We start from the raw sequence: 56,475 nt of genomic DNA on the forward strand, positions 1-56,475 counted from the left end.
GCTCGGCAACCCGCGCCGATCACGTCTGGGGCGGTATCGCGCGGGGCCATGGCCTCGACTGCTGCGGGCTGACCATGACCGGGCAGTCGCGGCTTGCCCACCGACCCGCCACCACGACCGTCGCCGCCACTCGCGTGGGAACCGTTGCTGTTGAACGATTCCGGCACGCGACTCGACGACGCGCTGCTCGCGCTGGTGGTCGCGTCCGTGTGCCCAGGCTCAGCTCGCCGTGCCGTTCAGCACGCCGGTCAGCCAGTCGCCCGAGGTCGAGATGGCCTTGCCGTTCACCGCGATGGTCGGCGTGCCGAAGCCGTGCGCGCCGTTCGGGAAGTCCTGGGCCAGGTTCGGGTCGTTCTCGGCCTGCTGGAACGCGGTCTGCAGCTGCGCGTCGTAGGTGCCGGCGTTGACCGCCTGCGCGAACTTCGGATCGGTGATGCCGAGGTCCTGGCCGAGCTTGATCAGCTGCCCCTTGTCGTAGCCGCGCTGGCCCTCCTCGGGCTGGTTCTTGAACAGCGCGTCGTGAAAGGCGGTGAACTTCTGCGAGCCGGCCGCGGCCAGCGCCGCGTTCGCCGATTCGAGCGAGTACCCCGGCGGGCTCGAGTTCTGGTTCAGCAGCGTCACCATGTGATAACGCACGGTGAGCTGGCCGTTGTTGATCGCCTGCTCCATCTTCGGCCCGTAGTCCTTCTGCAGCTGGCCGCAGTACGGGCAGAGGAAGTCGGCGTAGAGGTCGATGGTCTTCGGCGCGCCGGGCTTGCCGACCGAGACCACAACACCGTCGAGCTTCTCCACCACGCCGGCGGCCAGCGTCGGGCTCGCGCCGGGCTGGATCGCGGTGCCCTCCGTCGAGTTCTTGCTCGAGTTGATCCAGATCACGCCGCCGATCACCAGCGCGGCGAGGACCACGACCGCGACCACGACGATCGCGACCTTCTTCGGGTCCCCGCCGGCCGTGCCCCTGGCCTGCGCGACGGACCTGGCCGCCTGCGCCTGCTGCCGGCTCTTCCGAGCGCTCCGCGCTGCTCCACCCATCAGTTCCTATTTCCCTTCAGCGATGCTCGTGGAGTAGTCGTCCGCCGGGCCGGTGGAGTTCCCGCTCCCGGTGGTCTTCTCCCGGCCCCACCCGAGCCAACCGTCGAGTGAGGCCCAGGTGCGCGGGCGGACCAGCAGCCAGATCGCCAGCAGGGCGAACCCGGTGTCGCGCAGGATCTCCTGCGGGTACTCGGTCTGCCCGGCCGACACGCTCCCGCCGCCGCCGAAGCAGCCGCAGTCGATGCTCAGCCCGCGCGCCCACGACTGCGCGATGCCCGCGATCAGCACGGCCAGCAGCACCAGCGCGACCCCGGCCACGTAACGGGTGGCGAGGCCGGCGAGCAGCAGCAGGCCGAGGACCAGCTCGAGCAGCGGCAACGCCGTCGCGACGGGGCCGACCAGCGCGTGCGGCAGCACGTCGTACGCCTGCACGGCGATGTAGGTCTGCCCCGGGTCCACCAGCTTGATGCCGCCCGAAATGAGCCATACGGCCGCCAGTCCGAGCCGGGCCAGCGTGCCGACGGTGTCGAGCACGGGTTGGGGCAGTCTTCGCACAGGCTTAGGCTAACCGCCGGACCTGAGAACTTTGTGAGTTGGTCACCGATCGCGAACGGAGGCGGCATGCGCGCTCGTGCCCTGTTCGCCGCGGCATTGCTGCTGGTCACGTGCGTGGCGTGCGGCCCGGGCACGGTCACCGCGAGTGACCCGCTGATCAAACGGGCGAGTGACGGCAAGCACCTGACGATCGGCATCCGCTTCGACTCGCCCGGCCTCTCCCAGCGCACGATCGACGGCCGGTTCATCGGCTTCGACGTCGACGTCGCCGAGTACGTGGCCGGCAAGCTGGGCGTCGACCCCCAGCACATCACCTGGCACGAGACGACCCCGGCCACCCGCGAGTCGGACCTCACCTCGGGCGCGGCGGACCTGATCGTGGGCACGTACTCGATCACCGACAAGCGCAAGCAGCTGGTGTCGTTCGCCGGGCCGTACTTCAGCACCGGGCAGGACCTGCTGGTGCGGCTGAACTCGGCGGACATCACCGGCCCGGAGACCCTGAACGGCCGTCGCCTGTGCTCGGTCACCGGCTCGACCCCGGCGCAGATGGTGCGGGACAAGTTCGCGCAAGCCGTGCAGCTGGTCGAGTACCCGCGCTACCCGGACTGCGTCACGGCGCTGCTCGCGAACCAGGTCGACGCCGTGACCACGGACGCGGTCATCCTCGCCGGTTTCGCCGCGCAGGACCCGGAGCTGCTGCGCGTGGTCGGGAAGCCGTTCTCGACCGAGCGTTACGGCATCGGCCTGCGCAAGGGCGACACCGAGAGCCAGCACGCGATCGACGACGCCATCAGCGACATGATCTCCAGCGGCGCGTGGCTGAAGTCGCTGCAGGCCAACATCGGCCCGTCGAACTACCCGCTGCCGCCGCCCCCGCAGGTCACCGAGCGGTGACGATCCCGCCTCCCGAACGGCTCCCGGACCTGCCCGTCCGCGCGGTGCTGCCGTCGCTGCTGGCCGCGCTCGACGCCCACGGCACCGCGGTCCTCGTCGCGCCGCCGGGCACGGGCAAGACGACGCTGGTGCCGCTCGCGCTCGCCGGCTCCCCCGGCCGGGTCGTCGTGGCCGAGCCGCGCCGGCTCGCCGCCCGGGCCGCGGCCACGCGAATGGCGGGGCTGCTGGGCGAGCCGGTCGGCGAGACCGTGGGCTACGCGGTGCGCGGCGACCGGAAGGTGTCGTCGCGCACGCGGATCGAGGTGGTCACGTCGGGCCTGCTCGTCCGGCGGGTGCAGAACGACCCGGAGCTGCCCGGGGTGTCGACGGTGCTGCTCGACGAGTGCCACGAACGCCACCTCGACGCCGACCTGCTGCTCGCCCTGCTCCTCGACGTCCGCGCGGGCCTGCGCGACGACCTGCGGCTGCTGGCGACCTCCGCGACCGTCGCGGCCGGGCGGCTCGCGGAGCTGCTGGGCGACGCGCCGGTGGTGACGGCCGAGGCCCGCACGTATCCCGTCACGGTCTCCTACCGCGCGCCCGCCCGCGGCGAGCGGCCCGAAGCGGCGGTGGCCGGCGCGGTTCGGAGAGCACTGTCCGAAGGGGACGGTGACGTGCTCGCGTTCCTCCCCGGCGCCGGGGAGATCGCGCGAACCTCGAACCTTCTGTCCACACTGGACGCCGATGTCCTGCCCTTGCACGGGCGCCTCTCCCCGGCCCGCCAGGACGACGCGCTGCGACCGCGAGAACGGCGTCGCGTGGTGTTGTCGACGGCGGTCGCGGAGTCGAGCCTGACCGTGCCGGGGGTGCGGGCCGTGGTGGACTCCGGGCTCGCGCGCGTCCCCCGGGTCGACCACCGGCGCGGCCTGCCGGGCCTGGCGACGGTGCGGGTTTCGGCGGCCGTGGCCGAACAGCGCGCCGGCCGCGCGGGCCGTGAGGCGCCCGGCCGCGCGTACCGCTGCTGGGCGGAGCACGAACAGGCGACGCTGCCCGCGTACCCCGAGCCGGAGATCCGCACGGCGGAGCTGGCGCGGTTCGCGCTGGAGCTGGCCTGCTGGTCCACTCCGGACGGCAGCGCGCTGTCCTGGTGGGACCCGCCGGGTGAAGGCGCGCTCGCGGCGGCGCGCACGTTGCTCCGGACGCTGGGAGCCACCACTGCCGAAGGCGAGGTCACCGCCCGCGGCCGCCGGATGGCCGACCTCGGCCTGCACCCGCGGCTGGCCCGCGCCCTGCTCGACGGCGCCGCGGAAACGGGACCACGCTTCGCCGCCGAGGTGGTCGCCCTGCTGGACGCGGGCGCGACGCTCACCGACGTCGAAGCCGAGCTGCGACGGCTGCGGTCCTCGACCGACGAGGGCGCCCGGCGCTGGAAAACCGAGTCCCGCCGGCTGGCGAACCTGGTGCGCGGCCCGGAGCGCGGGAAACCCGACGCGGCGCTGGTCGTCGCGCTAGCACACCCGGAACGGCTGGCACGGCGGCGTTCCGGCACCGCGCCGGTGTACCTGATGGCCGGCGGCACCGCGGCCGAACTGCCCGCCGGGGGCGGGCTGGGCGACGTCGAATGGCTCGCCGTCGGCGAGGCCACGCGGGACCCCGGTCGGGTCCACGGCACGATCCGGCTCGCCGCGGCCGCCGACGAAGCACTGGCCGTGCGAGCGGCACCCAACGTGGTGTCCGAAGTGGACGAAGTCGCCTGGGACGGCGATGTGGTGGCCCGCCACGTCCGGAAGCTGGGCGCTATCACGCTTTCCGCGCGACCGTTGCGTTCCCCGGACCCGAAGCTCGTGCGCGAAGCGTTGCTGACCGGCCTGCGAGACGAGGGCCTCGGCCTCCTCCGCTGGAGCGTCGACGGCGCCCGGCTGCGCGAGCGGATGGCGTTCCTGCACCGGGTGCTGGGCGAACCCTGGCCCGACGTCGGCGATCCGGCACTTCTGTCCACTCTGGACACCTGGCTCGACGTCTCCCGCGCCCGCCGCCGCGCGGACCTCGCCACGATCGACGCGGGCGCGGCCCTGCGCGGCCTGCTCCCCTGGCCCGCCGCCGCCCGGCTGGACGAGCTGGCGCCGGACCGGCTGGAGGTCCCTTCGGGCTCCCACCTCCGCGTCGACTACAGCGGCGACCAGCCCGTGCTCGCGGTGAAACTGCAGGAGACCTTCGGCTGGCGCGCCACCCCCAAGATCGCCGACGGCCGGGTCCCGGTGCTGCTGCACCTGCTGTCGCCCGCCGGCCGGCCCGCCGCCGTCACCGCGGACCTGGAATCCTTCTGGCACAACGGCTATGCGGCCGTTCGAGCCGATCTGCGCGGCCGTTACCCGAAGCACCCGTGGCCGGAGGACCCCGCCACCGCCGCCCCGACCCGGCACACCACGCGCCGCGCCCGCTGAGCGGCCCCCTGCCGAAAGTCGGGGGTCGCCCGGGCCGCTCGGCCGATGTCCACGGGGCACCCCGAGCCGCAGACTCGATCGCAGACGGGGATCGAGGAGGAAAACATGATCACGCTTCGAGGTTTGACGAAGCGCTACGGGGACAAGACGGTGGTGGACGCGCTGACGTTTGTCGTCGCGCCCGGCGCCGTCACGGGGTTCCTCGGGCCGAACGGCTCGGGGAAGTCGACCACCATGCGGATGGTGATCGGGCTGGACTGGCCGAGTGCCGGCGAGGTGCTGGTGGGCGGCAAGCCCTACGCCGAGCTGCGGCATCCGTTGCGGGAGGTCGGCGCGCTGCTCGACGCCAAGTCGCTGCACCCGGGCCGCAGCGCGGGCAAGCACCTCACCGCGATGGCGCGCAGCAACGGAATCCCGGTGAAACGCGTCGAGGAGGTGCTCGCGACCGTCGGGCTCACCGACGTCGCGGGCAAGCGGGTGGGCCAGTTCTCGCTCGGCATGGGCCAGCGGCTGGGGGTCGCGGGCGCGCTGCTGGGCGACCCGGGGGTGCTGATGTTCGACGAGCCGGTGAACGGCCTCGACCCGGACGGCGTGCGCTGGGTGCGTCAGCTGATGCGCTCCCTCGCCGACGAGGGCCGGACGGTGTTCGTGTCCAGCCACCTGATGAGCGAGATGCAGCTGACCGCGAGCCGGCTCGTGGTGATCGGCAAGGGAAAGCTGCTCGCCGACGCGCCCGTCGACGAGTTCATCGCCGGCAACTCGACCAGTCTCGTCTCCGTGCGCGTGCCCGTGCCCGCGGAACTCGAAGCGCTGGCCGCCCGGCTGGGCCCGGCCGCGCGCCCGGGCGAGCCCGGCGAGCTGCTGGTGGACGGCGTCACCGTCGGCCAGGTCGGCGACCTCGCGCACGAACTCGGCGTGCGGCTGCACGGGCTGGCCGAGCGGACGGCATCGCTGGAACAGGCGTACATGGAACTGACCGCTTCGTCGGTCGAATACGGGGTGACGGCATGACCACGACGGAAACAGTCCGGGGCGGCGGCCTCAGCGGCGCGATCGCGTCGGAATGGACGAAGCTCTGGTCCGTGCGCGCCACCTGGTGGTGCCTCTCCGGCGGACTGCTGACGATGCTGCTCTACAGCGGCGTCTCCGGCCTGTCGCAGCACATCGGCGACAACCGTCCGGAAGGCGCGCACAGCATGGTGGCGGCCGGGGCCATCTACATGACCGAGTTCTTCGTGATCGCCGTGGCCACTTTGTTCGTCACGAGCGAGTACGCGAACGGCGGGATCCGGTCGACGCTGCAGTGGGTGCCGGTCCGCCGCCAGGTCCCGGTAGCGAAGGCCGCGGTGCTGGTGCCGGTGCTGTTCGGCTACGGCCTGGTGGTCGCGCTGGCCGGGATGGCGCTGGGCGGGTCCCTGATGGGGAGCGCCGGCCTGCCGACCTCCTTCGGCACGGGCCTGCTGACGGCCGTCGGGATGGGCGCGTTCTTCGCCCTGCTCGGGGTGCTCTGCCTCGGCGTCGGGTTCGCGCTGCGCAGCGCGGCGGGGACCATCGTGACGGTGATGGTGCTGCTCCTGCCGCTGCCGATGCTGCTTTCCTCGTACGTCTGGCAGGGGACGATGAACTACTTCCCCGCGTTCGCCGGCCTCAACGCGATGACGGCGCCCGGCTCGGCGAACCCGCTGTTCGGCGGTCCGCCCCCGTACGGCATGGGGGTGGGCGTCGTGATCTGCCTGGTCTGGGCCGCGGCCGGGCTGCTGGTCGGCACCGCGGTCCTGAAACGCCGCGACGCCTGAACCGCGGGTGAAGGACTTCTTACCCGCATCGGGGGTAAGGAGTCCTTCACCGCGTGTCCGGCAATCCCAGCCCCGCCAACAGTTCCCGCGCGCTTTCGGTCAGTTCGTTGAGGCCGGGCGGGGCGAGCGAGCCCGTGCCCGCCAGCGCGTCGAAGATCGACCCGTCCAGCCAGCCGATCAGGACCCGCGTGTGCCGCTCCGGCGCCGGAGAGCCCGCGGCCTCGAGGATCTCGGCGCAACGGCGGCGCAGCAGCAGGCCACCGCGGTCGTACGCAGCGCGCAGTTCCGGGCGGCGCACGGCCTCCAGCGCGAACTCGTACCGCGCGAGCATCCGCGTGCGCCCCTCGGTGATCGCCTGGTGGACCGTCGCGGCGAGGAATTCCGCCAGTCCCCCGACCGGCGGCTCCAATTCAGTGCTGTCCAGCTCGACCATCCGCGTGACGGCCAGCTCCAGCAGCGCGGCCCGCGTGCGCGCGTAATACGAGGTGGAGCCGACGGGCAGGCCCGCGGCCCGGTCGACGGCGCGGTGCGTCAGCCCGCGCATGCCCTCGGCCGCTATCACCTCGATGGCCGCGTCCCCGATCGTCCCGATTCGCTCCACCCGGCCACTCTACAGGTGTAGAGTCCACTACATCCGCAGAGGAGGACGTCATGGCACAACGGCACGCCGTGGTGGTCGGCGGCGGCATCGGCGGGCTGAGCGCGGCGGTCGGGCTGCACCGCGTCGGCTGGCGGGTGACGGTCTACGAGCGCGCCGCCGCGTTCGACGCGATCGGCGCCGGGATTTCGTTGTGGCCCAACGCCCAGCGCGCGCTGGCCGAGCTGGGCGTGCGCCCGCCGACGGCCCCGCAGCGCGGCGGCGGCCTGAGCACGGCAACCGGGCGGCGGCTGGCGCGCTGGGACGCGGCGACCTTCGAACGTCGTTACGGCCTCCCGCTCGGCGTGGTCCACCGCGCCGACCTGATCGAAGCGCTGTGCGCCGAGCTGCCCGCGTCGAGCCTGCGCGCCGGGGTCACCGTCATCTCCGTTTCGCCGGACGGCCTCGTCCGCCACGGCGACGGCGAGGTGCGCGCCGACCTCGTGGTCGCCGCCGACGGCATCAACAGCCCGGTGCGACAAGCGTTCTGGCCGTCTTCGCGGCTGGCTTACAGTGGCAGCACAGCGTTTCGCGGCGTCGTCGAACTGCCGGAAGCTCCGCGGCTGAGCACAACGTGGGCGCGCGGCACGGAGGCCGGCGTGCTGCCGCTGCACGACGGCCGCGTCTACTGGTGGGTCGCCGAGGCCGTCCCCGAAGGCATCCGGCACGCCGACGTGCGCGCTCACCTGGCGTCGGTCTGCGGCGGCTGGCACGCGCCGATCCCGGAGCTGATCGCGTCGACGCCGGAAATCCTGCACCACGACGTGTTCCAGCTGGCTACCCCGCTGCCCGCGTACACCCGCGGCCGGGTGGCGCTGCTCGGCGACGCCGCACACGCGATGCCGCCGTTCCTCGGCCAGGGCGGCTGCCAGGCGATCGAAGACGCCGTGGTCCTGGCCGCCACGATGTCCACTTCGGACACGGTTTCGACGGCTTTGGCCCGCTACGACGCGGAACGCCGGCCACGCAGCCAGCATGTCGCGCGCGCCTCCATCCGGGCCGGCGCCGCCGGTCCGCTGCTGCGCAACCGCGTGGCGCTGGCCGTTCGCAACAGCCTGCTGCGCCTCGCCCCGAGTTCGGTGACCGCGAGGGTCGGCGGCGACATCAACGCGTGGTCACCGCCCAGCCTCAGCCCTCACCGCCCACCAGCCCCGCTTCGTAGGCCGCGATCGCGGCCTGCACCCGGTTGCGCACACCCAGCCGGGTCAGGATCGTGCTCACGTGCGCCTTGACGGTGCCCTCCACCACGTACATCCGCGCGGCGATGTCCGCATTGGACAGTCCGCCGCCGAGCAGCGTCAGCACTTCGCGCTCGCGCACGGTCAGCGCCTCGATCCGTTCCCGCGCGGCGACACCGCGGCTGAGCTGCCCGCCGGAGAGCCGCGAGATGACCCGGTGGGCCACCTTCGGCGAGAGGAACGCCGCCCCGTCCGCGACGGCCCGGACCCCCGCCAGCAGCTCCCGGGGATCCCCCGACTTCAACAGGAAACCGCTCGCGCCGAGGCCGAGGGCGCGTTCGATGTAGGCGTCCTCGCCGAAGGTCGTCAACATGATCACGCCCGTTTCCGGCAGCAGGCGGCGGATCTCCCCGGCCGCGGCGAGGCCGTCGAGCACCGGCATGCGGATGTCGAGGAGCACGACGTCGGGCCGGGTCGCCAGTGCCTGTTCGACGGCCGCGCGCCCGTCACCCACCTCGGCCACCACCTCGATGCCCTCACCGGTGGCGAGGATCGCGGCGACGCCCGCCCGGATCATGGCCTCGTCGTCGGCCAGCAGCACCCTGGTCACCGTCGGTCCTCACTGTAGTAGTCCTTCTCCACCAGCCGTCCGTCCACAAAGCACAGCCGGTAGACGGCATAGTCGGAGTTCGTCCAGCTGCGCCCGGTCCCGTAGTACTCGCAGTTCGCGCCCGGCGGCACCGGCGGCTCGCCGTCCAGCGGCTTGGCGATCCGCTGGCGCGCGGGCAGCAGCCCGGCGAACGACGCGCGGGGCGCCCCGATCCGCAGCTGCTGGTAGGCCCCCATCGGCAGCTCGGAATCCGACCACTGCACCAGGAACACGAGCCCGCCCCCGGCGATCACCACGCCGAACATCAGCAGCGGGATCACGATCGCCTGCACCAGGCTGCGCCGCACGTCCCGGCGCGCCAGCTCCAGCTCCCGCGCGGCCGTCGACGGCCCGACCACGGCCTCGGCGGCGTCACGGCTCTCCGGCGTTTCCTCGACCGGCGCCGCATCGTGCGGCAGCCGCGCCACCAGCTCGAACCCGCCCAGCTCACCGGTCCGCGGGCCGGCGTGCAACGTGCCGCCGACCAGCCGCACGCGCTCGCGCAGGCCGATCAGGCCCCGTCGCCCCGAGGCGCCGGGCAGCGGGCCCGCGGGCGGCGCCGCGTTCAGCACCCGGACCTCCGTCGTCTCGGCCGAACTCAACACCCGCACCGTGACGGCGGCGCCCGGCGCGTGCTTCGCGACGTTCGTCAGCGCCTCCTGCAGCACGCGGTACGCCGCGCGCGCCACCATCGGCGGCGCGGCCACGAGATCGTCCACTTGCGACTGGATCAGCAGCCCGGACGCGCGCGCCCGGTCGACCAGCTCGCCCAGATCGCCCTGCACCGGCTCCACCGGCGCCGCGTCCTCGCGCAGCACGCCGATGATCTCGCGCAGCCGCTCGGTCGCCGTCGCCGCGCTTTCCCGCAGCTCCCCCGCGGCCGTGCGCTGCGGCTCGGCCAGCCCGCCCGCGACCTCCAGCGCGGCGGCCCGCACCGCGATCAGGCTCAGCTCGTGGCCGAGCGAGTCGTGCATGTCGCTGGCGATCCGCGCGCGCTCCCGCAGCCGGGCCTGATCGGCGACGAGCCGCTGCCGGCTCTCCATCTCCGCGGCCAGCCGCCAGCCCGTGCGCGAAAGGGCCCCCCGCGTCCGCACGAACCGGCCGAGCAGCCACGGCGTCACGGCCGCGAACGCCATCACCCCGAGCATGCCCGCCCAGGCCTCCAGCCCGGCGGCGGGCACGAGCAGCGCCACCGGCAGGCCGGCGAGCACGATGCCGCCGCACACCACGGCCACCAGCCACACCCGCGTCGTCCGCAACCCCGCGCGGTAGGCCATGGCGACCATGAAGAAGACCTCCCACACAGCCACCCGCCCGCCCCAGCCGACGGCCACCACCACGGCCGTCGACATCGTCACGGCGAGTGCGAACGTCGGGTACCGGCGCAGGGTCACGGCGGCCACCGCCACCGCGACCAGCCCGCCCGCCAGCTCCCAGCGGCTCGGGTTGTTCGAGGCGTCGATCACCACCAGCAGCGAGAGCAGGAACCAGGCCAGGACGTCGAACACCACCGATCGCCAGCGCCTGGCCGCCTCCTTCATGGCCCAGACGCTACAAGCGCGGCGGCCGGCGTCACCACTGCCGAAAGTCAACCCCGCTCGCTCTGCGCCACCGCGGCACTGGGGCATGATGGGTGACCATGGCCGAGCGCACCCTCGCCGAGCAACTCGGCGGCCCACTCCCCGCAGGCATCGAAGCCCTGCCCGAGGAGCAGAAGCGCGACCTCGCGCAGGCCCTGCGCGACGCCCGGCACCGGCAGGCCAAGGCGCTCGGCGAAGCGGGCGAGGAAGGCCTCCGGTACGTCCCGGCGCTGCTGCGCGGGGCCGTCCGCAAGGTGGTCGGGCTGTGAACCCGGAGATCCTCAAGCTCGCGCGGGTGCTCGGCGTCGAGCCCGAGCGGCTGGCCTACCTGTCCGACGTGGACCTCGCCGACCTGCAGCTGTTCCGCGAGCAGGCGACCACCACGCTGTTCGACGCGAACCTCGTGGTGCTGGAGCGGATGGCGCTGGCCAGCCGGCTGCTGCCCGCGCCGCTGATCGCGAAGATCGCGGAGAAGGTGTTCGGGCCCCTGCTGTGCGCGCGGATCGCCGGGCTGGTCGACGTCTCCCGCGGCGTCGACGTCGCGAAGCGGCTGCCGCCGAAGTTCCTGGCCGAAGTGGCGGCCGAGCTGGACCCGCGGCGCGCGACGGCGATCATCACGCGCATCCCGCTCGACACCGTGCTGGCGGTCGCGCGGGAGCTGACGCGGCGGGAGGACTGGATCACCCTGGGCCGGTTCGTCGGGCACCTGCCGGACCCGACCGTGCGGCGCAGCCTCGCCCTGCTGTCCGACGAAGCGCTGTTGCGCACCGCGTACGTCCTCGACGACAAGTCACGCATCGACCACGTGATGGGCCTGCTGCCCGAAGGCCGTCTGCCCGGCCTGATCCGCGCGGCCGCGGCGGACGAGACGCTGTGGGAGCCCGCCCTCGACGTGCTGTCCCACCTCGGCGAAACTCGCCGAGCCGCGGTCCTGCCGCTGCTCGACGAGCTGCCGGAAAGCCTGCGCGCCCGCGCTCAGGCCACGATGAGGTAGATCCCGTAGGCGACCACCGCCGCGCAGACGGCGAAGCAGACGACCGAACCGGTCAGCTGCACGGTGCCCGTGCCACCTTGTTCCTTCGCCGACTCGCGCTCGGACAGCCCGCGGATGCCGTAAGCGAACAGCGTGGTCAGTACCACGGCGGCGACCAGCGCGACGACGAAGACCTCGCCGAGCGCGCCCCAGTTGATGTCCATGCCCGCTCCCTCAAGCCGCGACCGGGGCGGCCTCGACGGCCTCCGGCTCATTGATGGTCTCGGCCGTCACCGGGTTGCGCCGCGAGGCGAGCCAGATGCCCAGCGCGAGGATCACGCCGATCCCGCCGACCAGCACCGTGCCCCAGCTGCCCTGCGTCGAGATGACCGCGGCGAGCGCGCCGACGATGGCGGCGGCCGGCAGGGTCAGCACCCAGGCGATGGCCATTTTGCCCGCGACGCCCCAGCGGACCTCGGCGAGCTTGCGGCCGAGGCCGGAGCCGATGATGCCGCCCGATGTCACGTGCGTCGTCGACAGCGCGAAGCCCAGGTGCGAGGAGGCCAGGATGACCGCCGCCGAGCTGGTCTCCGCCGCGAAGCCCTGCGGCGTCTGGATCTCGGTGAGCTTCTTGCCCATCGTCTGGATGATCCGCCAGCCGCCGAGGTAGGTGCCGGCCGCGATCGCCAGGCCGCAGGCCACGATGACCCACAGCGGCGGGTTCGAGCCGGGCGCGAGCGTGCCGCCGGCGATCAGCGCCAGCGTGATGACACCCATGGTCTTCTGCGCGTCGTTGGTCCCGTGCGCGAGCGAGACCAGGCTGGCCGAGAGCACCTGGCCGGTCTTGAAGCCCCTGCCCACCACCTTCTCCCGCGACTTCTGCGTGATGCGGTAGGTGAGGAACGTGCCGACGAGCGCCACGATGCCCGCCACGACCGGCGACGCGACCGCGGGGATCAGCACCTTCTCGATCACCTTGCCGAAGTGCACGGCGTCGGCGCCGGACGCGATCCAGGTCGCGCCGATCAGCCCGCCGAACAGCGCGTGCGAAGAGCTCGACGGCAGCCCGACCAGCCAGGTCACCAGGTTCCAGATGATCGCGCCGATCAGCCCGGCGAAGATCACCACCGGGGTCACCTTGGTGTCGTCGACGATGCCGCCGGAGATCGTCTTCGCGACCTCGATCGACAGGAACGCACCGACCAGGTTCAACACGGCGGAGATGCCGACCGCGACCTTCGGCTTGAGCGCGCCCGTGGCGATCGACGTCGCCATCGCGTTCGCCGTGTCGTGGAACCCGTTGGTGAAGTCGAAGGCGAGTGCCGCCACGACCACCACCAAGACGATCAGGGAAAAGTCCATGCGCGCTCTCCATCTTCGGCCGAAGTGCCGATTCGACGCTACTCACGATCGGGGGACCCCCGATCCCACCGGAATGTCGAGTTACTGAACTCTGGGTGAACCCGTTTTTTCCTGCTGTACGAAATGTTCTGATTGACGGAATTGCGTCAGGGGGACTTCTCTGGAATTCCTTGATCTTTCCGGCCTACGGTGGGCCCGTGGAACTGCATGGGAAGCACATCGTCATCACCGGCGGCGCCGGCGGGATCGGCCGCGCGCTGGTCGAACGGTTCACGCGGGAGGGCGCCCGCGCGATCGTCGTGGCCGACGCCGACCTCGAAGGAGCCCGCGCGGTCGCCGCGGAATTCGGTGCCACGGCGAGGAAGTTCGACGCCGGGCTCGAATCGGACGTGACCGGCCTGATCGACTTCGCCACCGAGGCCAACGGCCCGATCGACGTCTACTTCTCCAACGCCGGCGTCGGCGGTCCCGCGGCCGGGCCGGAGACCCCCGACGGCGAATGGGACCGGCTCTGGCGCATCCACGTGATGTCGCACGTGTGGGCGTCGCGAATTCTCGTGCCGCGGATGACCGAGGCCGGCGGCGGCTATCTGGTGAACACCTCGTCCGCCGCAGGCCTGCTGATCCAGCCGTCCGCGATGGCGTACACGGTCACCAAGCACGCCGCGGTGTCCGTCGCCGAGTGGCTTTCGATGACCTACCACCACAACGGCATCCGCGTTTCCTGCGTCTGCCCGCAGGCCGTGCAGACGCGGCTGCTCGACGAAGCCATGGGCCAGTCCTCCGGGGCGTCCGAAGTGGTCGCCGCCGCAGGCGTGCTGCAGCCCGCCGACGTCGCCGAGGCCGTGGTCGAGGGCATGCGCGCCGAACGGCTGCTGATCCTGCCGCACAAGGACGTCGCCGAGCGCATGGTCCTGCGCGCCACCGACCACGAGGCCTGGCTCGCCAGCGTCCGCACGCTCGTCGAGGGCGGGGCCGCCCGATGATCCGCGGCATCCACCACCTCGCCATCGCGACGCTCGACATCAAGCGCACCACGGCCTTCTACGTCGACCTGTTCGGCTGCGAGGTGATCAGCGACTGGGGCTGGCAGGTCGGCACGGACGTCGCGGACCAGATCACCGCGCTGCACGACTGCTCTGCCCACAGTGTCATGCTGCGCAAAGGAAACGCGTACATCGAGCTGTTCGAGTACACCAGCCCCGAGCCCGGCCCCGGCGACCCCGCGCGCCGCGTCTGCGACCCCGGCCTGACGCACCTGTGCTTCGACGTCACCGACCTGGACGCCGAGCACGAGCGCCTGGTCGCCGCGGGCATGACGTTCCACTGCCCGCCGCAGCTGGTCGCGCCGAACGTGCGCACCACGTACGGCCGCGACCCGGACGGCAACGTGGTCGAGCTGCAGGAGGTCCTGGACGAGACGCATCGCATCGCCGTCCCGTGGCTGCCCGGGCGGGGGCTCGCCGGTGAGTGACCTGCGAGAGCTGACGCTCGAGATCGGCGAGCACCGGCACACCGCGCTGGCCGCCGGCCCGGAAACCGGCGAGCTCGTCCTGCTGCTGCACGGCTGGCCCGAGTTCGCCGATTCCTGGACGGCCGAGCTGCGCGCCCTCGGTGCCGCCGGCTGGCACGCCGTGGCCGTGGACCAGCGCGGTTACGCCCGCGGGGCCCGCCCGCCCGGCGTCGGCTCGTATTCGATCGACCACCTGGCCGCGGACGCACTGTCCTTTGCGGACACTCTGGGCGCAGGCCGATTCCACCTGGTCGCCCACGACTGGGGCGGCATGGTCGCGTGGGTGCTCGCCACCCGCCACCCGGAGCGCCTCCGCTCCCTGTCGGTCCTCGCGACCCCGCATCCCGTGGCCCTGCAACGAGCCGCCCAGTCCGACGAGGAGCAGAACCGCAACCTGGACTACGTCCGCTTCTTCCGCGCCCCCGGCGGCGTCGCCGAGGCATCCCTGCTGGCCGACGGCGCGTCCCGCCTGCGCGCCGCCTACGCCGGCCGCATCCCGGAAGCGCAAGTGGAGCACAACGTCCGGCGCCTCACGGAGCCAGACGCCCTCACCGCCACGCTCAACTGGTACCGCGGCGCCACCGACGACGCGTTTACCATCCCCGCCGGCCCCATCACGGTTCCCACGCTCTACCTGTGGGGCGCCCAGGACACCAAGCTGGGCCGCGGCGCCGCCACGCTCACCCGCGAGCTGATCGAGGGCCCGTACCAGTTCGAGATCCTGGAAGACGCGAGCCACTGGCTGCCGGAGGAGGCAGCGGACCAGGTGATTCCCTTGGTGCTGAACCACTTGGCCGCGCACCCGGCCTGACCCCGGTGTGGGGAGCCCCGGCTCAGCCCGGCAGCGGGTCCTGCCCCACCCGCCTCGGGCCGACCGCGGCGCCTGACCCCACCACCTCAGACCGGCAGCGGGACTTGCCCACCACCCCGAACCAGCCGCAAGCCCCGCCCCACTACTTCGAACCGGCCGCAGGCCCAGCCCCACTACCTCGAACCAACCGCAGGCCCTGGCACAGAACCTCAGACCGGCGCCGGTCCTGCCCCACCACCTCGAAGAACCGGCAGCGGGACCTGCCCCCACCGCCCCGAACCAGCCGCAAGCCCCACCCCACCACCCCACCACCTCACACCGGCAGCGGGTCCTGCCCCAGGAACTGGTGCCCGTTCGCCGCGGACTCGCGGACTGCGGCGAATCCCTTGGCCAGCATGGCTTCCTCGTAGGCGGCGATCGCGCCGTCGGCCACCGCCGCCGTCACCCCTTCCCGCAATGCGCCCGCCAGCGCGGCCCCGTCCCGCAGCGCGCAGTTCGCCCCCGCGCCGGCGGCCGGGCTCATCGCGTGCACCGCGTCCCCCAGCAGCGTCACCCGGCCGGAACCCCACGGCGAGAACGGCACGCTCGTCCGGATCACCAGCGGGAACACGGTTTCCACCGCCCAGCGCGACACCATCGCCCGCACCCGCGGATGCCAGCCGTCGACGAGTTCCAGCGCGAGCTCCTGCAGCTGCCGGCCCGAGAGCCCGGACAGTTCCTCCTCGGACAACCCGATCGCCTCGCGCCGCAGGCCGACCGAGCACGTCATGAACGGTTCCGGGTGCGCCACCGGCGCCACGCCGACCATCGTGTGCCCGGGCCCCACCATCATGGTGAACACGGCGTGCATCTCGTCGTCGAACAACAGCCGGGCCTCGTCGTCGAGCGGGATCTTGCCGTACAGCTGACGCAGCCCGGTGTCCGCGATCCGCGCGTGCGGCAGGCACTGGCGCCGGACGGGCGAGCTCACCCCGTCCGCGCCGACCAGCACCCGGCCGCGCGCCGAGGTCCCGTCCGCGAAGTGCGCGGTGACCCCGCTGGCGTCGCTTTCGTAGTGGGTGAGCCGTTTTCCGAAGTACACATCGTCGAGCCCGCTCAGCAGGACGCGCCGCAACGTCATGCGGTTCACGTTGAACCCCGCGTCCGGGAACTCCCGCACAGACTGCAATGTGAGCTGATGGTCGTACAACGGCACAGTGGGGTTGGGCCGCAACGACGTCTCCAGGAACCGCTCGTACAGCTCGTCTGACAGCACTTCCCGCAACGCAGCGGCGCCGTGCTCATCGATGTGCAGCCGGTATCCCTGGAGCCGGGCCTCCGGCGACGCATCCCGTTCGTAGACAGCACAAGGGATTCCGGCCCGCCGCAGCCCCTGGGCGAGGCACAGTCCCCCGATCCCCGCCCCGATCACGACCACACCGTCTTCGGGCACAGCAGGATTGCTCGTCACAGACACGGCAAAGTCCCCTCACAGACGTATCGACTGAAAAGGGACGCACGGGGTTCACGCGAGCCGAGCCTGACGGCCGCGAGATGCCGGGCGAATCATCCGGACTAACCCATACCGGACTGTGTCTTCGCGCGTCCTCCGGTTCCAGGTTAGCGGATTCGCTCCCCCCGTCGCCAGACTCCGTAGGTGAGCGGGACTCCCGGCCGGTACGCCAGGTGAGTGACCGACGGCGCGTCCAGCACGTGCACATCCGCCCGCGCCCCCACCCTCAGCACACCCACGTCTGCCCGCCGCAGCGCCCGCGCCCCGCCCGCGGTGGCCGCCCACACCGCCTCGTCGATGGTCATCCGCATCTGCAGAACCGCCGTGGCGACACAAAAAGCCATCGACGTCGTATACGAGCTGCCGGGATTGGCATTGCTGGCCAACGCGACCGTCGCCCCCGCGTCCAGCAGTCGCCGCGCCGGCGCGAGGGACTGGCGAGTCGAGAGGTCGCAAGCCGGCAGCAGGGTCGCGACAGTGTCGGACGCCGCGAGGGCCGCCACATCCTCGTCACTCAGGTACGTGCAGTGGTCGACGCTCGCCGCGCCGTGCTCCACCGCCAGCCGCACCCCCGCGCCTTCCCCGAGCTGGTTGCCGTGCACCCGCAGCCCGAGGCCCCGCCCGGCCGCGGCCTTGAGCACCCGTGCCGACTGCGCTTCGTCGAACGCCCCGGTCTCGCAGAACACGTCCGCCCACCGCACGTGCCCCGCCACCGCGTCGAGCATCTCGCCGCAGACCAAGTCCACATAGGACTCCGCGTCGGCGCCGGGCGGCACGAGGTGGGCGCCCAGGAACGTGACCTCGTCGGCCACCGCCGCCGCGATCCGCGCCGAGCGGGCCTCGTCGGCGACGGTCAGCCCGTACCCGGTCTTGGTCTCCAGGCACGTCGTTCCCTGCGCGGCCGCTTCATCGACATGTCGACTCAGGTTCCGGGTCAGCTCCTCGTCGGAGGCCGCCCGCGTCGCGCCGACCGTGACGGCGATTCCCCCTGCCGTATAAGGCTTCCCGGCCATCCGTGCCTCGAACTCGGCGGTGCGGTCACCGGCGAAAACCAGGTGGGTGTGGCTGTCCACCCAGCCCGGCAGCACCGCTCGCCCCTCGACGTCCACGCGCTCGTCGGCGGCCGGCGCGCGAACGGCCGGCCCGACCCACGCGACGACACCGCCGTCCAGCACCAGCGCGACGTCAGCCGGCTTGCCCAGCTCGGCGTCGTTCGTGGTGAGCTCGCCGATACCCGTGATCAGAGTTGCCACAACGCCTCGATCTCCTTGGCCAGTACGGTTTCCGGTCGCTCCACCAGCAGATGCCCGCCGTCGCGGACCACCTCGCGGCCCGCCACCACGACACTGCGCACGTCGGTGGCCGCGGCCGCGAACACCACCCCGGACGGCTCAGCCCCGGCCGTGCGAACCGAGTCCATCGCGACCGTCACCAGGTCCGCCCCGGCGCCGACCGCCAGCTCGCCCACCTCCGGCCAGCCGACCGCGGCGTGATCGGTGCCCGCCGCCAGCAGTTCCTCGACGCTGAACCGGCCGCGCTGTTCACTCGCCAGCCGGTCGTCCAGCTCCAGTGCCCGGGTCTCCTCGAACGCGTCGACCACGGCGTTGCTGTCACTCCCGATGCCCAGCCGCGCCCCGGCGTCGAGCAGCGCCCTGGCCGGGCCGATGCCGTCGCCGAGGTCCCGCTCGGTGGTCGGGCAGAAGCAGACCCCGGCGCGCGCGTCGCCGAGCCGCTTGATGTCCTGGTCAGTGAGGTGGGTGGCGTGCACGGCGGTGAGCCGCTCCCCCACCACCCCGTGGCTGTGCAGGAGTTCGGTCGGCGTCATGCCGTACGCGGCGAGGCACTGTTCGTTCTCGGCCCGTTGTTCGGAAAGGTGGACGTGCAGCGGCCGGTCCGCGGGCACACCCTTGTCCACTTCGGACAGCTGAGCATCGGGCACCGCGCGGACCGAGTGGATCGCGCCGCCCACCCGGAACCCAGCTTCTTCCTCGAGCAGCGAGACGCGTTCCGCCCACCGCTGCGCGGAGCCGTCGGAAAACCGTTGCTGCACCTCGTCCGGCGGCACACCGATGCCGCCCGCGAGGTAACAGGTATCAAGCAGCGTCAGGCGAATCCCGGCATCACGCGCCGCCTCGCGCAGCGCCTCACCCATCGCGTTCGGCGACGCGTACGGCTTCCCGCCCGGCGCGTGGTGCAGGTAGTGGAACTCGCCGACGCTCGTGTACCCGGCCAGCACCATCTCCGCGTATACCCCGCGCGCGAGCCGGTAGTAAGAATCCGGATCGAGCCGCGCGGCGAGGGAGTACATCCGCTCCCGCCAGGTCCAGAACGTGCCGCGCTCGTGGTGGGTCCGCCCCCGCAACGCCCGGTGGAACGCGTGGGAGTGCTCGTTCGCGAACCCCGGCAACGTCAGTCCGTTGAGGATGGTGCCGACCCGCGGCGCGTCCTGCGTCACCGCGGTGACCCGGCCGTCCGCCACCTCGATCAACACCCCGTCGGCGATCCCGCCGGGCAACCACGCTCGCTCACACCAGAAGGCCTTCATGCCGCCAGCCGCTCCAGCACCTCGGCCAGCGCCCGCGCGCCGGTCTCGACGTCGTCAACCTCAGCGAACTCCTCCGGCGAGTGGCTGATCCCCGTCGGATTGCGCACGTACAGCATCCCGGCCGGCACGAACCCGGACAGGATCGCCGCGTCATGCCCGGCCCCGGTGGGCAGCTCCGGCGGATCGCCGAGCCATCCGCCCAGGTCACGGCGCAGACCCGCGTCGAAGACCACGTCGTCCGAATAGGACTCGCGTGTGACCGCCAGGCGACAGCCTTCAGCCTCGGCCGCCGCCCCGGCCGCCTGCCGGATCTCCTCGACCAGCTCGGGCGTGCCGGTGCCGGGCACCCGCGCGTCCAACCACAGGTCCACAGTGGACGCGATCACGTTGGTGCCGCCGGGCGTCGGAACCAGCCGTCCGACGGTGGCGCGCGCGTCGGCGTGCGTCCGCGCCAGCCGCCGGACGGCGACCACGGTCTCGGCCGCGGGCAGCATCGGGTCGGCACGGTCGGCGATCAACGTCGCCCCGGCGTGGTTTCCCTGGCCTTCGAACGAGAACCGCCACCGGCCGTGCGCGATCACGGTACTGCCGACCGCCACCGGCCGGCCGAGGTCGACCAGACCGCGGCCCTGCTCGACGTGCAGCTCGAGGAACCGCCCGACCAATGCCAGCCGGTCCGGGTCGGCGCCCAGCCGCTCGGCGTCGAGGCCGGACTTCACGGCCGCCTCGGCGAACGTGACCCCGCTCTGATCACGCAGCCCGCGCGCCTTGTCCGCGTCGATCGTCCCGGTCAGCAGCCGCGAGCCGAGGCAGGGCACCCCGAACCGGCCGCCCTCCTCCTCGGCGAACACCACCACGGCGAACGGCTTGACCGGGCGAAATCCCTTGCGCTGCAAGGACTCCACTGCCGCCAGCGCACTCGCCACCCCGAGCGGCCCGTCGAACGCGCCGCCGCCGGGCACCGAGTCGAGGTGGCTGCCGGTGACCACCGCGTCCGGCCCCGGCGCGCCCCACCAGGCCCACAGGTTGCCGTTTCGGTCGGTCTCGACGTCCAGCCCGAGCCGCTGCGCCCGCTCCACGAACCACGTTCGCAGGTCGTGCTCCGGCGCGTCGAACGCATGACGCGAGTAGCCGCCGCGCTTGCCGTCACGGCCGACGTCGGCGATTTCCTCCAGCAGACCGGACGCTGTCACTGCTCATCCCGCATCGGCACCCGGACGCCGCGCTCGTCGGCGACGTCGGCCGCGCGCTCGTACCCGGCGTCCACGTGCCGGATCACGCCCATGCCCGGGTCGTTCGTGAGCACCCGCTCCAGCTTCTGCGCGGCGAGCGGCGTGCCGTCGGCCACACTCACCTGGCCGGCGTGGATCGACCGGCCCATGCCGACGCCGCCGCCGTGGTGGATCGACACCCAGCTGGCGCCCGACGAGGTGTTGACCAGCGCGTTGAGCAGCGGCCAGTCGGCGATGGCGTCGGAGCCGTCGGCCATGCCCTCGGTCTCCCGGTACGGCGAGGCGACGCTGCCGGAGTCGAGGTGGTCGCGGCCGATCACCACGGGGGCCTTCAGCTCGCCGCTGGCCACCATCTCGTTGAACCGCAGCCCGGCCAGGTGCCGCTCGCCGTAGCCGAGCCAGCAGATCCGCGCGGGCAGCCCCTGGAACGCCACGCGCTCACCTGCCAGCTTGATCCAGCGCGCGAGGGATTCGTTCTCCGGGAACAGTTCCAGCATCGCGCGGTCGGTCGCCGCGATGTCCTCGGGGTCGCCCGAGAGCGCCGCCCAGCGGAACGGGCCGTTGCCCTCGCAGAACAGCGGCCGGATGTAGGCGGGCACGAAGCCCGGGAAGTCGAACGCGCGCTCGCAGCCGCCCAGCTTCGCCTCGCCGCGCAGTGAGTTGCCGTAGTCGAAGACCTCGGCGCCGGCGTCGAGGAAGCCGAGCATCGCGTTCACGTGGTCGGCCATCGACTCGCGCGCGCGGTCGGTGAACTCGTCGGGCTTCTTGGCGGCGTAGTCCGCCCAGTCGTCCACGGAAATGCCCTTGGGCAGATAGGAAAGCGGGTCGTGCGCCGAGGTCTGGTCGGTGACGATGTCGACCTCCACCCCGCGGCGGAGCAGCTCCGGCAGCACCTCGGCGGCGTTGCCGACAACGGCGACCGAAAGCGCCCGCCGCTCCTTCTTGGCGGCGGTGACCCGGCGGATCGCGTCGTCGAGGTTGTCGGCCACCTCATCGAGATAACGGGTCTCGACCCGGCGGTGCGCACGCTGCGGATCGCACTCGATCACGAGCGCCACGCCGTCGTTCATCGTGACGGCGAGCGGCTGCGCGCCGCCCATCCCGCCGAGCCCGGCGGTAACGGTGAGGGTGCCTTTCAGCGTGCCACCGAAGCGTTTTTTGGCGACGGCGGCGAACGTCTCGTACGTACCCTGCAGGATGCCCTGCGTGCCGATGTAGATCCACGAGCCGGCCGTCATCTGGCCGTACATCGTGAGGCCCTGCTGTTCCAGGCGCCGGAACTCCGGCCAGGTCGCCCAGTCGCCCACCAGGTTCGAGTTCGCGATCAGCACCCGCGGCGCCCACTCGTGCGTGCGGAACACGCCGACCGGCTTGCCGGACTGGACGAGTAGCGTCTCGTCGACCTCCAGCGCGGTCAGCTCGCGGGTGATCGCGTCGAAGCTCGCCCAGTTGCGGGCCGCCTTGCCGGTGCCGCCGTAGACGACCAGGTCGTCCGGCCGCTCGGCGACCTCGGGGTCGAGGTTGTTGTGGAACATGCGCAGCGCGGCCTCGGTCTGCCAGCTCTTCGCGGTGAGCGTGGTGCCGCGGGCGGCGCGGACGGTGCGGGCGGTGCTCATCGGACCTCCAGTTCGGCGGCGGCCAGGACGGCGCCCGACCGCACGAGTTCTTCGGCGGCCGCGATCTCGGGCGCCAGGTGACGGTCGGGGCCGGGGCCCTCGACCTTGGTGCGGAGCAGCTCGCGGACCCGGCCGGTGACCGGCGAGGGCTCCAGCGGCGCCCGGAAGTCCAGCGCGCGGGCGGCCGTGAGCAGCTCGATCGCCAGGACGGTGGTGAGCCCGTCGACGGCCTTGCGCAGCTTGCGCGCCGCCGACCAGCCCATGGACACGTGGTCCTCCTGCATGGCGCTGCTCGGGATCGAGTCGACCGAGGCCGGCACCGCGAGCCGTTTGAGCTCGCTGACCACGGCGGCCTGCGTGTACTGGGCGATCATGTGGCCGGAGTCGACGCCGGGGTCGTTCGCGAGGAACGGCGGCAGGCCCTGCGAACGGGCCTTGTCGAGCATCCGGTCGGTGCGGCGCTCGGCGATGCTGGCGACGTCGGCGACCGGGATGGCCAGGAAGTCCAGCACGTACGCCACGGGCGCGCCGTGGAAGTTGCCGTTGGACTCGACCCGGCCGTCGGCCAGCACGACCGGATTGTCCACAGCGGACCGCAGCTCGCAGTCCGCGACGAGTTCCGCGTGGGTCAGCGTGTCCCTCGCGGCGCCGTGGACCTGCGGCGCGCACCGCAGCGAGTAAGCGTCCTGCACGCGGTTGCAGTCCGGCCCGCGGTGGCTTTCGACGATCTTCGAGCCCTGCAGCGCCGCGAACATGCGCGCGGCGGACTTCGCCTGGCCGGGGTGCGGGCGCAGGGCCTGCAGGTCGGCGGCGAAGGCGCGGTCCGTGCCGAGCAGCGCCTCCACGCTCATCGCGGCGGTGAGGTCCGCGACGTCCAGCAGCCGGTGCAGGTCAGCGGCCGCCAGCAGCAGCATGCCGAGCATGCCGTCGGTGCCGTTGGTGAGCGCGAGGCCCTCCTTCTCGGCGAGGACCACGGGCTCGATGCCCGCCAGCGCCAGCGCCTCGGCGGCCGGTTTCGTCCGGCCCTCGTGAACGACCTCGCCCTCGCCCATCAACGCGAGCGCGACGGCCGCGAGCGGGGCGAGGTCACCCGAGCAGCCGAGCGAGCCGTACTCGTGGACGATCGGGGTGATGTCGGCGTTGAGCAGGGCCGCAAGCGTTTGCGCGGTCTCCGCCCGGACGCCGGTGTACCCGCTGGCGAGGGTGCGCAGGCGCAGCAGCATGAGCGCGCGGACCACCTCGGGCTCCACCGCCGGCCCGGCGCCCGCGGCGTGCGAGCGAATCAGGCTGCGCTGCAGCGCCGTGCGGCTCTCGAGCGGGATGTGCCGCGTCGCGAGCGCGCCGAAGCCCGTCGAGACGCCGTACGTGGGTGTCGTGGCGTGCGCGAGGTTCTCGATGTGCTGGCGGGTGGCGGCGAGGTTCTTCCCGGCCGCGTCGGTCAGCCCGACGGTCGCGTGGCCGCGGACGACGTCGACGACGTCCGCCGCGGTCATCGGCTGCGGGCCCAGGAGTACTTGTTCCGGCATGGGGCCATTGGACAACGATCGGCGGCGGGGCGGGAGTCGCGGCCGGGTGGTTGTGTCTGGTATTCAAGACAGTGCGTGGCCGGGGCGTCGGCGCGTGGTGCGAGTGTCCCTCTCGTGCACGTCGATGCGCTCCGTTCGCGACGGTGGTGGGCTTGGGTTGCCGGACACCGCTCACGCGCGGACCGGATTGAAGTTGATGGGCTTCGCTCGCAACGGAGGTGTGCTTGGGTTGCGGACTCCGCCCACGCGCGGGCCGGATTGGAGTTGATGGGCTTCGCTCGCAACGGAGGTGGGCTTGGGTTGCCGGACACCGCCCACGCTCGGACCGGATTGAAGTTGATCGGCTTCGCTCGCAACGGAGGTGTGCTTGGTCACCGGACACCGCTCACGCGCGGACCGGATCGGAGTTGATCCGCTCCGCTCGCAGCGGAGCCGAACTCGGGTGGGGTTGCTCAACCCGCTCGCGCCGGATCCGGAAATGAGCCGGCGTTGCGGGGCTCCGCTCGCGCCCAGCGCCAGGCTCGGCCTGCAAGGCGCCGGACCCAGGCCGGAGCTACCGTCCGCCAGGAGGAATGCCGGACCTGGTCCGGAACGGAAGGAGGCCATCCGTGAGCAGTTCGGACGTCCCCGCGCTCCGCAGCGGCTTGGCCGTGCTGCGGCTGCTGGCGGGCCACGCGGGCCCGGTCTCGGCCGCGGCCATCGCGCGTGACCTGCACTTGCCCCGCTCGACCACGTACCACCTGCTCAACGAGCTGACCGCGGCCGGCTTCGTCGCCCACCTGCCGGCCGAACGCCGTTACGGATTGGGCATCGCCGCCTTCGAACTGGGCTCGGCCTACCTGCGCCACGACCCGCTGGAGCGCCTGGCGGGGCCGTTGCTGCGCAAGCTCGTGGACCGCATCGGGCACACCGCGCACCTGGGCGTGCTGCACGGCAACGAGTCCCTGTACCTGATCAAGGAGCGTCCGGCCCGCCCGGAAACCCTGGTCACCGACGTCGGTGTGCGGCTGCCCGCGCACCTGACGGCGTCGGGCCGCGCGATGCTGCGCCACCTGCCCGCCGCGCACGTCCGCGCCCTCTTCCCGTCCTCGGCGTCGTTCGTCCGCCGCACCACCCGCGGCCCGGACTCACTGGCCGCCCTGCGCCGCACCCTCGCCGCCGAACGCCGCCTCGGCTGGTCCCTGGAAGACGGCCACGTCACGGCCGGCTTCGCCTCCGTCGCAGCCCCCGTCTTCGACCACGGCGCCCGCCCCCTGGCGGCGATCAGCGTGACCCTGCGCCACCACTGCCCGGAGGACACCCCGTGCCGGGAAACGTTCCCCACCCTGGCCGGCGAGGTCGCCACCGCCGCCGCCGACCTGACCACCCGCATCGGCGGCAGCGTCCCCGCCTGAACGTCGTGGAAATACCGACGGGTGCTGACATTACTCCGTTCGCCGATTCACGATCTCCCCGATCGGACTATTCGGCGATTCGGATTGTTACAGATCGCAAACGCGTAAACCCCTGGTGCAGGACGTTCACGTCCTTTCGAATGGCGCCCACAACGCCTCCCGCACCCCCTGGAGACCACGTTGAACCAGGTCACGACAACCCGCTCGCCCGATCATGAATATTCCACTCCCATATACCCCTCCCCACCGCATCCGAAAACGATAAGATTTATCCCGTTTGCGAGACACGCGGTTCCGAAAACAGTGTTCGAGTCAGGCGTAACGGGGAGAACGCAGATGACTGAACAGCCAGGGGCGCCGGACGATGCGGAAAGCACTCTCGGCAGGGCGAGCTTCTTCACCATTGATCATCCGGCCGACGGCGGCAGCGCGGCCGGTTTCCGCCTGAGCCGGGAGGCGATGATCGCGGAGCTGGCGAATTTGGAGAGCCTGCGAGACACCATCGACAGACAGGTGGACACGGCCCGGCCCATGTGGTCGATCCTGTCCCCAGGGCAGGATCCGGCTTCCCTGCGCAACACCGACGCCAGCAACACCTCCGGCGACTTCTACCGAGGTCATCTCGGCCGGGAGAGCGGGTATCTCAGCACTGTCATCCAGAAGATGCGAGCAGCGCTCGGCCTTCACGAGACGACCGATCAGCAAGCCGGCACCGCCGTCAAGCAGGCCGGCCAGGGACCAGTCTGATGGCCATCCGTACCTGCTGGGTGACTCTCGGATTGAGCGTATCCGCGATAGCGCTGTCCGCATGCTCAAGCGACCCCGGACATGCCATGCCGAGCGCCACCCCGCCGTCATCAGAGCCAGGAGTCACGCCCCCAGATCCCGCGCCGCCCAAGATCGCGAACCCCCTGCCGGCAGGTGTCTTGAGCGGCGACCCGTGTCGGGCGCTGACCCCAGGCCAGGTCACTAACCTGCTGGGAGCTCCCGCGAACGGCGAAGCCCAGGACACCGGGCTCGCGCACATGTGCCACTGGGCGAACCTCGACCGGGGTTCCTCCATCAGCGTTCAGTTCGTATACGCGTGGCCGGACGGCCTCCGCAACGTCTACGCGAAGAAGAACAAAGGGTTCTTCAAGGAGCTGGATCCCGTACAGGGTTATCCGGTGACGGCGTATGGGCCAGAAGACGAACGCCCGACTGGGCGGTGCGGTGTCGCTGTCGGCGTTGCGGACAACGCCGCCTTCGAAGCGGACGTCACCATCTCCCGATCGAAGGTCGGCCAAGCCGACGCCTGCGACTCCGCCCGACGAATCAGCGACGCGGTGATCACCACTCTGAAAGGCGGCGCGTGATGGGGTTCGGGCCGACTGAAGCATTCGTCGCGTACCTGAAGCAGATGCAGGCCGAAGGCAAGATCATCCCGCCGGGCGAGCTGGTCCGCCGGGTCAAGGCCGGGCCAGGGCCGGCGAGTCTCGGGAATGCGCAGAGCGCCAGCGCGAAGCAGGCGAGCGCGCAAATGGGCATCGAGGCAGACACGCTGGCTGCGGTGGGCCGCCTCGAGAGCGCCTGGTCGGGTCAAAGCGGAGATACCGCCAGGGGATCGCTGCGCCCGCTCGCCGACGTGGCCATAACGGCGTCGATTGCCTTGCACGACAGCCAGAACGCCCTCACCGACCAGGCGCATGCGTTCGCCTCGACCCGCGACTCGCTCCACGACGTGTCGGACGAAGCGCCGTCGAAGTCCTTTTTGGACATAGTCACCCCGTGGGACACCGACAACGAGGACCAGATCAACCGGCGCAACGCAGCGATCCAGCAGAACAATGCCGCGTATCAGGCCTTCACCGGAACCAGCGACGACCACGCCAGGAAGATGCCCATCGACTACGGCCAGGTCCCCGACTCGGCGGAAGGCGCCTACGCCCTGCAACCCGCACCGGACCAAACCCACGTCGAAAGCAAGGACCACCGCCAGAAGATCGTCACCCCAAACCATGCCGGCGGCCCCGGGCAAGTGGTGGACCAACCAGGATCGACCGCGGTGCCGCCACCGGCAGGGCACTACGCCAACCCTGAAGCGCAGCAGCCGTCGTTCCACGTTCCGGCAACAGCACACGGTGACGACGGAACCGGCACCTCCGGATACGTCCCGCCGGTCACCGGCGCGGATGACCCATGGGGATTCACCGCGGGTAGCTCCAACAGCCCGAGCTTTCCCGCCCACAGCAGCACCGGCGATGACCTGACCGATTCTCTGGGAACCGGCGGCAGCGCACGGGGGGCAAGCAACGGCTCCAGCGCTTCGCCGCGCGGCGGTGGTACGGGCGAACCGGGCAAGGCGACCGGCACCGGCCGGCTCGGCGGCACGGCCGAATCCGGCGTGCGACGCGGAACAAGCCCAGGAGCGACCGGTGCCCGGGGCACCAACGGCATACCCCTCACCTCCAGCGCCGGCAAGGGCGACAAGGAAAAAGACCAGGAACACAAGACTCCCGCCTACCTCCAGGAAGCCGACCCCAACGCCCTCTTCGGTTACGACGGCAAAGCCACGCCACCAGTGATCGGCAAGTAGGCGGCATCCAAGCGGGGGGACATCGTGATGCTGCTCGACGAGCCCGTGACCGTGCCGCGGCTGGCGGTCGCGAAAGCGTGGGAGTGGGAACAGGTCGGGCCGGCTCATCCGGTGCTCGGCGTCGTGGACGTCTGGGTCGAAGGCGAAGCCGCCGAACGGTTGGACGAGCTGGCCCGGCAAGCGCTGGCCGAGCCCGGGTTCTATCACTTGCGCACCGGGCGGGTCACCGGAAGGCTCCGTGACCTGCTGTTGGCAATCGCCAACGCCGACACCGAATGCTACGGCTGGTCCACCGACCGCCGCGGCCACGAGCGCGCGATGCTCGCCGTCCCAGTCGGGCGCAACGCAGTGCTCGCCACTGTCGAAAACGACCTGCTGACCCTGGCGACGATCAAGGCAAACCACCTGGTCCACGCCATCGTGGACAGCCTGCCGGACTTCCCGGCCGCCGACATCCACGAGTTCGCCATCCCGAAAGCCGACTACGAGCCGAGGACGACCGGCAGCTACACCCTCGACACCACCAGCGACTACACCGCCGCCGAGCAGCTCCGCACCCTGATGACCTCACCACGAGCAGCCAGCCACCAGCTCTACGTCGCCGCCCGTGCCGACAGCACCCGGCAGTCCAGCGTGCCGCTGACCGCCGTGGACACCAACGACCACGGCCGCGTCCTCACCTACCTGAGCACCACACCCACCGGCGACCACGACATCACCTGCGGCCCCGGCACGCCCGCCTACCTGGCCGCAACCCTGCAGAACACCCTGGCCGCCCTCCGCGAGTGACCCCAACACCCGACAACGCACCAAAGGCCCGCACCCTCTGCGGGCGCAGGCCCGACCATCGCAACGTCACCACGGCCTGGGGGTCCGGGAGCGAAGCCGACCGCGCCCACTCACACAACGTCACCACCACGATGGGGATCCAGAGGCTCGCCCCGAGCAGAGTTTGGGGGTCGCACTCCAAAAAACACCCGACAACGCAACAAAAGCCCGCCCCCTCCGCGGGCCTAGGCCCGACCATCGCAACGTCACCACAGCCTGGGGGTCCGGGGGCGAAGCCCTCCGGGCGGGGTCTGGGGGTTGCACCCCCGGAAACAGGACCGGGGCGAGCCGGTTCGCGAGTTCCGCGAACACAACCCGCCCCGAGAACCGGTGGAGGTGCCGGGAATTGAACCCGGGTCCTCTAGCGTCTTGCCAGGGCTTCTCCGTGCGCAGTCCGCTATGTCTCTACTCGGCCCCTTCAGTCACACGAACAAGCTGAAGTGACGGGCCCAGCCACTGTTTGCTTCCCAACCAGGACCCGTGGCCGGGACTGGCGGTAAGCCTCCTAGCTGATGCCGGCTACCGGGTCGGAGGCGATCCCGGGCCGACAGACTCACTCTGCTACTTAGGCAGCAAGAGCGAAGTCGCGCTGGCTATTGGCCTTGGCGCTTATTGGTTTGCGATGACGCTTGCGGTGGTCTCTCGCCTGCACCGGCACGCTTCCCCTGACTCAACGTCCAGAGTCGAAACCGTTCACCCCCTCGTAGGTGCTACATAACCTCTCCATCATAACGCCATCGGCAAGCCGATTGATCCCGGCCGGGGTGGGGCTGGCCCTACCGGCAACATGCCCGCTCGCCCCCTGTCCCCTCGGCGGCTCCCGGAGCGATGCTGTGCAGGTCAGCCGCACAGATGAGGAGCCCCGCCATGGTCACCGCTTCAACCGGGAGGCGCCGGAACCCGCCGTTGGGCGGGGGCCTGGCGTTCCTGCTGCTCAACCTGCCGCTCGGGATCGTGTCGTTCGCGCTGATCGTCACGCTGTTCTCGGCGGGGGTCGGGACGGCCGTGGTCTGGGTGGGCGTCCCGCTGCTCGCCCTGCTCGTGCTGCTGGCACGCGGCGCGGCGCGCCTGGAGCGGGCCCGCGTGTTCGCCATGCTCGACACCTACATCGACGTGCCGTACCTGCCGCTGCCCGAAGGCGGGCGCGCCCGCTGGACGACCCGGGTGAAGGACCGGGCCACCTGGCGCGACCTCGCGTACCTCTTCCTGCTGTTCCCGGTCGGCCTGATCGAGTTCGTGCTGGTCGTGACGTTCTGGGCCACGAGCCTCGGCCTCATCGCGCTGCCGGTGTACTACCGCTTCCTTCCCGACGGCGCCTACTTCTTCCCGAGCTACGATGTGCGCTGGATCATCGTCGACTCGACGGTGGCCGCGCTGCCGTGGGCGGCGCTGGGGGTGCTGTTCGCCGCGCTGTCCGTGGCGCTGACCAGGGGGCTGGCCAAGCTGCACGCCGGCTTCGCCGTGGCCATGCTGCGGCCGACGGTCGCCCAGCGGCACCGCATGGAGCGCTCCTGGAACGAGATCGACGGAATGAGCACGGTGACCGGATGACCACGGAGCAGCAGCTGCCGCCGGAGCATCCGCGGCCCAACCCGGCCCGCACCATCGTCTACATGATCGTCAGCTTCGTGTTCCGGCTGGTGCAGTTCATCCTGATCGTCGTGGGCGCGGTGGTCGGCGTCGCCACGGTGGTGGTCTGGGTCGGCTTCCCGATCCTGCTCGCCACCACCGGGTTCGTCCGCTGGTCGGGCGACATGGAACGGCGCTGGGCGCGCACGATGCTGCGCTCGCCGCTGACGTCGGTGGAGCGCCTGCCGCTCGAGGGCCAGTCCCTCACCCGCCGCTGGCTCACCCGCCTCACGGACCCGACGACCTGGCGCGACCTGTCGTACCTGATGATCGCGTTCCCGCTGGCGGTCGCGGAGCTGCCGGTGGCCATCGCGTCCATCGTGCTGCTGCCGATGGCGATCTGGGTGACGCCGTGGCTCGGCTGGCTGCACGGCAACCTCGCGATGTCCCTGCTCGGCCCGAACCGCACGAAGAAGCTGGAAGCGAAGGCCGAGCACCTGCAGGCGTCACGGGCCCGTGGCGTGGACGCCGCCGAGGCCGAGCGCCGGCGGATCGAGCGCGATCTGCACGACGGCGCGCAGCAGCGGCTGGTGGCCGTCGCGATGAGCCTCGGCCGCGCGAAGTCGAAGTTCGACAACGACCCGGACGCCGTGCGCGACCTGATCGACGAGGCGCACTCGGACGCCAAGCTGGCCGTCTCGGAGCTGCGCGACCTGGCCCGCGGCATCTTCCCCGCCGTGCTGGGCGACCGCGGTCTCGACGCGGCGCTGTCGGCGCAGGCGGCCAAGTCCCCGATCCCGGTGGACGTGCACGTGAACGTGGAGCCGCGCCCGCCGGCCGCGGTCGAGACCACGGCGTACTTCATCGTCGGCGAGACCCTCACCAACATCGCCAAGCACTCCGGCGCCACCGAGGCGATCGTGAAGGTCTGGCGCAGCGACACGCACGTCATCGTCGAGATCACCGACAACGGCCACGGCGGCGCGGAGGTGCGCCCCGGCGGCGGCCTGGCCGGGCTGGCGGACCGCGCGGCCACGATCGACGGCGTCATCACGGTGGTGAGCCCCGTCGGCGGTCCGACCGTCATCCGCGCCGACCTGCCGTGCCAGTGGTGACCGGCTCGTGAGTGAATAGCCCCGGAGCTTTTCACTCACGAGCCTGGGGGCCTGATGCGGGTAGTGATCGCCGAAGACGCGGTGCTGTTGCGAGCCGGGGTCACGCGCCTGCTCGCGGACGAGGGCATCGAGACCGTCGCCGCCGTCGACAACGGTGACGACCTGCTCGGCGCGATCACCGAGCACCGCCCCGACCTGGCGATCGTCGACGTGCGGATGCCGCCGACGTTCACCGACGAAGGCCTGCGCGCCGCGCTGTCCGCCCGGAAGGCCGTGCCGGGCCTGCCCGTGCTGGTGCTCTCGCAGTACGTCGAGGAGAGCTACGCGGTGGAGTTGCTTTCCGGCGGTGCGGGCGGGGTCGGCTACCTGCTGAAGGAGCGCGTCGCCGACGTCGCGGAGTTCCTCGACGCGGTGCGCCGCGTCGCCGGCGGCGGCACGGCGATCGACCCCGACGTGATCGCCCAGCTGATGGCGCGCGGCCGCCGAAACCCGCTCGACGCGTTGACCGCGCGTGAGTCCGAGGTGCTCGGCCTGATGGCGCAGGGCCTGTCCAACACAGCCATCGCGAACTCCCTCGTGGTGTCGCACGGCGCCGTGGAAAAGCACATCGGCAACATCTTCGCCAAGCTCGGCCTGGAGGCCAGCTCGGAGGAGCACCGGCGCGTCCGGGCCGTGCTCACCTACCTCGGCCGCTGACTCAGGGTGAGAATTCCTCACCCGTTTCCAGGGCAGCATCGGGCCGCCGGCCTCGCCTACCATGGACCGATGGCGAGTGAGGAGCACCCGATGACCGACCGCAGCGTCCGCTTTTTCGGCGGCCCGCTCGACGGCCGCGTCCAGGAGCTCGCCGACGCCGAGCCCGCGCCCGGCACCCTCGTCCGGCACATCCACCTCCACGGCGGCCCGAAGATCGAGACGCTGTACGAGCTCGGCATGACCGAAAACGGCTGGGAGTACCGGGTGCGCTCGACTTCGCACAGCGAGTCCGAGCCGGAGCCGGACGGGCTGAGGTAGGGCCAGCCCCCGTATCGACCCCCAGCTGGCCCGAACGCGGAAACGGCGGTCAGCACCGCTGTCCCGCAAGTCCTTTCCCGCCAGGCTTTACGCATGACGACGAGCCAGCTGCGGGTCAGCACCCCACCAGTCGCGAAAGGCGGCCGGGACAAGTTCCTCGACGTGGTCCGGGCGGGTGCGATCCTGGCCGTGATCACCCAGCACTGGGTCATGCCGGTGCTCTCCTACTCCGACGGCCGGCTCGGGACCGGGAACGCGCTCGCGACACCCGGCTGGTGGGCCGTCACCTGGCTTTCGCAGGTGATGCCGCTGGTCTTCTTCGCCGGTGGCGCCGCGAACCTGATCTCCCTGCGCCGCGCCCCGTCCTCACGCGCTTGGCTGGCCGGACGGATCCGGCGGCTGCTGGTGCCGGTGCTGCCGCTGGTCGCCGTGTGGCTGGTGGTGCCGGATCTGTTGCAGGGCATGGGAATTCCCCCGCAGCCGTTGCAGATCGCCGGCTCGATCGCGGCGCAGCTGCTGTGGTTCCTCTCGGTTTACCTGCTCACCGTGCTGGTGACGCCGTTGATGGTCGCCGCGCACCGGCGCTGGGGCCTGAAGGTGCCGTTCGTGATGGCCGCCGCCGGGTGCTCGTCGACGTCGCCCGCTTCAACGACCTGGGCATGATCGGCTACGTCAACGCCGTGTTCGTCTGGGTCGCCGTGCACCAGCTGGGCTTCCACTACGTCGAGGGCAAGCTGGGCGAGCTGAGCCGGCGCGCCGCGCTGGGCCTGTCCGCCGCCGGCTTCGGCGTCACCGCGCTGATGGTCGCCTTCGGGCCGTACCCGGCCAGCATGATCGGCATGCCGGGCGCGCCGGTGTCCAACATGAGCCCGCCGACCGTGCTGCTCGCGTTCCTCGCCGTCGGCCAGATCGGCCTGCTGCTGGCGTTCCGGCCGCAGCTCAACGCGCTGGCCGCGAAGCCGCGCCTCGGCGCCGCCCTGAGCTGGATCGGGGCGCGGTTCATGAGCGTGTACCTGTGGCACATGCCGGCCCTGATCGTGGTCTCCGGCATCACCGTCTACGGCCTGCGTTACGCGACGCCGGCGCCGGGCACGCTGCTGTGGCTCGTGATGGTGCCGATGTGGTTCGGCGCCTGCGCCGCGGTGCTGGTGGGCCTGCTGCGCCTGTTCGCCCGCTTCGAGATGCAGCGCGACAGCGTGGTCGTCACCGCCCGCACCCCGCAGCTGGTGCTGGCCGGGCTGCTCGCCTCGGGCGGTCTGCTGGGGCTGGCCGCACACGGCTTCCAGCCGCTGAGCGCGGGCCTGGTCCACGGCCCGGTCCCGTGGGTCGTGCTCACCGCTGCCGGGTTCGTGCTGGCCGGGCGCCAGGTGCCGGTGACGCGGTTCCTCGGCCGGGCCGTCGCGGTCGCGGAGAGCGCGCAGCTCAAGAAGGTCTAGGGGGACCTGGGGGTGAGCCCCCGGTCAGGGCGCCGACCCTGGCCGGGGGCTCTCTGGCAGCTAGGGGTTCAGCAGCCGGGCGGGCGTGTCGTGCAGCACCGCCCGCAGGAACGGCTCGCCGAGGCGATCGTCGGCCGCCCAGCCGGCGATCGCCTGCAGCTGGGTGGCGTAGGAGTACGGGATGTTCGGGAAGTCCGTGCCGAGCACCACCCGGTCGGCGACGTCCGCCAGCCGCGCCGTCCAGTCCGGCGGCAGCGGCGACATCTTCGCCACGAACGGCACCCCGACCATCGTGGTGTCGATGTGCACCCGCGGGTAGCGCGCCATCAGCTCGAACGCGGCGGCGAACTCGGGCATCGCGGCGTGCGCGAGCACGGCCGTCAGCCGCGGGTGCTGCGCCAGCACCTCGCCGAAGACCTGCAGCCCGGTGAAGTTCCCACGCAGCGGGCCGTGTCCACAGTGGACGACCACCGGCACGCCCGCTTCGGCCAGCGCGCCCCAGACCGGCGCCAGCAACTCGTCACGCGGGTCGTACCCGCCGATCTGCACGTGGGCCTTGAAGCAGCGCGCGCCCGCCCGCAGCGCCGTGTCCACAGAGGACGCGGCCGAGGGCTCGGCGAAGAACGTGCCGGTGCGCACGGCGTCGGGCACCTGGTCGGCGAACTCACCGACCCAGGAGTTCAGCCACTCGGCCATGCCCGGCTTGTGCGGGTACACCAGCGGCGCGAACTGCTTGACGCCCAGCGACCGCAGCGTCTCCAGCCGCTCCTTCTCCTCGGTGCGGTAGAACACCGGCCACTCGGTGCCGTAGTGCTCGGGCGCGCGGTCGAAGTACGCCCACACCTTGTCCATCACGGACTTCGGCAGGAAGTGCACGTGCAGGTCGACGAGCCCGTCGAGGCCCAGGGACGCGGTCCATCGCTTGACGTCCTCGTCCGACGCCGGACCCGCCGTCACTCCGTGAACCGGCCCTTCAGCGCCCGGCCCATGGCCTTGCTGATGTCGCGCTCGGCGTCACGCTTGGCCAGCGTCTGCCGTTTGTCGTAGGCCTTCTTGCCCTTGGCCAGCGCGATCTCGACCTTGACCTTGCCGTCCTTGAAGTACATCGACAGCGGCACCAGCGAGAGCCCGCTTTCCTTCGTCTTGCCGATCAGCTTCTCGATCTCGCTGCGGTGCAGCAGCAGCTTGCGCGTGCGCCGCGGCGTGTGGTTGGTCCAGGTGCCCTGCGTGTACTCCGGGATGTGCACGTTGCGCAGCCACACCTCACCGTCGTCGACGGTCGCGAACGCGTCGGCCAGCGAGGCCTTGCCGTCCCGAAGGCTCTTCACCTCCGTGCCCTGGAGCACCAGTCCGGCTTCATAGGTGTCCAGGATGGAGTAATCGTGCCGAGCCTTGCGGTTCGACGCGATGACCTTCTGTCCACGTTCCTTGGGCATGATGACGACTCTACGTGATTTCCGGGCCCTGAGCAGGTGGTTAAGCGGCTAGTGGCGGACGTACAGGCGGAGGGTGACGTAGCCGGTGATCGCCGAGATGACCACCGAGACCGCGAGCAGGATGGGCGCGACCGGGAACAGCAGCTCCAGCGTGGTGATCTGCGGGAACACCTCACCGGTGAACACGGTGTCGAGGAACGACACCTTGGTCAGGATGAGGAACACCGTCCCGAGCACCGCACCGACCACGCCGGCGACCACCGCCTCCAGCAGGAACGGCAGCTGGGTGTACCACCGTGTCGCGCCGACCAGCCGCATGATGCCGACCTCCGTGCGCCGGGTGAACGCGGAGACCTGGATCGTGTTCGCGATCAGCAGCAGCGCGGCGACGGCCATGATCAGCGCCATCACGAACGCGATGTTCCGCACGCCGTTGAAGACGTTGAACACGCGGTCGAGGAACTTCTTCTGGTCGTCGACCTTCCGCACTCCGGGCTGGCCGGTGTACTGCTTGATGATCGCGTCGGAGCGGTCCGGGTCCTTGAGCTTGACCTGCAGCGACGCCGGCAGCGCCTCCGGCCCGGTCAGCGACAGCAGCTCCGGCTGGCTCGCGAAGATCTTCTTGAACCGGTCGTAGGCCTGGTCGCGGTTCTCGAACACCACCGAGTCGACGCCGGGGTTGTTCTGGAGCGACTGGCGCAGCCCACTGCACAGCGCCTGCTGGCAGTTTTTGTCGTTGGCGCTGATGTCGTCGACCAGGCTGATGGAGATCTCGACCTCGGCGAGGAAGTTCGCCTTCATCTTGTCGATCGTGCGCACGGCGAGCAGGCCACCGCCGAGCATGGCGAGGGAGACCGCCGTGGTGAGGATCATCGCGATGGTCATCGTGACGTTCCGGCGCAAACCGGTGAGGACCTCGCTGAAGACGAAACTGGCACGCATCGCAGGTGTCTGTCCCTTGTCGGTTTCGGGGCGTTCGGGGTGGGCGGACGGCTTCGGTCAGCGACCGATGCCGTACACCCCGCGGGCGTCGTCACGGATCACTTGGCCGAGCTGCAGCTCGACGACCCGGCGCCGCATCGAGTCCACGATGGAGTGATCGTGGGTGGCCATGAGCACGGTGGTCCCCGTGCGGTTGATGCGCTCCAGCAGCAGCATGATGTCCTGGCTGGTGTCGGGGTCCAGGTTCCCGGTGGGCTCGTCGGCGAGCAGCACCAGCGGGCGGTTCACGAACGCGCGCGCGATGGCCACGCGCTGCTGCTCACCGCCGGACAGCTCGTTGGGCAGCCGGTCGGCCTTGCCGTCGAGGCCGACGAGCTCCAGCACCTCGGGCACCACCTTCTTGATGGTGAGCCGCGGCTTGCCGATGACCTCGAGCGCGAACGCGACGTTCTCCGCCACGGTCTTGTTCGCCAGCAGCCGGAAGTCCTGGAACACGCAGCCGATCGTCTGGCGCAGGCGGGGCACCCGGCGCCGGGCCAGCTTCGCGACGTCGAAGTTGGACACCATCACCCGGCCCTTGCTCGGGACCTCCTCGCGCAGCAACAGCCGCAGGAACGTCGACTTCCCCGAACCCGACGGTCCGATGAGGAAGACGAACTCACCCTTGTCGATGTCGACCGACACCCGCTCGAGGGCGGGACGGGTCGAGGTCTTGTAGACCTTGGAAACCTCTTCGAGCCGGATCACGGTTCGGCATACTACCCATGGGCCTCGTTAAGCCCGGGTTGCCCGTGCCCCGTAACACGGGCAACGGACCCCTGTCGTCGCCAAGCGTGGCCGAACCGTCGCCAGGCGGTAACAGGAATCCCTCGTCGCACCGCCGGAATGCCCGGCAGTGAAGAAGATCAGGCGACGCCGGCCTGCTTGCGCCAGCGGATGCCGGCCTCCAGGAAGCCGTCGATGTCGCCGTCGAGCACCGCCGAGGGGTTGCCCACCTCGAACTCGGTCCGCAGGTCCTTGACCATCTGGTACGGGTGCAGCACGTACGAGCGCATCTGGTTGCCCCAGCTGGAGCCGCCGTCCTTGAGCGCGTCCATCTCGGCGCGCTCTTCTTCCTTCTTGCGCAGCATCAGCCGGGCCTGCAGGACCTTCAGCGCGGCCGCCTTGTTCTGCAGCTGCGACTTCTCGTTCTGGCAGGAGACGACGATGCCGGTCGGCAAGTGCGTGATGCGCACCGCGGAGTCGGTCGTGTTCACGCTCTGTCCACCAGGGCCGGACGAGCGGTACACGTCGACGCGGATGTCCTTCTCCGCGATGTCGACGTGGTCGACCTCTTCGACCTCCGGCAGCACCTCGACGTGCGCGAACGACGTCTGGCGGCGGCTCTGGTTGTCGAACGGCGAGATCCGGACCAGCCGGTGGGTGCCCTGCTCGACCGAGAGGGTGCCGTAGACGTACGGGGCGCTCACCTTGAACGTCGCCGACTTGATGCCCGCCTCTTCGGCGTAGGAGATGTCGTAGACGTCGGTGGGGTAGCCGTGGCGTTCGGCCCAGCGCAGGTACATCCGGAGCAGCATCTCGGCCCAGTCGGCCGCGTCGACGCCGCCGGCCTCGGAACGGATGGTGACGACGGCGTTGCGGTCGTCGTACTCGCCGGACAGCAGGGTGCGGACTTCGAGCCCGTCGACGTCCTTGGTGAGGCCGGTGAGGTCGTTCTCGGCCTCGGCCATGCTGGCGGTGTCGCCCTCGGCCTCGGACAGCTCGTAGAGCACGCCGAGGTCGTCGAGGCGCTGGCGGAGCTCGGAGACGCGCCGCAGCTCGCTCTGCCGGTGCGACAGCTGGCTGGTGACCTTCTGCGCCTCCTCCGGGTTGTCCCAGAGGGTCGGGCTGGAGGCCTGCTGTTCGAGCTCGGCGACCTGCGCGCGCAGCGCGTCGAGGTCCATCACCGACTCGATCTGGGTCAGCTTGCCGGTCAGGTCCTTCAGCGCCGCATCGAACTCATCACTCACGTTGAGCAAGGTTACGGCAAAACCCACGACCGGTTGCGCACCGGTCGTGGGCCGCGTGGAACCTCAGGCCTGCGGGATGGCGTCGAGCAGCTTCAGGGCGGCCTTGGCCTGTGCCTGGGCGAACTCGGCGACGGCCTTGGCGTAGGGGCCGTCGGCCGCCTTCGTCGCGACCTTCGCGTCGTCCAGCTGCTGCTGGTAGCTCGTGCGGGCGGTGTCGAGCAGGGCCGCGCGCTGCTTGATGGTCAGCGAGCCGGCGTGCACGAGCCGCAGGATGAGCGGGCTGCGCAGGTGATCGGGCCCGGCCTCGGACGCGAGCCACGTCTTGAAGGCCTTCTTGCCCGCCGCGGTGAGCACGTACTGCTGGCTCGACCGCGGACCCTGCTTGCCGAGGCGGACGAGGCCCTCCTTGGACAGGGCGGGGAGCTCGCGGTAGACCTGGCTGCGGGTGACACTGAAGAAGGCGCCGAAGCGCTCGTCGGCTCCCGCGACCAGCTGCCCGCCGGTGGCGGGACCGTCGTGGAGCAGACCGAGCAGAGCGGCGGCAGTTGCATTCAATTCGGACACCCCTCTACGTTCCCACTTATTCGCCCCTGTGTCCACAGTGGTCTCCGGATCTGTCCATTGTGGCTAGTGTTATCCCCTCGTTCGGCCCAATCCGAACGCCGGTCCACAGTGGACCCGACCACGCACAGCAACCGATCGCCCCACCACCCACCCCCAGCCCGCCCCCACAACCACCACACGGGCGGATCCCCCCTCCACCTCCCCGGCCTCCGGCCTCCCACCTGCGGCCTCCCACCTGCGACCCACAGCCTCCCGCCTCCACCCCCGGCCTCCCGCTTCCGCCCCCCGGCCTCCCCGCCTCCCCCAACCCCACGTGCCCGAAACACGAAAAAGGCCCGTATCCACGTCTACCGTGAATACGGACCTCTAACCTCAACCTCTGTAGCGGGGACAGGATTTGAACCTGCGACCTCTGGGTTATGAGCCCAGCGAGCTACCGAGCTGCTCCACCCCGCGTCGTTGTGTCTAAAGACTACACGCCCCCTCCCCTCCCTCCCACCCACCCCCCTCCAACCCCGTCCGCACCCCCTCACCAGCCCCAACCCCCACCAACCCACCCCACGCAACCACGGCGATGGGGGATCCAAGGGGGCGAAGCCCTCCTTGGCGGGGGTTCGGGGGTCCGACCCCCGAGGAAAATGCGAAAGAGGCCCTCGCCTTCGCGCTTTCTGCGAAGACAAGGGCCTCAGCCTCTGTAGCGGGGACAGGATTTGAACCTGCGACCTCTGGGTTATGAGCCCAGCGAGCTACCGAGCTGCTCCACCCCGCGTCGTAGGACCTACCTTACGCCCGGGGGTTTTCCGGGCGCAAAGCAGGTCCTCTTACGTCGGCGCGTCACCCGCCACCAGGCTGGTTGGCACCGCTGCTGGCCGGCGGCGGAGTGGTCGGCTTGGCCGCCGTGTACTCCTTGGTCGCCGCGTCGAGGGCGCTGAGCGCCGCGCCCTGGTCGGTGAAGTTGCCGGACTGCTGGGCGGCCTTGAGCTGGCTCAGTGCCGCCTGGATGTCGGCCACGGCCTTGTCGAGTGCCGGGTTGCTGCCGCCGCTGTTGGCCGGTGGCGTGGTCGGTGTCGTCGGCGTGGTGGGTGTCGTCGGCGGCGTCGAGGTGTCGCCGAGTGGCGGGGTTGTCGCGGCCGCGCCGGTGCCCGCGCCGAACACTTGGTCCAGCGCCTCGTTGAGGGTCGAGGCGAAGCCGATCTTCGCGCCGTAGGACACCAGCACGCGGGCCAGCTGTGGATAGCTCAGCTGGTTGCGCTGCCGGATGTACACCGGTTCGACGTACAGGAACCCGTCCGCCACCGGCAACGTGATCAGGTTGCCGTAGATCGGGATGACGTTGGGGTTGTTGAGCAGCGTTCTGTCCTGGGCGACCCGTGGATCGCTCTGGAATCTGTTCTGCACCTGCACGGGCCCGTCGACCTGGTTGGCGCCGCTGGCCGGCGGTAGCCGGAGCACTCTGATCGTCCCGTAGTCGCCGGGATCGGAGGAGACCGACATCCAGGACGCGAGGTACTGCCGTTGCAGGCCGGTGAGCGCGCTGGTCAGCTGGAAGGTCGGTTTTCCTTCCCCGGCCGCGTTGGCGAGGACGTAGTAACCGGGTTGGTTGGCGACGTTGGCCGCGGCCGTGGTGGAACTGCCGTCCTCGGTCGGGTCCTGCGGCACGCTCCAGAAGGCCTGCTGCGCGTAGAACTCCTGCGGGCTCGACACGTGGTAGCGCGCGAGCAGCTCACGTTGGATCTTGAACAGGTCCTCCGGGTACCGGAAGTGCGAGCGCAGCTCGGGTGAGATGGCGGAGCTGGGCTTCACCAGTCCCGGGAACACCTTCTCCCACGCCTTCAGCACCGGGTCCTTGTCGTCCGCGGAGTACAGCGTCACGGTGCCGTCGAACGCGTCGACGGTCGCCTTCACGGAGTTGCGGATGTAGTTGATGGAGTTGTTGGCCTGCTTCGTGACGCCGTTCAGCGAGTCGTTGGTCGCCTCGCCGAGCTGGGTCTGCTGGGCGTACGGGTAGTTGTTCAGCGTGGTGTAGCCGTCGACGATCCACTGGATCCGGCCGCCCACCACCGCGGGGTACGGGTCGCCGTCGAGGGTCAGCCACGGCGCGACCTTGCCGACGCGCTCACGCGGGTCGCGGTTGTACATGATCTTCGAGTTCGCGCCGATGGCGTCGGAGAACAGGATGTTCCGCTCGCCGTACTCGGCCGAGAAGACCAGCCGGTTGAACCAGCTGTCCAGCGAGACGCCGCCCTTGCCCTGGTAGATGTACCCGCGCTGGCTGTCGGTGTCGTACTCCCCCGGCGCCGTGCCCTGGGTGCCGCCGACGATGGCGTAGTCGTTGGTCAGCTCGCCGTAGTAGATGCGCGGCTGCGAGACCTGGATGCCCGGCTGGCCGCCGACGGAGCCGGCGCCGGTCGGGTTCGTCGTGTCGCTCGTGGTGGCGATCGGGTAGCCGCCGTCGGAGTTCGAGTCCTTCACCGCGCGGTCGATCGTGTTGGCCGGCGCGGCGACGAAACCGTTGCCGTGGGTGTAGACGAGGTGCTTGTTGATCCAGCTCGTCTGGTTGCCGGTGAGGCCGTCGGTCTTGATCTCCTTGGCCGCCACGATGTAGTCCTGCGTGGTGCCGCCGACGTTGTAGCGGTCGACGTCGAGCTTCGCCGGGAAGCCGTAGAAGTTCTCCCGGCCGACGCGCTGGGTGAAGGTGTCGCTGAGGATGTTCGGGTCCAGCAGCCGGATGTTGGACACGGTGCCGGTGTCGGCCTTCACCGCGGTGGCGCTCGCCTCGGTCTTGCCGGGGTAGTCCTCGTACTTCACGTTGTTCAGCCCGAACGACTGCCGCGTCGCGTCCATGTTGCGCTGGATCGACGCGGCCTCCTTGTCGTTCGCGTTCGGCTTCACCGAGAACTGGTCGAGGATCGCGGGCCACGCGACGCCGACGAGCACGTTCGACAGGATCAGCAGGACGAGCGCGATCGCCGGCAGCTGGAGGTTGCGCAGGAACGCGCCGGCGAAGAACGCGACCGCGCAGATCACCGAGATGCACAGCAGGATCAGCTTCGCCGGCAGCACCGCGTTCAGGTCCGTGTACGTGGCGCCGTTGAACAACGGCATGTCGCGACCGGACAACAGCAGGTTGTACCGGTCGAAGAAGTACTCGACCGCCTTCAGCAGCACGAAAAGGCCGACGGTGATGGCGAGCTGCGCGCGCGTCGGGCCGGCGAGCTGGCCGCCGCGGCCGGCGAGGCGGATGCCGCCGAAGATGTAGTGCGCTATCAGCGCGCCGAAGAACGAGATGGTGATCGTGATGAACAGCCAGCCGAGCAGCCAGTTCACGAACGGCATGTCGAAGGCGTAGAAGCCGATGTCGTGGCCGAACTCCGGGTCCGTCTGGCCGAACGGCGTCCCGTTGAGGAAGAGCTGGATCAGCTGCCAGTCGCCCATCGCGGACGCGCCGGCGATGAGCCCGGTGATCAGCGGGATGCCGATGCCGAACAGCCGGATGCGGCTGACGATCAGCGAGCGGTAGCGCGAAAGCGGGTCGTCGGCGCCCGAGACGGGCACGAACACCGGCCGCGTGCGGTAGGCGATGGTGAGGCTGATCGCCAGCGCGCCGCCGACCAGCAGCCCGACGGCCACGAACAGGACTATCCGGGTCAGCAGCTCCGTGGTGAACACCGACCGCGCGCCGACCTCACCGAACCACAGCCAGTCGACATAGGTGTCGAGCAGCCTGACGCCCAGCAGCAGCGCCAGCACGATCACCGCGGCGATGATGAGGAGGATCCGGCTGCGGCGGGACAGCTTCAGGCTCACGGGGGGCCGAGTCGCCACGGCAACGCTCCTGTCTTCGTGAACACGTTCGCGGGGACAGCGTCGTCCCCTGACGGTCTAACTCTACGGATGGGTTCCCGAGTTCCCCGGACCGCCCGAACCGGGCGTCCGACGGCGGCGCGCGGACCGGCCTGGGACGATGTCGCCATGTCACCGAGTGAGCCGCCTGCCGCCAATCCCGTCGCCGGCCTGGCCCGGGAAGTCGAAGAGTTCGTCGCCTCCGCAGGCTGGGAGCAGCCGCCGCAGCTGTTCGCGCTGGTGCCGACCGCGGCGCTGCTCGACGAGCAGCCGGAGCTGGCCGGCCAGCTCGACCGGTCGAGCCCGCTGACGCCCGTCGCCCAGGAGGCGCTGCCCGAAGGTGACCTCGCCGAGTCGCTCGGCCGGATCGCCTGGCCGGAGATCGTCGTGGGCTGCGCGCTGGCACAGGAGATCATCGTGCTGCCGCCCGACGTCGAGGCCGAGCTGCCGGGATTGGCCGACGCCGACGCCGACCGCCTGCGCCGGGCCGCGGCGGACCACCCGCGCCGCACCGAAGCCCGGCTCGTCGCGGCCGTCCTGCGCGAGGGCGACGCCGCGTGCGTCATGCGCTTGCGCGGCGCGCTCCCCGACGCCCCGGAAGGCGACGACGAGGCCGTCGACGAGATCGTCGAGAGCCCGGACCTCGCCCCGAACCTGCTCGAGGCGCTCAAAACCACGCTGATGCCCTGACCACGACGGTCGGAAAGCGCGCGACGTCCGGCGCGGAGGCCTTCACCCGAAGGCCTTCCGTTCCGGACGGGCGCGCGCACTCTATTTCCTTCAGCAGTGGGTGGTCGGCCGACCGGCCTTGAGGTTCTCCAGCTGGGTCAGCGCGTCGTCCAGAGTGGACACCTTGATCAGGTTGAGCCCGTCCGGCTTGGCGGAGACGGCCTCGGCGCAGTTGTGCTCCGGCACCAGGAAGTCGGTCGCCCCGGCCTCGCGCGCGCCCACGACCTTGAACGAGATGCCGCCGATCGGCCCGACCACACCCGTTTCGCTGATCTCGCCGGTGCCGGCGATGTGCCGGCCGGCCGCGAGGTCGGCCTCCGGCTTCCCCGGCCCGGTGAGGCGGTCGATGATCGCGAGCGTGAACATCAGGCCCGCCGACGGGCCGCCGACGTCCTGCAGCGAGATGCCGACGTTGAACGGCGCCACGGCGCGGTCCGAGGCCGTCAGGCCCAGGAAGCCCTGCGTGCGGTCGGAACGCTGCGCGAGCGTGATCGGCACGGTCCGGACGGGCTGGCCGTCGGCCTGGAAGGAGATCGGCACGGACTGGCCGGGCTTGGTACTGGTCAGCGCCGCGGCGACGTCCGCGGCCTCCTTGACCTGCTTGCCGTTGACGGTGACCAGCTTGTCGCCGGGGGCCAGCACGTGGTCGGCGGGACTGCCGGAGACGATCGTCTTGGCGACGACCTCCACCGGGTAGCCGAGGTGGCGCAGGGCGGCGACCTGGGCGTTGCTCTGCGAGTCCTGCAGCTGCTGGATGTTCTCCTGCTTGACCTGCTCGTTGGTCTCGCCGGGCTTGTAGTACTCCTCGCGCGGCGCGAGCGCGTAGCGGCCGCTGGCCCAGAGGCCGAGCGCGGTGAAGAGGTTGATGCCGTCGTTCAGCGAGACCGTGGTCATCCGCAGCTCGCCGGTCGTCGGGTAGGTCTGGCTCCCGTTGACCTGGATCACCGCGTTGCCGGCGGCGTCGCGACCGAGGGTGTCGTACGTCGGTCCCGGGCTGATCGCGACGTACGGCACCTGGACCAGGAAACCGACTACGACGAACACCAGGAACAACGCGCCGCTGACCAGCAGGGTCCAGCCGCGGCGGGTCATCCGCCGCTCGGTGCGCGCCCGCTCCCGCGGTGGCTCGCTCCGGCTGCTCTCGGTCGCGGTCTCCTCGTCGGGTTTGGTCACGTGCGACAGCGTACGGTGACCGTGTTCGCTTCACGGTTAAGCCCACGCTTGACGCGCTGAGAAGGGTCTGACCCGCGTACGGTGGACCCATGAGCAAACCCCCGTTCGGTTTCGGACCGCCCGATCCCGACAGACGAGGCGACAACGACCCCTCGGAGCAGCCGACCGGCCCCGAGGCCTTCAATCAGCTCGGTCAGATGCTGAGCCAGCTGGGCCAGATGCTCAGCCAGGCGGGCACATCGAGCGGGCCGGTCAACTACGACCTGGCAAAGCAGATCGCCCTGCAGAACCTGAGCGGCAGCGACGACGGCAAGATCGGGTTCTCGTCGTCCGGCGCTTCCGGGGACTCCTCCACTGCCGTGCGCGACGCCGCGCACCTGGCCGAGCTGTGGCTCGACGCGGCGACGATCCTGCCCGCGGGCGCGACGAGCACCGTCGCGTGGTCCGCGCGCGCCTGGGTGGAGAAGACGCTGCCCACGTGGCAGCGGCTCTGCGACCCGGTCGCGCAGCAGGTGTCCGGAGCGTGGATGCAGGCGCTGCCCGAGGAGGCCAAGCAGGCCGCCGGGCCGCTGCTGTCCATGATGGGCCAGATGGGCGGGATGGCCTTCGGCTCCCAGCTCGGCAACGCACTGGCGCAGCTCGCCCAGGAGGTGCTGACGTCCACGGAGGTCGGCCTGCCGCTGGGCCCGGCCGCGACGTCCGCGCTGCTGCCGGCCAACATCGAGAAGTTCACCGAGGGCCTGGAGCTGCCGAGCAGCGAGGTGCTCGTGTTCCTCGCCGCGCGTGAAGCCGCGCACCAGCGCCTGTTCGCGCACGTGCCGTGGCTGCGCCAGCGGCTGCTGGCCACTGTGGAGGAATTCGCCCGCGGGATCACTGTGGACACTTCGGCGCTCGAATCGCTGGCCGGCCAGATCGACCCGGCCAACCCGGCGAGCATCGAGGAGGCCATGTCCTCGGGCCTGCTGGAACCGCAGACCACGCCCGAGCAGCAGTCCGCGTTGAAGCGGCTGGAGACGATGCTGGCGCTGGTCGAGGGCTGGGTGGACGTCGTGGTCGCCGAGGCGATCGGCGACCGCCTGCCGGGCGCCGAAGCCCTGCGCGAAACGCTGCGCCGCCGCCGCGCGACGGGCGGCCCCGCCGAGCAGACCTTCGCCACCCTCGTCGGCCTGGAGCTGCGCCCCCGCCGCATGCGCGCGGCGTCTTCCCTGTGGAAGCTCGTGGGCGACCGCCACGGCATCGACAAGCGCGACGGCCTCTGGTCCCACCCGGACCTCATGCCGACCGCCGAGGACCTCGACGAGCCCCTGGACTTCGCCGACCGTCTCGCCGACCCGGCCACCCTCCCGGACGACCTGGACCCGATCGCGGAGCTGGAGCGCACGGAACGCCGGGAGCAGGAAGCCCGCGACCGCGCGAACCCCTCGGCCCCGGCTGCCCCGTCGGACGCGCCGTCCTCGGGGGACACTGCCTCGGATCCGGGCCCGTCGGACAAGGACCAGTCTTCGGATTCCGGCTCCGGCTCAGATTCCGGCTCAGATTCCGGCTCCGGCTCCGGCTCCGATGCAGGCAAGGACGAGGGCACCAGCCCCTCGAACTGACCAACCCCCGACTGACCACCCCGATCCGCCGCTTCGCCACCCGGCCAAGCGGCGGATCGTCCGTTTCAGGTCCAATCAGGACAGTCAAGCCAGGTCTGGCAAGCCAAGCCCGCTCGGTCCGGGCCAGGCCTGAGTCATGCCCTCGCCGCCACCGCGCGCCCAACCCACCGCGCATCCAACCGCCGCGCCCAACCACTGGGCACCCAACCCATCGCGCACCCAGCCACCGCGCTCAACTAGTGGGCCCCAACCACCGCGCCCAACCAGTGGCACCCAACCGCCGCGCGCCAACCACCGGGCACCCAACCACCAAGCACCCAACCACCGGGCACCCAACCGCCACGTACCCAACCACCGGGCACCCAGCCACGCCGCGCGGTCGGCCGCCAGGCATATCCCTCAAGGCTCGGCCATCAGCGAGCCCCTCACCGCCCAGCGCTCCGCGCACACGAAGCACAGCAGCAGCAAGGGAACCCGGCAGCAGCACCTCACTCGATCGTCGCTCAATCGTCGCTCAATCGTCCGTGGAGATCCCCCAGCTTGCCGCCGCGGACAGCCCTTCCAGGTAGCCCATGGCCCGCTCGGTCTTCGGGTAGCGGTTGACGAGCGCCCAGAACGCCGCGTCGTGCCCCGGCTCGCGGAGGTGGGCCAGCTCGTGGACCAGGACGTAGTCCAGGACCCACGGCGGGACCCGCCGTAGCCGGTCGCTCACGCGGATCGTGGCGTCGACCGGTGTGCAGGACGCCCAGCGCGTGCGCATGGGCGGCACCCAGCGCACGCTCGCGGGCAGCGCCTTGCCGTCGAGATACCTCGACGCCAGCACGGCGCACCGTGCCAGCAGCGCTTCGTCCGACGCCTTCGGCGGCGCCGCCTTCTTGGGCTCGGAGCGCTGGAGCTTGCGCTCCATCTCCGCGACCCAGTGCCTCTCTTCCGCACGTGTCATCCGCGCCGGGATGAGCACGACGAGGGTGTCGTCGTTCCAGTACGCGGTGACCGTGCGGTGCCGACGCTGGCTGCGCCGCACCTCGACCTTGTGTTCATGAGTGTCCGATGGGGGGATCACTGCCCCCCGGCCCCGCAGCGAGGGCATCCGTGCTTCGACCACTCGACAACGGTAAGGCCAGCCACCGACAACTCCGAGAGCCGAAAGGTCACAGCCCTGAGTTGTCCACAACTGGGCGTGCCTGTGGACAACTGGCTTTTCCGGCCCGGTTCGCCGCGGCTCGGGTGTCAAGCTGGCGGGCATGATCCTGTCTGCCGTTCCGCCACCGGATGTCCTGCTGCCGGCGTACCCCACGCTGCTCCCCGGGCTTCACCTGCTCGAACGCGGCGAAGGCGAGGTCCAGCTCGGCCTCGACCCCCGCCACGGCGTGGTGGTGTCCGGGCTGGCGCCGAACGTCGTCGAGCGCGTCCGCGGGCTCGACGGCAAGCGCGGCCTCGAGGCGATCCTGCTCGCCGAGAGCGAACACCGTGACCAGCTCCGGCTCCTGCTCAAGCAGCTGACGGCGTTGGGCCTCGTCACGGAGGCTCCCAGCCACGCCGCGCGACGAGTCGAGACCGGTCTGTGGTCGCTGCGCGCCCGCCACCACCAGACCGCGCTGACCGAGCGAAGGCGGCACGCCATCGTCACCATCCGGGGCGAAGGACGGCTGGCCGTCGCCATCGCCCTGCTGCTCGCGAACGCCGGTGTCGGGCACATCGACCTGCGGATGAAGGGCACGGTGACCGAATCCGACCTCGGCTCCGGGCTCACTGCCGCCGAACTCGGCCTGCCCCGTCGCCGGGCGCTCGCCGACGTCCTCGCGCGGGTCGCCCCGGACGTGGTGACGACCCGCAACCACAGCGGCCGCGCGCCCGACCTCGTCCTGCTGACCGACGCCGTCGTCCCGCCGCCGGAGGAGGTCGCGGAGCTCATGGAGGGCGGCGTCACCCATCTGGCCGCCCGGGTCCGCGACGGCACCGGCATCGTCGGCCCGCTGGTCGTGCCCGGCCGAAGTGCCTGCCTGCACTGCTGCGACCTGCACCGGACGGACCTGGACCCGTCGTGGCCGCGGGTCGCGAGCCAGCTCGTCGGGTTCGTCCAGCGTCCCGACCTCGGAGCGGTCCAGTCCTGCGCGGCGCTGGCCGTCGCGCAGGCGATGCGGGTGCTGTCGCCGAGCCTCGCGCGGCCGCCGACCTGGAACACCACGCTGGAGCTCGACGCCTTCGAGGGCCGCCTGCGCCACCGTTACTGGGAGCCACATCCGGACTGCAGCTGTGGCGCTCCGTGCGTACTGCAGGAGACGTAGCCCACAGACACGACGTCAACAGGCTGCGGCAGTCCTCTCGACCAGGGCAGAATCGCAGTGTGACCGACTTCCGCGACCGCCCAGGAGACCGCGAATCCGCTTTGCCACGCCGAGGTGCCGCGCGCACCGCGAAGCTGGCCAGTCTCCCGCTGGGGATTGCCGGACGCGCCGTGGGCGGGTGGGGGAAGCGTCTCGCGGGACAGAGCGCGGAACAGGTCAGCGCCACGTTGTCGGCGAAAGCCGCCGAGCAGCTGTTCGAGGTGCTGGGCTCGCTCAAGGGCGGCGCGATGAAGTTCGGCCAGGCGCTGAGCGTGTTCGAGGCCGCGGTGCCCGACGACATGGCCAAGCCGTACCGCGAAGCGCTGACCAAGCTTCAGACGGCCGCGCCGCCGATGTCCGCGAAGCAGACCCATCGGGTGCTCGCGGAGCAGCTGGGGCGGTCGTGGGAGGGCCGCTTCGCGCACTTCGACGACGAGCCGGCCGCGTCCGCCAGCATCGGCCAGGTCCACCGCGCGACCTGGCACGACGGCCGCGAGGTCGCGGTCAAGGTCCAGTACCCGGGCGCCGACGAAGCCCTGCGCAGCGACCTGCGGCAGCTGCAGCGGTTCAGCAGGCTGTTCCAGGCGTTCGTGCCCGGCACCGACGTCAAACCGCTGCTGGCCGAGCTGGCCGAGCGGATGGACGAGGAGCTCGACTACCTCGCGGAGGCCGATCACCAGCGCGCCTTCGTGAAGGCGTTCGAGGGTGATCCGGCGTTCCTCATCCCACGCGTCGTGGCCAGCGCGCCGAAGGTCGTGGTGAGCGAATGGGTGACCGGGACCCCGCTGTCCCGCGTGATCGCGGACGGGGACCAGGAGACCCGCAATCTCGCCGGCCGGCTGCTCACGGAGTTCCACTACTCGTCGCCGGCGCGGGCGCACCTGCTGCACTCCGACCCACACCCGGGCAACTTCATGCTCACCGACGACGGCCGCCTCTGCGTGATGGACTTCGGCGGCGTCTCGAAGCTGCCCGACGGCATCCCCCGTCACCTCGGCGAGATCACGCGCCTCGCCCTCGACGGCCAGTCCGACGACCTCATGCGCCTGCTGCGCGAAAACCGCTTCATCCGCAAGGACTCGGACCTCACCGCCGAGGAGGTGCTGGCCTACTTGTCACCGTTCACGGAGCCGCTGGCCACGCCGACGTTCCACTTCACGCGCCGCTGGATGCAGCGGCAGGCGGGGCGGGTCGGCGACTCCCGCGGCAACGACTTCCACGTCGGCCGCTCGCTGAACCTGCCGCCGGAGTACCTGATGATCCACCGGGTCACCGCGGGGTCCACGGGAATCCTCTGCCAGCTCGACGCCGAGATCCCGGCGCGGGGCATCGTGGAGCGCTGGCAGCCCGGTTTCGCCGGCTGAGTTGTCCACAGGCTGAGGCGGATGAGGGGCGGCTCGGCCGGAGTTGTCCACAGATCGCCGGGAGTGGTTCCACCCGGATGGCCGAGCGGTCATGATCGATGCATGGCGACTACTGAAAGCGCAGAACCGCTCGCGCTCAGTGACACCGTCTGCGGTGTGCTGACGAGCAGGCAGCTACGCGATGTCGGGGTCTCCGCGCGAAGAGCCGCGCGGTTGTCCGGTCCCGGCGGCCCGTGGCGAAGGCTGTACCCGGGCGTGTTCCTGCTGCACGACACCCCGCCGACCCGGCGTCAGCTGCTGCACGCGGCGATCAGCCGGCACGGCCACGAGGCGGTGATCACGGGGGCGGACGCGCTTCGCGCCCATGGCGTCCACTGCCCGCTGACAGACCAGATCCACTTGCTGATCCCGCACTATCGGCGGCTCGCGCCCGACGCAGGCGTGCTGACCTGCCGCACGGGCCGGATGCCCGAGCCGGTGATGACCGACGGGCTGCCCTTCGCCCCGGTCGCGCGCGCTGCCCTGGATCTCGCGCGCCGGGAGCCGGACTCGGCCGCCGTCGAGCAACTGGTGACGCTGCCGCTGTACTGGGGCCTGGCCGATCGCGCGGAGCTGCTGGCCGAGCTGGACGCGGGCAACCAGCGCGGCTCGGCGACCGTCCGCACCATCCTGCGCGGCCTCGACGAGCGAGACACGTTCGCCCATGGGCTGGCCGTGAAGGCACTCCGCAGCACTCCCCTGCCGGCGCCAATGTGGAACGTCGCCGTCTGCGACCGACGCGGCCGCCGCATCGGCACCGCCGATGCCTGGTGGGACGAGGTGGGCCTCGCCTGGCGCTACCTGACCGGCGTGGGCGTCGGCGACTTCACGCACCTGGCCCTGACGGCGACCGGCACCGTGCTGGTCCGCTGCACCACCCAGCAGCTGCTGGACAACCCCGACGAGGTCGGCCGCGAACTGATCCGCGCCTACACGCAGGCTGCGCGCACGCCACGGCCGAAAGTCCGCGCGGTGCACGAGGTCGGGACAGCGGCGTGAGAACGCTTCTCGCGGCGTGGTGCCCATCGCGGCGATCCGCGGCGGTTACCAGTACTCGTCGGGGAGTTTGGCCTCGATATCGCGGACGTGGTCACGCGCGCAGCTCGGGCACAGCCAGCGCTCTCGGCCGTCTTCTCTGGTGGAGACCCAGGACAGGGTGGCCAGCGAGTCCCGCTCGGCCGAACGGGCGCGGCCGCAGCGAGAGCAGGTGGCCTCCGGCGCCGTCACGGCCGACGTCCACAGTGGACGGTTTTGGCGCCGAGCAGGTAGAGATCCCGGCGGCCGCCGACGAAGTGGGGACCGGCCGGGTCGAGGAGGGCGTCGACGGTCGCGCGGTCCTCGGCGGCGAGCTGGTCACCGACGAACTCGCGCAGGCGGTCGATGCGGTTGACCACGTAGTCCACGAGCGAGTCCGGGCCCGGCGAAGGGTGGTGGACGAGCACGCCGAAGGAATCGACCTCGGTGAGCCCCGCCCGGTCCAGGGCGATGGACCAGCCGTAGGGCATGGGGACGGCACCGTCGATGCCCTCGCGCATCCCGATGAACCACTCGGCCTGCGCAGCCAGCATCCGGTTCTCCAGGCCCGGCCGGCCGACGCCGAGATCCCAAGGCAGGCAACGGAAGTCGAGACCACCCTCGGCGAGCGCGACGAGCCCGCCGGGCTTCGCCACCGCCGCCACCGTCCCGACCGCCGCCTGCTGGTCCGCCAGGTGGTGCACTACGTGCGAGGCCCAGACGAGGTCCGCCGGCGGCAAGGTGTGCGGCAAGCCCGCGTCAGCGAGATCCCCGAGGATCGCGCGTACCTCGACGGGCCCACGCTCTCCCGCGGAGTCCTGCGCCACGTGCTTGTCGGCCTCCGCTTTCACCGTGCGTTCGGCTTCTTCGAGCAACGCCGGGGTCGCGTCCACGAGAACGACCGTGCCGCCCGAAAGAGCGGCGAGTTCGCGGGCGAAGTGCGTACTCATGCCGCCCGCGCCGCAGCCGAGGTCGACGATCGTCGGCCGGGGAGGCAGGGCGGCGACGAGCCGGCGGGCGGCCGTGGTCATCGCGGCGGCGTCGAGGGCGTCGGCGGCACGCAGGTGCGCGAGGCGGTCCGCCCAGTCGATGTGGTCATGCGTGTGTGCGGGCACGGCTTCATTCAACACCCGCAGCGCGCTGCGGCGGCTGCCATCGAGCGGACACGACCCCACCCGAGCCGTGGTCCGGGAGTGCCCGACGTCGAGCAGAGACGCCTCCGCCCCGACCGCGGGCTGGCTGCGGCCGGGGTGAAAGCGGTGAATACCCGGATGAGCCGGAGGGCCGGCCGGGTGGACCGGCCCTCCGGCAACTCAACTCGCGTCGCGGTAGCGGTCGGCGCGGCCGGCCGCCCATCGGGCGACACGCGACCAGCGGCGAACGGCCCTGGCCCGACGCCATGGGCGTTGTACTTCGAACTCATGCTCCAGCTCCCGTATTCGGGCCCTGGACAGTTCTTCGTAAAGCAACATTTCGCTCGGCTCCTGAATCTTGATCTGCTTGAGTTGCGGATGCGCGCGATCGGTGTCGTTGCGCGCTTCGTAATCCCTGGTGGTGACTGGTTCGACGATCATGCGGCGGCACTCCGGGCAACGGCGGCGGGCTCGAGAGCGGCGTTCTTGCGCGGGCGCCCACGGGGACGCTTGCGCGCGATCACGACACCGCGCTCGAAGATCTCGCCACCCCAGACGCCCCACGGCTCACGCCGGGCGAGCGCTCCCGCGAGGCAGGCCTCGCGGACCGGGCAGTCGGTGCAGAGCGCCTTGGCGCGCTCGAGTTCCGCGGGCGACTCGGCGAACCAGAGGTCCGCGTCACGCGAGCGGCAGGGGAGTTCCAGCTCCGGGGCGGCGATCCCGTCGAGCAGGTCGCCGATGCCGACGTCGAACCCGTCGGATACAGCCCCCTCGGCGAGGGCGATGGCCGATGACATTTCCGTGCTCCTTGTGGTCGAGGCGGTTTTGGTGGGATGGGTGATCGAACTGGACAACTTGTTCCTTGCGGTTGTGCAGCCAAAAAAACACGAAGGCCGCGGATCCGGTTACCGGTTCCGCGGCCTTCGTGAGCCTCTAGTCCTGACTAGGTCAGGAACTTCGCTCCCGTATGGACAACGGAACACGGAACTGCTTGATGGTCGGCAGATCGGCATCAACCTGCGGGTACGCGCCGACAACCGCGGCGGTGTTCGCGAGGGTGATTCCGAAGATGCCGCGGCTGCGCTCGACGCGGTGCGTACCGAACGGAGCGTGAGCGCTCGTGGACACATCGGTACCCTGGCGCGGAGCGGCCATGACTCCACAGGTGGACAGACCGGTGCCAGGGTTCGTGAGCTTCATGTTGCTGATCATTTCACCGGCACCACCTTTCGCTGTCCGGACGCGCTACGCTCGAAGCGGAACTCGTCGTGTGGATCCCCAGACCGGGCGCTTCCCGCCCGGGTACCTGCAGATTATTGCCCCTCGCACACGGGGGCAACTTATTTTCCCGAAATCTCACCGAAGCTACGAAGATCGCCTCCGAGCAGCGGGTTCGCCGCACCGATCAGGCGGCCGACGCGGTCAAGAGCGCATCGCGGTGCGGACGACGTTGAGGACCTCCGCGCCGAAGCGTTCCAGCTTCGTCGCGCCGATGCCGGAGATCGACACGAGCGCTCCGTCGTCGGTCGGTCGCTGTTCGGCGATGGCCATCAGGGTGGCGTCGGTGAACACCACGAACGCGGGCACCTTCAGCTCCCGCGAACGCTCACCGCGCCAGGCCTTCAGCTTCTCGAGCAGCCCTTCATCCACAGTGGACGGGCACCGCGAGCACCGGCCGAGCTTGACCTCCATCGTCTCCAGCAGCGGCCCGCCGCAGAGGCGGCAGCGGGCCGTCACCCCCGCCGCCGGCTTCCCCTGCGAGCGGGCGATGCGAGCGGCCGGGTGGTCCTCGGGGATCAGCCCGTAGAGGAACCGGCTGCGACGGCGGTTGCGGCGGCCACCCGGCGTGCGCGAGAGCGACCACGAAAGCGACAGGTGCTCGCGGGCTCGAGTGACACCGACGTAGAAGAGGCGGCGTTCCTCCTCGATCGCCGCCTCGTCGCCGTCGGCGTGGAGGATCGGCATGGTGCCCTCGGAGAGGCCGACGAGGAAAACGGCGTCCCACTCCAGGCCCTTGGCCGCGTGGAGCGAGGCGAGCGTGACGCCCTCCACCGTCGGCGGGTGCTGGGCGGCGGCGCGTTGGTCGAGCTCCGCGACGAACCGGGGCAGGTCGGCTTCGGCCACGCTCGCCGCCAGCTCCTCGGCGAGCTCGACGATGGCGAGCAGCGCGTCCCACCGCTCCTTCGCCGCGCCACCGGCCGGCGGCTGCTCGGTGAGGCCGACCTTGGCGAGCGCCGAGCGGACGGCGGTGACCAGGTCCGGCCCCGTGGGGTCACCCGACGCGACCCGCAGCGCGGACATCGCCTGCCGCACCTCGGACCGGGCGAAGAACCGCTCTCCGCCGCGGACCAGGTACGGGATGCCGGCCTCGGTGAGCGCCTGCTCGTAGGCCTCGGACTGGGCGTTGATGCGGAAGAGCACGGCGATCTCGCTCGCCGTCGCTCCCCCGTCGAGCAGTTCGCGCACGCGGCGGGCGGCGGCCGCGGCCTCGGCGGCCTCGTCCTCGTACTCGGCGAAGCGGGGCTCCGGGCCGGGCGCGCGCTGTCCGACGAGCTTGAGCCGCGACCCGGCCGGACGGCCGCGTGCCGCGCCGATCACCTGGTTGGCCAGCGAGACGACCTGCGGCGTGGACCGGTAGTCGCGCTCGAGCCGGATCACCGTCGCCTCGGGGAAGCGCCGGGTGAACTCCAGCAGCGGGCGCGGCGAGGCGCCGCCGAAGGAGTAGATGGTCTGGTTGGCGTCGCCGACCACAGTGAGGTCGTCGCGGCCGCCGAGCCAGGCGTCGAGCAGGCGCTGCTGCAGCGGCGTGACGTCCTGGTACTCGTCGACCACGAAGCAGCGGTAGCGGTCGCGGAACTCGGTGGCGACGGCTTCGTGCTCCTCCAGCACGGCGGTGGTGTGCAGCAGGAGGTCGTCGAAATCGAGGAGCTGGGCGGAGGTCTTGATCTCCTCGTACTGCCGGTACACCTCCGCGACCTGCGCGGCGGGCGCGGGCGTGTCGCGCTGCGTCCGCGCGGCGACGGCCGGGTAGTCCTCCGGCGAGACCAACGAAGCCTTGCTCCACTCGATCTCGCTCGCGAGGTCGCGCAGCACCTCGGTCTCGGTGCTCAGCCGGACCCGCGTGGCCGCCTGGGCGACGAGGCGGAACTTGTTGTCGAGCAGATCCCACGGCCGGTCGCCGACCACGCGCGGCCAGAAGTAGCGCAGCTGCCGGCGCGCGGCGGCGTGAAACGTCAGCGCCTGCGCCGCGTCGATGCCGAGCCCACGCAGCCGGGTGCGCATCTCGCCCGCCGCGCGGGTGGTGAAGGTGACCGCAAGCACCTGCCCGGCGGACACGTGACCTGCGGCGATCAGGTGCGCGATGCGGTGCGTGATCGTTCGTGTCTTGCCCGTGCCCGCGCCGGCGAGGACGCAGACGGGCCCGCGCGGGGCGGAGGCGGCGGCCCGTTGCTCGGGGTCGAGCCCGTCGAGCAGGCCCGGACGACTCTTTTCCGACGATGCGCTAACCACCCCGCGATCCTCGCAGAGGGGGCCGACGGATTCGTGGCAGGGCACGCGGCCGTATCCTGGTCAGATGGCGGGAAAGCAGGACAAGGAAGCGGCCAAGCTGGCCAAGAAGGAGAAGCGCGCGGCCAGCAAGGCCCGGCGCGGGCAGCTCTTCGAAGCGTTCAAGATGCAACGCAAAGAGGATCCGCTGCTCATCCCCTGGATGGCTGGCTCGATCATCGTCGTCGCCGGCGTGCTGTTCGGGGTGGGCTTCATCTTCAACATCCAGTGGGCGCTGCTCCCGCTGGGCATCGTGCTGGGCATCCTGCTCGCCGTGATCATCTTCGGGCGCCGGGTGCAGCGCACGGTCTACTCGAAGGCCGACGGGCAGCCGGGCGCCGCGGCGTGGGCGCTGGAGAACCTCCGTGGCCGCTGGAAGGTGACGCCGACGGTGGCCGCCACCACCCAGCTCGACGCCGTGCACCGCGTGCTCGGCGGGCCGGGTGTCATCCTCGTGGCCGAGGGCGCGCAGCACCGGGTCAAGACCCTGCTCGCGCAGGAGAAGAAGCGCGTGTCACGGCTGGTGGGCGACACCCCGATCTACGACATCACCATCGGGCACGAAGAGAACCAGGTCCCGCTGAAGAGGCTTCAGAGCCACCTGATGAAGCTGCCCCGCAACCTCAAGCCGAACCAGGTGGACGCCCTCGAGGCGAAGCTCGCCGCCCTCGGCAACCGCGGCGCGGCCATGCCGAAGGGCCCGATGCCGGCCGGCGCGAAGATGCGGAACGTGCAGCGCACCATCCGCCGCCGCTGAGCTGAGCCGCTGGCCCAGGACACGAAGAAGGCCCCCGTTCGCGGGGGCCTTCTTCATGCGGTCAGCTTGTCCGTGCGAGTTTCAGCGCATCCGGACCACGACGGTGCCGGTGAGCCGGTCGAGCCAGCTGCGGCCGTCGACGTTGCGCACCGCCGCCGGGATGAGCACCACCGTGAGCACCATGCGCACCGCAGCGCGCCACGGGCCGACCATGGACGCGCCGTCGAGGCGCGCCACGCGGATGCCGAACATG

General features: G+C 71.0%; 54 protein-coding genes, 2 tRNA genes, 1 other RNA gene and 1 pseudogene (1 of these 58 cut by a window edge). 26 read left to right on the forward strand and 32 right to left on the reverse strand.

The genetic code is table 11. The annotated features are described in order from the left end of the window. Positions 1–219: 219 nt before the first annotated feature. Entirely contained in the window at positions 220–1,032 is an 813-nt protein-coding gene (locus tag BMY97_RS24860) for a DsbA family protein (RefSeq protein ID WP_091620398.1), read from the reverse strand. 6 nt (positions 1,033–1,038) lie between these two features. After that, positions 1,039–1,566 (reverse strand): MauE/DoxX family redox-associated membrane protein, encoded by a 528-nt coding sequence (locus BMY97_RS24865; RefSeq protein WP_091620400.1) that lies wholly within the window; start codon positions 1,564–1,566, stop codon positions 1,039–1,041. Between the two features lie 87 nt (positions 1,567–1,653). On the opposite strand from BMY97_RS24865, the gene BMY97_RS24870 reads away from it, so the two are divergent. The 4 genes from BMY97_RS24870 (at position 1,654) to BMY97_RS24885 (ending at position 6,703) form a co-directional block, all read left to right on the forward strand. Then, positions 1,654–2,484 carry a glutamate ABC transporter substrate-binding protein gene (locus BMY97_RS24870; protein ID WP_091620403.1) on the forward strand — a complete coding sequence of 277 codons (831 nt, stop codon included), beginning with the start codon at positions 1,654–1,656 and terminating at the stop codon, positions 2,482–2,484. Then, positions 2,481–4,907, forward strand: a complete 2,427-nt coding sequence (gene hrpB, locus BMY97_RS24875) for an ATP-dependent helicase HrpB (RefSeq protein WP_245787477.1) — start codon at positions 2,481–2,483, stop codon at positions 4,905–4,907. The genes BMY97_RS24870 and hrpB overlap by 4 nt, the downstream gene beginning before the upstream one ends. 105 nt (positions 4,908–5,012) lie before the next feature. Then, entirely contained in the window at positions 5,013–5,918 is a 906-nt protein-coding gene (locus BMY97_RS24880; RefSeq protein ID WP_091620405.1) for an ATP-binding cassette domain-containing protein, read from the forward strand. Beyond that, positions 5,915–6,703 carry an ABC transporter permease gene (locus tag BMY97_RS24885; protein ID WP_091620409.1) on the forward strand — a complete coding sequence of 263 codons (789 nt, stop codon included), beginning with the start codon at positions 5,915–5,917 and terminating at the stop codon, positions 6,701–6,703. Before BMY97_RS24880 ends, BMY97_RS24885 begins: the two co-directional genes overlap by 4 nt. A 46-nt stretch (positions 6,704–6,749) precedes the next feature. On the opposite strand, the gene BMY97_RS24890 is transcribed toward BMY97_RS24885, so the two are convergent. Next, a complete protein-coding gene (locus BMY97_RS24890; RefSeq protein ID WP_425425326.1) occupies positions 6,750–7,247 on the reverse strand; it encodes a TetR/AcrR family transcriptional regulator in 498 nt (165 codons plus the stop codon). A 107-nt stretch (positions 7,248–7,354) separates the two neighbouring features. Between BMY97_RS24890 and BMY97_RS24895 the strand changes: the two genes are divergently transcribed. Then, entirely contained in the window at positions 7,355–8,572 is a 1,218-nt protein-coding gene (locus BMY97_RS24895; RefSeq protein ID WP_091620414.1) for an FAD-dependent monooxygenase, read from the forward strand. On the opposite strand, the gene BMY97_RS24900 is transcribed toward BMY97_RS24895, so the two are convergent. Further along, positions 8,469–9,128 carry a response regulator transcription factor gene (locus BMY97_RS24900; protein WP_091620415.1) on the reverse strand — a complete coding sequence of 220 codons (660 nt, stop codon included), beginning with the start codon at positions 9,126–9,128 and terminating at the stop codon, positions 8,469–8,471. The genes BMY97_RS24895 and BMY97_RS24900 overlap by 104 nt on opposite strands. Then, the gene (locus BMY97_RS24905) at positions 9,125–10,708 is read right to left on the reverse strand and encodes a sensor histidine kinase (RefSeq protein ID WP_091620418.1); all 1,584 of its coding nucleotides are present in this window, start codon (positions 10,706–10,708) and stop codon (positions 9,125–9,127) included. Before BMY97_RS24905 ends, BMY97_RS24900 begins: the two co-directional genes overlap by 4 nt. 98 nt (positions 10,709–10,806) lie before the next feature. Here BMY97_RS24905 and BMY97_RS24910 point away from each other — a divergent pair, with 98 nt between their 5' ends. Both BMY97_RS24910 and BMY97_RS24915 read left to right on the forward strand, forming a co-directional pair. Then, the gene (locus BMY97_RS24910; RefSeq protein WP_091620420.1) at positions 10,807–11,016 is read left to right on the forward strand and encodes a hypothetical protein; all 210 of its coding nucleotides are present in this window, start codon (positions 10,807–10,809) and stop codon (positions 11,014–11,016) included. Continuing rightward, positions 11,013–11,741 carry a hypothetical protein gene (locus BMY97_RS24915; RefSeq protein WP_091620423.1) on the forward strand — a complete coding sequence of 243 codons (729 nt, stop codon included), beginning with the start codon at positions 11,013–11,015 and terminating at the stop codon, positions 11,739–11,741. Before BMY97_RS24910 ends, BMY97_RS24915 begins: the two co-directional genes overlap by 4 nt. Here BMY97_RS24915 and BMY97_RS24920 read toward each other — a convergent pair. Both BMY97_RS24920 and BMY97_RS24925 read right to left on the reverse strand, forming a co-directional pair. Then, a complete protein-coding gene (locus BMY97_RS24920) occupies positions 11,723–11,944 on the reverse strand; it encodes a hypothetical protein (protein ID WP_091620426.1) in 222 nt (73 codons plus the stop codon). The two genes, BMY97_RS24915 and BMY97_RS24920, sit on opposite strands and share 19 nt — an antisense overlap. A gap of 10 nt (positions 11,945–11,954) precedes the next feature. Continuing rightward, positions 11,955–13,082, reverse strand: coding sequence for an inorganic phosphate transporter (locus BMY97_RS24925; protein WP_091620428.1), 1,128 nt, complete (start codon positions 13,080–13,082; stop codon positions 11,955–11,957). 197 nt (positions 13,083–13,279) lie between these two features. Here BMY97_RS24925 and BMY97_RS24930 point away from each other — a divergent pair, with 197 nt between their 5' ends. The 3 genes from BMY97_RS24930 to BMY97_RS24940 are packed head-to-tail and all read left to right on the forward strand — an operon-like array spanning position 13,280 to position 15,406. Then, a complete protein-coding gene (locus tag BMY97_RS24930) occupies positions 13,280–14,068 on the forward strand; it encodes an SDR family oxidoreductase (protein ID WP_091620431.1) in 789 nt (262 codons plus the stop codon). Beyond that, positions 14,065–14,556 (forward strand): VOC family protein, encoded by a 492-nt coding sequence (locus BMY97_RS24935; protein ID WP_091620434.1) that lies wholly within the window; start codon positions 14,065–14,067, stop codon positions 14,554–14,556. The genes BMY97_RS24930 and BMY97_RS24935 overlap by 4 nt, the downstream gene beginning before the upstream one ends. Then, positions 14,549–15,406 carry an alpha/beta fold hydrolase gene (locus tag BMY97_RS24940; protein ID WP_091620437.1) on the forward strand — a complete coding sequence of 286 codons (858 nt, stop codon included), beginning with the start codon at positions 14,549–14,551 and terminating at the stop codon, positions 15,404–15,406. The genes BMY97_RS24935 and BMY97_RS24940 overlap by 8 nt, the downstream gene beginning before the upstream one ends. Before the next feature lie 313 nt (positions 15,407–15,719). Here the strand turns inward: BMY97_RS24940 and BMY97_RS24945 are convergent, their stop codons facing one another. The 6 genes from BMY97_RS24945 to hutH form a co-directional block, all read right to left on the reverse strand. Next, positions 15,720–16,862, reverse strand: coding sequence for an FAD-dependent oxidoreductase (locus BMY97_RS24945; RefSeq protein WP_245787478.1), 1,143 nt, complete (start codon positions 16,860–16,862; stop codon positions 15,720–15,722). A gap of 143 nt (positions 16,863–17,005) precedes the next feature. Then, positions 17,006–18,151 carry an imidazolonepropionase gene (gene hutI / locus BMY97_RS24950; RefSeq protein WP_091620439.1) on the reverse strand — a complete coding sequence of 382 codons (1,146 nt, stop codon included), beginning with the start codon at positions 18,149–18,151 and terminating at the stop codon, positions 17,006–17,008. Continuing rightward, positions 18,139–19,443 (reverse strand): formimidoylglutamate deiminase, encoded by a 1,305-nt coding sequence (locus BMY97_RS24955; protein WP_091620442.1) that lies wholly within the window; start codon positions 19,441–19,443, stop codon positions 18,139–18,141. Before BMY97_RS24955 ends, hutI begins: the two co-directional genes overlap by 13 nt. After that, a complete protein-coding gene (locus BMY97_RS24960; protein WP_091620445.1) occupies positions 19,440–20,636 on the reverse strand; it encodes an allantoate amidohydrolase in 1,197 nt (398 codons plus the stop codon). Before BMY97_RS24960 ends, BMY97_RS24955 begins: the two co-directional genes overlap by 4 nt. Further along, the gene (hutU, locus tag BMY97_RS24965; RefSeq protein ID WP_091620447.1) at positions 20,633–22,291 is read right to left on the reverse strand and encodes a urocanate hydratase; all 1,659 of its coding nucleotides are present in this window, start codon (positions 22,289–22,291) and stop codon (positions 20,633–20,635) included. The genes BMY97_RS24960 and hutU overlap by 4 nt, the downstream gene beginning before the upstream one ends. Further along, the gene (gene hutH, locus BMY97_RS24970) at positions 22,288–23,817 is read right to left on the reverse strand and encodes a histidine ammonia-lyase (protein ID WP_091620450.1); all 1,530 of its coding nucleotides are present in this window, start codon (positions 23,815–23,817) and stop codon (positions 22,288–22,290) included. The genes hutU and hutH overlap by 4 nt, the downstream gene beginning before the upstream one ends. 572 nt (positions 23,818–24,389) lie before the next feature. On the opposite strand from hutH, the gene BMY97_RS24975 reads away from it, so the two are divergent. From BMY97_RS24975 to BMY97_RS24995, 5 genes are all read left to right on the forward strand, one after another. Then, positions 24,390–25,211: an IclR family transcriptional regulator gene (locus BMY97_RS24975; protein ID WP_091620453.1), complete on the forward strand. Its 822-nt coding sequence runs from the start codon at positions 24,390–24,392 to the stop codon at positions 25,209–25,211. Positions 25,212–25,547: 336 nt separating this feature from the next. Then, entirely contained in the window at positions 25,548–25,958 is a 411-nt protein-coding gene (locus BMY97_RS24980) for a hypothetical protein (RefSeq protein WP_091620455.1), read from the forward strand. Beyond that, positions 25,958–26,566, forward strand: coding sequence for a DUF3558 domain-containing protein (locus BMY97_RS24985; protein ID WP_091620458.1), 609 nt, complete (start codon positions 25,958–25,960; stop codon positions 26,564–26,566). The genes BMY97_RS24980 and BMY97_RS24985 overlap by 1 nt, the downstream gene beginning before the upstream one ends. After that, on the forward strand, positions 26,566–27,786 hold the full coding sequence (locus tag BMY97_RS24990) for a hypothetical protein (protein ID WP_091620461.1): 1,221 nt from the start codon (positions 26,566–26,568) through the stop codon (positions 27,784–27,786). Before BMY97_RS24985 ends, BMY97_RS24990 begins: the two co-directional genes overlap by 1 nt. 27 nt (positions 27,787–27,813) lie before the next feature. Further along, positions 27,814–28,575, forward strand: coding sequence for an ESX secretion-associated protein EspG (locus tag BMY97_RS24995; RefSeq protein WP_091620465.1), 762 nt, complete (start codon positions 27,814–27,816; stop codon positions 28,573–28,575). 367 nt (positions 28,576–28,942) lie between these two features. Here the strand turns inward: BMY97_RS24995 and ssrA are convergent. Then, positions 28,943–29,315, reverse strand: a transfer-messenger RNA (tmRNA) gene (gene ssrA / locus BMY97_RS25000). Between the two features lie 166 nt (positions 29,316–29,481). Between ssrA and BMY97_RS25005 the strand changes: the two genes are divergently transcribed. The 5 genes and pseudogenes from BMY97_RS25005 (at position 29,482) to BMY97_RS25025 (ending at position 33,748) form a co-directional block, all read left to right on the forward strand. Further along, positions 29,482–30,165 (forward strand): sensor domain-containing protein, encoded by a 684-nt coding sequence (locus BMY97_RS25005; RefSeq protein ID WP_091620467.1) that lies wholly within the window; start codon positions 29,482–29,484, stop codon positions 30,163–30,165. Next, a complete protein-coding gene (locus BMY97_RS25010) occupies positions 30,162–31,298 on the forward strand; it encodes a sensor histidine kinase (RefSeq protein ID WP_091620470.1) in 1,137 nt (378 codons plus the stop codon). Before BMY97_RS25005 ends, BMY97_RS25010 begins: the two co-directional genes overlap by 4 nt. 54 nt (positions 31,299–31,352) lie before the next feature. After that, complete coding sequence (locus BMY97_RS25015) at positions 31,353–31,994, forward strand: response regulator transcription factor (RefSeq protein WP_091620472.1); 642 nt, start codon at positions 31,353–31,355, stop codon at positions 31,992–31,994. 90 nt (positions 31,995–32,084) lie between these two features. Further along, the gene (locus BMY97_RS25020) at positions 32,085–32,312 is read left to right on the forward strand and encodes a hypothetical protein (protein ID WP_091620475.1); all 228 of its coding nucleotides are present in this window, start codon (positions 32,085–32,087) and stop codon (positions 32,310–32,312) included. Positions 32,313–32,405: 93 nt separating this feature from the next. Beyond that, positions 32,406–33,748: pseudogene (locus BMY97_RS25025) on the forward strand (acyltransferase family protein). Between the two features lie 60 nt (positions 33,749–33,808). Here BMY97_RS25025 and BMY97_RS25030 read toward each other — a convergent pair. From BMY97_RS25030 to BMY97_RS25075, 9 genes are all read right to left on the reverse strand, one after another. Continuing rightward, entirely contained in the window at positions 33,809–34,705 is an 897-nt protein-coding gene (locus tag BMY97_RS25030; protein ID WP_091620477.1) for an amidohydrolase family protein, read from the reverse strand. Beyond that, complete coding sequence (gene smpB / locus BMY97_RS25035; RefSeq protein WP_091620480.1) at positions 34,702–35,184, reverse strand: SsrA-binding protein SmpB; 483 nt, start codon at positions 35,182–35,184, stop codon at positions 34,702–34,704. Before smpB ends, BMY97_RS25030 begins: the two co-directional genes overlap by 4 nt. A 48-nt stretch (positions 35,185–35,232) precedes the next feature. After that, the gene (ftsX, locus tag BMY97_RS25040) at positions 35,233–36,126 is read right to left on the reverse strand and encodes a permease-like cell division protein FtsX (RefSeq protein ID WP_091620482.1); all 894 of its coding nucleotides are present in this window, start codon (positions 36,124–36,126) and stop codon (positions 35,233–35,235) included. Positions 36,127–36,183: 57 nt separating this feature from the next. After that, a complete protein-coding gene (gene ftsE / locus BMY97_RS25045; RefSeq protein ID WP_091620485.1) occupies positions 36,184–36,873 on the reverse strand; it encodes a cell division ATP-binding protein FtsE in 690 nt (229 codons plus the stop codon). Positions 36,874–37,031: 158 nt separating this feature from the next. Beyond that, a complete protein-coding gene (prfB, locus tag BMY97_RS25050; RefSeq protein ID WP_143086279.1) occupies positions 37,032–38,135 on the reverse strand; it encodes a peptide chain release factor 2 in 1,104 nt (367 codons plus the stop codon). A 63-nt stretch (positions 38,136–38,198) separates the two neighbouring features. Further along, positions 38,199–38,699 (reverse strand): PadR family transcriptional regulator, encoded by a 501-nt coding sequence (locus tag BMY97_RS25055; RefSeq protein WP_091620492.1) that lies wholly within the window; start codon positions 38,697–38,699, stop codon positions 38,199–38,201. 382 nt (positions 38,700–39,081) lie between these two features. Then, positions 39,082–39,155: transfer RNA gene (locus tag BMY97_RS25065), tRNA-Met, on the reverse strand. 239 nt (positions 39,156–39,394) lie between these two features. Further along, positions 39,395–39,468 (reverse strand) — tRNA-Met (locus BMY97_RS25070). A 65-nt stretch (positions 39,469–39,533) separates the two neighbouring features. Next, positions 39,534–42,506, reverse strand: coding sequence for a UPF0182 family protein (locus tag BMY97_RS25075; RefSeq protein ID WP_177231534.1), 2,973 nt, complete (start codon positions 42,504–42,506; stop codon positions 39,534–39,536). A 165-nt stretch (positions 42,507–42,671) separates the two neighbouring features. Between BMY97_RS25075 and BMY97_RS25080 the strand changes: the two genes are divergently transcribed. Beyond that, positions 42,672–43,232: a PPA1309 family protein gene (locus tag BMY97_RS25080; RefSeq protein ID WP_091620500.1), complete on the forward strand. Its 561-nt coding sequence runs from the start codon at positions 42,672–42,674 to the stop codon at positions 43,230–43,232. A 90-nt stretch (positions 43,233–43,322) separates the two neighbouring features. Here the strand turns inward: BMY97_RS25080 and BMY97_RS25085 are convergent, their stop codons facing one another. Next, on the reverse strand, positions 43,323–44,342 hold the full coding sequence (locus BMY97_RS25085) for a YlbL family protein (protein ID WP_218156866.1): 1,020 nt from the start codon (positions 44,340–44,342) through the stop codon (positions 43,323–43,325). Between the two features lie 191 nt (positions 44,343–44,533). Here BMY97_RS25085 and BMY97_RS25090 point away from each other — a divergent pair, with 191 nt between their 5' ends. Continuing rightward, a complete protein-coding gene (locus tag BMY97_RS25090; protein ID WP_245787479.1) occupies positions 44,534–46,042 on the forward strand; it encodes a zinc-dependent metalloprotease in 1,509 nt (502 codons plus the stop codon). Between the two features lie 514 nt (positions 46,043–46,556). Here BMY97_RS25090 and BMY97_RS25095 read toward each other — a convergent pair. Then, entirely contained in the window at positions 46,557–47,066 is a 510-nt protein-coding gene (locus tag BMY97_RS25095; RefSeq protein WP_091620502.1) for a M48 metallopeptidase family protein, read from the reverse strand. 220 nt (positions 47,067–47,286) lie between these two features. Here BMY97_RS25095 and BMY97_RS25100 point away from each other — a divergent pair, with 220 nt between their 5' ends. From BMY97_RS25100 to BMY97_RS25110, 3 genes are all read left to right on the forward strand, one after another. Next, complete coding sequence (locus BMY97_RS25100; protein ID WP_091620505.1) at positions 47,287–48,330, forward strand: hypothetical protein; 1,044 nt, start codon at positions 47,287–47,289, stop codon at positions 48,328–48,330. Between the two features lie 59 nt (positions 48,331–48,389). Further along, positions 48,390–49,733: an ABC1 kinase family protein gene (locus BMY97_RS25105; RefSeq protein WP_091620508.1), complete on the forward strand. Its 1,344-nt coding sequence runs from the start codon at positions 48,390–48,392 to the stop codon at positions 49,731–49,733. A gap of 102 nt (positions 49,734–49,835) precedes the next feature. Then, positions 49,836–50,771 (forward strand): hypothetical protein, encoded by a 936-nt coding sequence (locus BMY97_RS25110; RefSeq protein WP_177231531.1) that lies wholly within the window; start codon positions 49,836–49,838, stop codon positions 50,769–50,771. Between the two features lie 45 nt (positions 50,772–50,816). Here BMY97_RS25110 and BMY97_RS25115 read toward each other — a convergent pair whose 3' ends face one another. From BMY97_RS25115 to BMY97_RS25140, 6 genes are all read right to left on the reverse strand, one after another. Continuing rightward, on the reverse strand, positions 50,817–50,999 hold the full coding sequence (locus tag BMY97_RS25115) for a hypothetical protein (protein WP_091620510.1): 183 nt from the start codon (positions 50,997–50,999) through the stop codon (positions 50,817–50,819). Then, complete coding sequence (locus BMY97_RS25120) at positions 50,996–51,901, reverse strand: class I SAM-dependent methyltransferase (protein WP_091620513.1); 906 nt, start codon at positions 51,899–51,901, stop codon at positions 50,996–50,998. The genes BMY97_RS25115 and BMY97_RS25120 overlap by 4 nt, the downstream gene beginning before the upstream one ends. 198 nt (positions 51,902–52,099) lie before the next feature. Continuing rightward, a complete protein-coding gene (locus tag BMY97_RS25125; protein ID WP_091620515.1) occupies positions 52,100–52,360 on the reverse strand; it encodes a hypothetical protein in 261 nt (86 codons plus the stop codon). Then, complete coding sequence (locus tag BMY97_RS25130; protein WP_245787480.1) at positions 52,357–52,716, reverse strand: WhiB family transcriptional regulator; 360 nt, start codon at positions 52,714–52,716, stop codon at positions 52,357–52,359. The genes BMY97_RS25125 and BMY97_RS25130 overlap by 4 nt, the downstream gene beginning before the upstream one ends. 151 nt (positions 52,717–52,867) lie before the next feature. Then, positions 52,868–53,131 (reverse strand): hypothetical protein, encoded by a 264-nt coding sequence (locus BMY97_RS25135; protein ID WP_091620518.1) that lies wholly within the window; start codon positions 53,129–53,131, stop codon positions 52,868–52,870. 210 nt (positions 53,132–53,341) lie between these two features. Continuing rightward, positions 53,342–55,429, reverse strand: coding sequence for an ATP-dependent DNA helicase UvrD2 (locus tag BMY97_RS25140; protein ID WP_091620521.1), 2,088 nt, complete (start codon positions 55,427–55,429; stop codon positions 53,342–53,344). A gap of 64 nt (positions 55,430–55,493) precedes the next feature. On the opposite strand from BMY97_RS25140, the gene BMY97_RS25145 reads away from it, so the two are divergent. Further along, positions 55,494–56,222, forward strand: a complete 729-nt coding sequence (locus tag BMY97_RS25145; RefSeq protein WP_091620523.1) for a DUF4191 domain-containing protein — start codon at positions 55,494–55,496, stop codon at positions 56,220–56,222. An 81-nt stretch (positions 56,223–56,303) separates the two neighbouring features. On the opposite strand, the gene BMY97_RS25150 is transcribed toward BMY97_RS25145, so the two are convergent. Beyond that, on the reverse strand, positions 56,304–56,475 hold the end of the coding sequence (locus BMY97_RS25150; RefSeq protein ID WP_091620526.1) for an RDD family protein. Its footprint extends 314 nt past the window's final position; 172 of the gene's 486 nt are visible here — the last part of the coding sequence; its start codon lies off the right edge, out of view; it ends in the stop codon at positions 56,304–56,306.

The sequence above is a fragment of the Amycolatopsis saalfeldensis genome (genome assembly GCF_900110575.1).
Taxonomy (GTDB): Bacteria; Actinomycetota; Actinomycetes; order Mycobacteriales; family Pseudonocardiaceae; genus Amycolatopsis; species Amycolatopsis saalfeldensis.

Bases quoted from the DNA above. Each gene is read 5' to 3' on its own strand.
- BMY97_RS24860 (WP_091620398.1), bottom strand. From the start codon at position 1,032: ATGGGTGGAGCAGCGCGGAGCGCTCGGAAGAGCCGGCAGCAGGCGCAG.
- BMY97_RS24870 (WP_091620403.1), top strand. From the start codon at position 1,654: ATGCGCGCTCGTGCCCTGTTCGCCGCGGCATTGCTGCTGGTCACGTGC.
- BMY97_RS24880 (WP_091620405.1), top strand. From the start codon at position 5,013: ATGATCACGCTTCGAGGTTTGACGAAGCGCTACGGGGACAAGACGGTG.
- BMY97_RS24885 (WP_091620409.1), top strand. From the start codon at position 5,915: ATGACCACGACGGAAACAGTCCGGGGCGGCGGCCTCAGCGGCGCGATC.
- BMY97_RS24890 (WP_425425326.1), bottom strand. From the start codon at position 7,247: ATGCGCGGGCTGACGCACCGCGCCGTCGACCGGGCCGCGGGCCTGCCC.
- BMY97_RS24895 (WP_091620414.1), top strand. From the start codon at position 7,355: ATGGCACAACGGCACGCCGTGGTGGTCGGCGGCGGCATCGGCGGGCTG.
- BMY97_RS24905 (WP_091620418.1), bottom strand. From the start codon at position 10,708: ATGAAGGAGGCGGCCAGGCGCTGGCGATCGGTGGTGTTCGACGTCCTG.
- BMY97_RS24910 (WP_091620420.1), top strand. From the start codon at position 10,807: ATGGCCGAGCGCACCCTCGCCGAGCAACTCGGCGGCCCACTCCCCGCA.
- BMY97_RS24920 (WP_091620426.1), bottom strand. From the start codon at position 11,944: ATGGACATCAACTGGGGCGCGCTCGGCGAGGTCTTCGTCGTCGCGCTG.
- BMY97_RS24925 (WP_091620428.1), bottom strand. From the start codon at position 13,082: ATGGACTTTTCCCTGATCGTCTTGGTGGTGGTCGTGGCGGCACTCGCC.
- BMY97_RS24935 (WP_091620434.1), top strand. From the start codon at position 14,065: ATGATCCGCGGCATCCACCACCTCGCCATCGCGACGCTCGACATCAAG.
- BMY97_RS24955 (WP_091620442.1), bottom strand. From the start codon at position 19,443: ATGAAGGCCTTCTGGTGTGAGCGAGCGTGGTTGCCCGGCGGGATCGCC.
- hutU (WP_091620447.1), bottom strand. From the start codon at position 22,291: ATGAGCACCGCCCGCACCGTCCGCGCCGCCCGCGGCACCACGCTCACC.
- hutH (WP_091620450.1), bottom strand. From the start codon at position 23,817: ATGCCGGAACAAGTACTCCTGGGCCCGCAGCCGATGACCGCGGCGGAC.
- BMY97_RS24975 (WP_091620453.1), top strand. From the start codon at position 24,390: ATGCCGGACCTGGTCCGGAACGGAAGGAGGCCATCCGTGAGCAGTTCG.
- BMY97_RS24980 (WP_091620455.1), top strand. From the start codon at position 25,548: ATGACTGAACAGCCAGGGGCGCCGGACGATGCGGAAAGCACTCTCGGC.
- BMY97_RS24985 (WP_091620458.1), top strand. From the start codon at position 25,958: ATGGCCATCCGTACCTGCTGGGTGACTCTCGGATTGAGCGTATCCGCG.
- BMY97_RS24990 (WP_091620461.1), top strand. From the start codon at position 26,566: ATGGGGTTCGGGCCGACTGAAGCATTCGTCGCGTACCTGAAGCAGATG.
- BMY97_RS24995 (WP_091620465.1), top strand. From the start codon at position 27,814: ATGCTGCTCGACGAGCCCGTGACCGTGCCGCGGCTGGCGGTCGCGAAA.
- BMY97_RS25005 (WP_091620467.1), top strand. From the start codon at position 29,482: ATGGTCACCGCTTCAACCGGGAGGCGCCGGAACCCGCCGTTGGGCGGG.
- BMY97_RS25010 (WP_091620470.1), top strand. From the start codon at position 30,162: ATGACCACGGAGCAGCAGCTGCCGCCGGAGCATCCGCGGCCCAACCCG.
- BMY97_RS25015 (WP_091620472.1), top strand. From the start codon at position 31,353: ATGCGGGTAGTGATCGCCGAAGACGCGGTGCTGTTGCGAGCCGGGGTC.
- BMY97_RS25020 (WP_091620475.1), top strand. From the start codon at position 32,085: ATGACCGACCGCAGCGTCCGCTTTTTCGGCGGCCCGCTCGACGGCCGC.
- smpB (WP_091620480.1), bottom strand. From the start codon at position 35,184: ATGCCCAAGGAACGTGGACAGAAGGTCATCGCGTCGAACCGCAAGGCT.
- ftsX (WP_091620482.1), bottom strand. From the start codon at position 36,126: ATGCGTGCCAGTTTCGTCTTCAGCGAGGTCCTCACCGGTTTGCGCCGG.
- BMY97_RS25080 (WP_091620500.1), top strand. From the start codon at position 42,672: ATGTCACCGAGTGAGCCGCCTGCCGCCAATCCCGTCGCCGGCCTGGCC.
- BMY97_RS25090 (WP_245787479.1), top strand. From the start codon at position 44,534: ATGAGCAAACCCCCGTTCGGTTTCGGACCGCCCGATCCCGACAGACGA.
- BMY97_RS25100 (WP_091620505.1), top strand. From the start codon at position 47,287: ATGATCCTGTCTGCCGTTCCGCCACCGGATGTCCTGCTGCCGGCGTAC.
- BMY97_RS25110 (WP_177231531.1), top strand. From the start codon at position 49,836: ATGGCGACTACTGAAAGCGCAGAACCGCTCGCGCTCAGTGACACCGTC.
- BMY97_RS25125 (WP_091620515.1), bottom strand. From the start codon at position 52,360: ATGATCGTCGAACCAGTCACCACCAGGGATTACGAAGCGCGCAACGAC.
- BMY97_RS25130 (WP_245787480.1), bottom strand. From the start codon at position 52,716: ATGTCATCGGCCATCGCCCTCGCCGAGGGGGCTGTATCCGACGGGTTC.
- BMY97_RS25135 (WP_091620518.1), bottom strand. From the start codon at position 53,131: ATGATCAGCAACATGAAGCTCACGAACCCTGGCACCGGTCTGTCCACC.
- BMY97_RS25145 (WP_091620523.1), top strand. From the start codon at position 55,494: ATGGCGGGAAAGCAGGACAAGGAAGCGGCCAAGCTGGCCAAGAAGGAG.